50 protein-coding genes, 2 tRNA genes and 2 pseudogenes (1 of these 54 only partly in view) are annotated in these 57099 nt (G+C 70.5%); 29 read left to right on the forward strand and 25 right to left on the reverse strand.

Translation table 11 applies throughout. From position 1 onward, the window contains the following. The 5 genes and pseudogenes from DSC45_RS18870 to DSC45_RS18890 all read left to right on the forward strand — a co-directional run. Window positions 1–197, forward strand: a pseudogene (locus tag DSC45_RS18870) (SpdD-like protein); the annotation flags it as partial. Between the two features lie 91 nt (window positions 198–288). Continuing rightward, window positions 289–489, forward strand: a complete 201-nt coding sequence (locus DSC45_RS18875) for a hypothetical protein (protein ID WP_119292482.1) — start codon at window positions 289–291, stop codon at window positions 487–489. Next, window positions 464–1861 (forward strand): replication initiator protein RepSA, encoded by a 1398-nt coding sequence (repSA, locus tag DSC45_RS18880; RefSeq protein WP_276145467.1) that lies wholly within the window; start codon window positions 464–466, stop codon window positions 1859–1861. The genes DSC45_RS18875 and repSA overlap by 26 nt, the downstream gene beginning before the upstream one ends. Further along, window positions 1858–2046: a helix-turn-helix domain-containing protein gene (locus DSC45_RS18885; protein WP_119292486.1), complete on the forward strand. Its 189-nt coding sequence runs from the start codon at window positions 1858–1860 to the stop codon at window positions 2044–2046. The genes repSA and DSC45_RS18885 overlap by 4 nt, the downstream gene beginning before the upstream one ends. Then, entirely contained in the window at window positions 2046–3209 is a 1164-nt protein-coding gene (locus DSC45_RS18890; RefSeq protein WP_119292487.1) for a tyrosine-type recombinase/integrase, read from the forward strand. The genes DSC45_RS18885 and DSC45_RS18890 overlap by 1 nt, the downstream gene beginning before the upstream one ends. A gap of 55 nt (window positions 3210–3264) precedes the next feature. On the opposite strand, the gene DSC45_RS18895 is transcribed toward DSC45_RS18890, so the two are convergent. Continuing rightward, window positions 3265–3340 (reverse strand) — tRNA-Arg (locus DSC45_RS18895). A gap of 508 nt (window positions 3341–3848) precedes the next feature. On the opposite strand from DSC45_RS18895, the pseudogene DSC45_RS36430 reads away from it, so the two are divergent. Continuing rightward, window positions 3849–4145, forward strand: a pseudogene (locus tag DSC45_RS36430) (YcaO-like family protein); the annotation flags it as partial. A 330-nt stretch (window positions 4146–4475) separates the two neighbouring features. Then, a complete protein-coding gene (locus DSC45_RS18905) occupies window positions 4476–6791 on the forward strand; it encodes a bifunctional glycosyltransferase/CDP-glycerol:glycerophosphate glycerophosphotransferase (RefSeq protein WP_119292491.1) in 2316 nt (771 codons plus the stop codon). Between the two features lie 91 nt (window positions 6792–6882). Here DSC45_RS18905 and DSC45_RS18910 read toward each other — a convergent pair whose 3' ends face one another. The 5 genes from DSC45_RS18910 to DSC45_RS18930 all read right to left on the reverse strand — a co-directional run bounded on the left by DSC45_RS18910 (window position 6883) and on the right by DSC45_RS18930 (window position 12892). Then, on the reverse strand, window positions 6883–7983 hold the full coding sequence (locus tag DSC45_RS18910; protein WP_240434740.1) for a LacI family DNA-binding transcriptional regulator: 1101 nt from the start codon (window positions 7981–7983) through the stop codon (window positions 6883–6885). Between the two features lie 2 nt (window positions 7984–7985). After that, the gene (locus DSC45_RS18915) at window positions 7986–9620 is read right to left on the reverse strand and encodes a glycoside hydrolase family 13 protein (protein WP_119292493.1); all 1635 of its coding nucleotides are present in this window, start codon (window positions 9618–9620) and stop codon (window positions 7986–7988) included. 1 nt (window position 9621) lies between these two features. Continuing rightward, window positions 9622–10512 carry a sugar ABC transporter permease gene (locus tag DSC45_RS18920; RefSeq protein WP_119292495.1) on the reverse strand — a complete coding sequence of 297 codons (891 nt, stop codon included), beginning with the start codon at window positions 10510–10512 and terminating at the stop codon, window positions 9622–9624. Between the two features lie 4 nt (window positions 10513–10516). Next, window positions 10517–11527 (reverse strand): carbohydrate ABC transporter permease, encoded by a 1011-nt coding sequence (locus DSC45_RS18925; RefSeq protein ID WP_119292497.1) that lies wholly within the window; start codon window positions 11525–11527, stop codon window positions 10517–10519. Window positions 11528–11614: 87 nt separating this feature from the next. Continuing rightward, window positions 11615–12892: an extracellular solute-binding protein gene (locus DSC45_RS18930; RefSeq protein WP_119292499.1), complete on the reverse strand. Its 1278-nt coding sequence runs from the start codon at window positions 12890–12892 to the stop codon at window positions 11615–11617. Window positions 12893–13154: 262 nt separating this feature from the next. Between DSC45_RS18930 and DSC45_RS18935 the strand changes: the two genes are divergently transcribed. Continuing rightward, window positions 13155–14174 (forward strand): LacI family DNA-binding transcriptional regulator, encoded by a 1020-nt coding sequence (locus DSC45_RS18935; RefSeq protein WP_119292501.1) that lies wholly within the window; start codon window positions 13155–13157, stop codon window positions 14172–14174. Window positions 14175–14193: 19 nt separating this feature from the next. Here the strand turns inward: DSC45_RS18935 and DSC45_RS18940 are convergent, their stop codons facing one another. After that, a complete protein-coding gene (locus tag DSC45_RS18940) occupies window positions 14194–15474 on the reverse strand; it encodes a M6 family metalloprotease domain-containing protein (RefSeq protein ID WP_119292503.1) in 1281 nt (426 codons plus the stop codon). Between the two features lie 335 nt (window positions 15475–15809). Between DSC45_RS18940 and DSC45_RS18945 the strand changes: the two genes are divergently transcribed. Continuing rightward, entirely contained in the window at window positions 15810–16466 is a 657-nt protein-coding gene (locus tag DSC45_RS18945) for a TetR/AcrR family transcriptional regulator (RefSeq protein WP_119292504.1), read from the forward strand. 163 nt (window positions 16467–16629) lie between these two features. Next, the gene (locus tag DSC45_RS18950) at window positions 16630–18195 is read left to right on the forward strand and encodes an MFS transporter (protein ID WP_119292506.1); all 1566 of its coding nucleotides are present in this window, start codon (window positions 16630–16632) and stop codon (window positions 18193–18195) included. A 30-nt stretch (window positions 18196–18225) separates the two neighbouring features. Here DSC45_RS18950 and DSC45_RS18955 read toward each other — a convergent pair whose 3' ends face one another. Next, entirely contained in the window at window positions 18226–18726 is a 501-nt protein-coding gene (locus DSC45_RS18955) for a MarR family winged helix-turn-helix transcriptional regulator (RefSeq protein WP_119292508.1), read from the reverse strand. A gap of 134 nt (window positions 18727–18860) precedes the next feature. Here DSC45_RS18955 and DSC45_RS18960 point away from each other — a divergent pair, with 134 nt between their 5' ends. Beyond that, window positions 18861–19658 (forward strand): dioxygenase family protein, encoded by a 798-nt coding sequence (locus DSC45_RS18960; RefSeq protein WP_162929279.1) that lies wholly within the window; start codon window positions 18861–18863, stop codon window positions 19656–19658. A gap of 704 nt (window positions 19659–20362) precedes the next feature. Beyond that, the gene (locus tag DSC45_RS18965) at window positions 20363–21397 is read left to right on the forward strand and encodes a sigma-70 family RNA polymerase sigma factor (RefSeq protein ID WP_119292510.1); all 1035 of its coding nucleotides are present in this window, start codon (window positions 20363–20365) and stop codon (window positions 21395–21397) included. Between the two features lie 272 nt (window positions 21398–21669). On the opposite strand, the gene DSC45_RS18970 is transcribed toward DSC45_RS18965, so the two are convergent. Beyond that, window positions 21670–22662 carry a helix-turn-helix transcriptional regulator gene (locus tag DSC45_RS18970; RefSeq protein WP_119292511.1) on the reverse strand — a complete coding sequence of 331 codons (993 nt, stop codon included), beginning with the start codon at window positions 22660–22662 and terminating at the stop codon, window positions 21670–21672. A gap of 61 nt (window positions 22663–22723) precedes the next feature. Between DSC45_RS18970 and DSC45_RS18975 the strand changes: the two genes are divergently transcribed. The 6 genes from DSC45_RS18975 (at window position 22724) to DSC45_RS19000 (ending at window position 30182) form a co-directional block, all read left to right on the forward strand. After that, on the forward strand, window positions 22724–24304 hold the full coding sequence (locus DSC45_RS18975; protein ID WP_119292513.1) for an MFS transporter: 1581 nt from the start codon (window positions 22724–22726) through the stop codon (window positions 24302–24304). 162 nt (window positions 24305–24466) lie between these two features. Then, window positions 24467–25228, forward strand: a complete 762-nt coding sequence (locus DSC45_RS18980) for a DeoR/GlpR family DNA-binding transcription regulator (protein WP_119292515.1) — start codon at window positions 24467–24469, stop codon at window positions 25226–25228. 96 nt (window positions 25229–25324) lie between these two features. Then, window positions 25325–26272, forward strand: coding sequence for a 1-phosphofructokinase (pfkB, locus tag DSC45_RS18985; protein WP_119292517.1), 948 nt, complete (start codon window positions 25325–25327; stop codon window positions 26270–26272). A gap of 115 nt (window positions 26273–26387) precedes the next feature. Beyond that, the gene (locus DSC45_RS18990; RefSeq protein ID WP_119292519.1) at window positions 26388–28511 is read left to right on the forward strand and encodes a PTS fructose transporter subunit IIABC; all 2124 of its coding nucleotides are present in this window, start codon (window positions 26388–26390) and stop codon (window positions 28509–28511) included. Between the two features lie 251 nt (window positions 28512–28762). After that, the gene (locus DSC45_RS18995) at window positions 28763–29644 is read left to right on the forward strand and encodes a DUF6227 family protein (RefSeq protein ID WP_240434724.1); all 882 of its coding nucleotides are present in this window, start codon (window positions 28763–28765) and stop codon (window positions 29642–29644) included. 157 nt (window positions 29645–29801) lie between these two features. Next, window positions 29802–30182 (forward strand): VOC family protein, encoded by a 381-nt coding sequence (locus DSC45_RS19000; protein WP_119292523.1) that lies wholly within the window; start codon window positions 29802–29804, stop codon window positions 30180–30182. Between the two features lie 160 nt (window positions 30183–30342). Here DSC45_RS19000 and DSC45_RS19005 read toward each other — a convergent pair whose 3' ends face one another. Beyond that, window positions 30343–31404 (reverse strand): P1 family peptidase, encoded by a 1062-nt coding sequence (locus DSC45_RS19005; RefSeq protein ID WP_240434725.1) that lies wholly within the window; start codon window positions 31402–31404, stop codon window positions 30343–30345. A 287-nt stretch (window positions 31405–31691) separates the two neighbouring features. On the opposite strand from DSC45_RS19005, the gene DSC45_RS19010 reads away from it, so the two are divergent. Continuing rightward, window positions 31692–31898 carry a hypothetical protein gene (locus DSC45_RS19010; protein WP_119292527.1) on the forward strand — a complete coding sequence of 69 codons (207 nt, stop codon included), beginning with the start codon at window positions 31692–31694 and terminating at the stop codon, window positions 31896–31898. Window positions 31899–31944: 46 nt separating this feature from the next. Here the strand turns inward: DSC45_RS19010 and mscL are convergent, their stop codons facing one another. From mscL to DSC45_RS19040, 6 genes are all read right to left on the reverse strand, one after another. Then, complete coding sequence (gene mscL / locus DSC45_RS19015; protein ID WP_119292528.1) at window positions 31945–32466, reverse strand: large conductance mechanosensitive channel protein MscL; 522 nt, start codon at window positions 32464–32466, stop codon at window positions 31945–31947. Window positions 32467–32592: 126 nt separating this feature from the next. Beyond that, window positions 32593–33138 carry an RcpC/CpaB family pilus assembly protein gene (locus tag DSC45_RS19020; RefSeq protein ID WP_162929280.1) on the reverse strand — a complete coding sequence of 182 codons (546 nt, stop codon included), beginning with the start codon at window positions 33136–33138 and terminating at the stop codon, window positions 32593–32595. Window positions 33139–33724: 586 nt separating this feature from the next. Then, window positions 33725–34564 (reverse strand): S-methyl-5'-thioadenosine phosphorylase, encoded by an 840-nt coding sequence (locus tag DSC45_RS19025; protein ID WP_119292808.1) that lies wholly within the window; start codon window positions 34562–34564, stop codon window positions 33725–33727. 167 nt (window positions 34565–34731) lie between these two features. Further along, window positions 34732–35112 (reverse strand): FmdB family zinc ribbon protein, encoded by a 381-nt coding sequence (locus DSC45_RS19030; protein WP_119292530.1) that lies wholly within the window; start codon window positions 35110–35112, stop codon window positions 34732–34734. Window positions 35113–35179: 67 nt separating this feature from the next. Continuing rightward, window positions 35180–36463: an MFS transporter gene (locus DSC45_RS19035; RefSeq protein WP_119292532.1), complete on the reverse strand. Its 1284-nt coding sequence runs from the start codon at window positions 36461–36463 to the stop codon at window positions 35180–35182. Between the two features lie 346 nt (window positions 36464–36809). Beyond that, window positions 36810–38312: a potassium/proton antiporter gene (locus DSC45_RS19040; RefSeq protein ID WP_119292534.1), complete on the reverse strand. Its 1503-nt coding sequence runs from the start codon at window positions 38310–38312 to the stop codon at window positions 36810–36812. Between the two features lie 220 nt (window positions 38313–38532). Between DSC45_RS19040 and DSC45_RS19045 the strand changes: the two genes are divergently transcribed. Continuing rightward, the gene (locus tag DSC45_RS19045) at window positions 38533–41289 is read left to right on the forward strand and encodes a penicillin acylase family protein (RefSeq protein WP_119292535.1); all 2757 of its coding nucleotides are present in this window, start codon (window positions 38533–38535) and stop codon (window positions 41287–41289) included. Between the two features lie 79 nt (window positions 41290–41368). Here DSC45_RS19045 and DSC45_RS19050 read toward each other — a convergent pair whose 3' ends face one another. Continuing rightward, a complete protein-coding gene (locus DSC45_RS19050) occupies window positions 41369–41992 on the reverse strand; it encodes a 5-formyltetrahydrofolate cyclo-ligase (RefSeq protein ID WP_119292536.1) in 624 nt (207 codons plus the stop codon). 101 nt (window positions 41993–42093) lie between these two features. Here DSC45_RS19050 and galU point away from each other — a divergent pair, with 101 nt between their 5' ends. From galU to DSC45_RS19085, 7 genes are all read left to right on the forward strand, one after another. After that, window positions 42094–43005, forward strand: coding sequence for a UTP--glucose-1-phosphate uridylyltransferase GalU (galU, locus tag DSC45_RS19055; protein WP_119292538.1), 912 nt, complete (start codon window positions 42094–42096; stop codon window positions 43003–43005). Between the two features lie 98 nt (window positions 43006–43103). Further along, complete coding sequence (gene glp, locus DSC45_RS19060; RefSeq protein WP_240434742.1) at window positions 43104–44378, forward strand: molybdotransferase-like divisome protein Glp; 1275 nt, start codon at window positions 43104–43106, stop codon at window positions 44376–44378. 82 nt (window positions 44379–44460) lie between these two features. Beyond that, on the forward strand, window positions 44461–44940 hold the full coding sequence (gene moaC / locus DSC45_RS19065) for a cyclic pyranopterin monophosphate synthase MoaC (protein ID WP_119292540.1): 480 nt from the start codon (window positions 44461–44463) through the stop codon (window positions 44938–44940). Continuing rightward, window positions 44937–45428: a MogA/MoaB family molybdenum cofactor biosynthesis protein gene (locus DSC45_RS19070; protein ID WP_346426666.1), complete on the forward strand. Its 492-nt coding sequence runs from the start codon at window positions 44937–44939 to the stop codon at window positions 45426–45428. Before moaC ends, DSC45_RS19070 begins: the two co-directional genes overlap by 4 nt. Beyond that, window positions 45425–46078, forward strand: coding sequence for a GNAT family N-acetyltransferase (locus tag DSC45_RS19075; protein ID WP_119292541.1), 654 nt, complete (start codon window positions 45425–45427; stop codon window positions 46076–46078). The genes DSC45_RS19070 and DSC45_RS19075 overlap by 4 nt, the downstream gene beginning before the upstream one ends. Window positions 46079–46241: 163 nt before the next feature. After that, entirely contained in the window at window positions 46242–47519 is a 1278-nt protein-coding gene (gene glpR / locus DSC45_RS19080; protein WP_119292542.1) for a divisome protein SepX/GlpR, read from the forward strand. Between the two features lie 63 nt (window positions 47520–47582). Next, window positions 47583–47656, forward strand: a tRNA-Ala gene (locus DSC45_RS19085). Window positions 47657–47743: 87 nt separating this feature from the next. Here the strand turns inward: DSC45_RS19085 and DSC45_RS19090 are convergent. The 7 genes from DSC45_RS19090 to DSC45_RS19120 form a co-directional block, all read right to left on the reverse strand. Then, complete coding sequence (locus tag DSC45_RS19090) at window positions 47744–48844, reverse strand: hypothetical protein (RefSeq protein ID WP_119292543.1); 1101 nt, start codon at window positions 48842–48844, stop codon at window positions 47744–47746. A 15-nt stretch (window positions 48845–48859) separates the two neighbouring features. Beyond that, window positions 48860–49378: a hypothetical protein gene (locus DSC45_RS19095; protein WP_119292545.1), complete on the reverse strand. Its 519-nt coding sequence runs from the start codon at window positions 49376–49378 to the stop codon at window positions 48860–48862. Beyond that, complete coding sequence (locus DSC45_RS19100; RefSeq protein ID WP_119292547.1) at window positions 49375–50085, reverse strand: vWA domain-containing protein; 711 nt, start codon at window positions 50083–50085, stop codon at window positions 49375–49377. The genes DSC45_RS19095 and DSC45_RS19100 overlap by 4 nt, the downstream gene beginning before the upstream one ends. A gap of 112 nt (window positions 50086–50197) precedes the next feature. Continuing rightward, window positions 50198–51370: a protein kinase domain-containing protein gene (locus DSC45_RS36830; RefSeq protein WP_119292549.1), complete on the reverse strand. Its 1173-nt coding sequence runs from the start codon at window positions 51368–51370 to the stop codon at window positions 50198–50200. Then, on the reverse strand, window positions 51367–52467 hold the full coding sequence (locus DSC45_RS19110) for a serine/threonine protein phosphatase (protein ID WP_240434726.1): 1101 nt from the start codon (window positions 52465–52467) through the stop codon (window positions 51367–51369). Before DSC45_RS19110 ends, DSC45_RS36830 begins: the two co-directional genes overlap by 4 nt. Further along, window positions 52464–53558, reverse strand: coding sequence for a hypothetical protein (locus tag DSC45_RS19115; RefSeq protein WP_119292551.1), 1095 nt, complete (start codon window positions 53556–53558; stop codon window positions 52464–52466). Before DSC45_RS19115 ends, DSC45_RS19110 begins: the two co-directional genes overlap by 4 nt. Before the next feature lie 350 nt (window positions 53559–53908). Beyond that, complete coding sequence (locus tag DSC45_RS19120) at window positions 53909–54385, reverse strand: GNAT family N-acetyltransferase (RefSeq protein WP_119292553.1); 477 nt, start codon at window positions 54383–54385, stop codon at window positions 53909–53911. A 143-nt stretch (window positions 54386–54528) separates the two neighbouring features. Here DSC45_RS19120 and DSC45_RS19125 point away from each other — a divergent pair, with 143 nt between their 5' ends. After that, window positions 54529–55311 (forward strand): exodeoxyribonuclease III, encoded by a 783-nt coding sequence (locus DSC45_RS19125; protein WP_162929283.1) that lies wholly within the window; start codon window positions 54529–54531, stop codon window positions 55309–55311. Window positions 55312–55406: 95 nt separating this feature from the next. On the opposite strand, the gene DSC45_RS19130 is transcribed toward DSC45_RS19125, so the two are convergent. Next, window positions 55407–56045, reverse strand: a complete 639-nt coding sequence (locus tag DSC45_RS19130) for a MerR family transcriptional regulator (protein ID WP_119292814.1) — start codon at window positions 56043–56045, stop codon at window positions 55407–55409. A gap of 182 nt (window positions 56046–56227) precedes the next feature. Here DSC45_RS19130 and DSC45_RS19135 point away from each other — a divergent pair, with 182 nt between their 5' ends. Next, window positions 56228–57099: the 5' portion of a flavin-containing monooxygenase gene (locus tag DSC45_RS19135; protein ID WP_119292559.1), read on the forward strand. The gene runs 664 nt beyond the window's last position; the window shows 872 of its 1536 coding nt (coding positions 1–872); the start codon lies at window positions 56228–56230; its stop codon lies beyond the right edge, outside the window.

The following is a 57099-nucleotide window of genomic DNA, read 5'->3' on the forward strand; positions in this document are numbered from 1 at the left end:
CTCCGAATCCGACCCGCCCGGCAGTCCAGCTCACCCCCGGCGCCCTCGCACTCGCCATAGGTGGCGGCACGGCTGCGGTGCTCGTCGTCGGCGCGGTCCTGGTCTCGATGCTCCTCGCCGTCGCCATCACCGGCGCATCCATCGCCCTTTGCGCCCTGGTTGTCCGCTCGCTCATGCGCACCGACACCCGACGCTGACCGGCCCCCGGGCGGCCTCAACCGCCAAGTCTCAACCGCCCGGGAACCGCGCCCCTTACCGAACCAACCGATCCGAAAGGGAAACCCCATCATGACCCAGCACACCCGCCCCACCGGTCGAATCTGCCCGGCCTGCGACGGCTTCGCCACCGCCGCCATCACCCTCGGCGGCCGCAACCGACACGGCCACCTGCACACCATCACCGCCCACTGCCCCACCTGCCACGGCACCGGCACTACCCGCCCGGCGGCCACCCCGGTCACCCCTGTCCGGGAGCGTGCCCGTGTCTAATCCCCTCCTCGACCCCCTCACCCTCCGCGACCTACTACGGGTGGCCGGAGCAGACGACTACGACCGCTGGCACGAACAGATCCAACACACCGGCGGCTGCGCCGACCCCATCCACCTCACCGGCTGGACTGTCACCAAGGACAAGGTCACTGGGGAGACTCTGCACCGGTACTCGACCGAGGATGAGCCGGGCGGGCGTCTCCGCCTTGCCTGCGGGAACCGGCGTGCCTCGCGCTGCCCTTCCTGCGCGTTCACCTACGCCGGAGACACCTACCACCTCATCCGCGCCGGACTCGCCGGAGACACCGCCCGGGACATCCCCGCCACCGTCCGCGAACATCCCCGCGTCTTCGTCACGTTGACCGCCCCGTCGTTCGGGCCGGTCCACAACCGCCCGGACGCTGGCGCCTGCCGCTGCGGCACCCACCATCCCGAAGATGACTCCGCACTCGGGACGGCCCTCGATCCCGCGACGTACGACTACGCGGGCGCGGTGCTCTTCAACAATCACGCGGGCGACTTGTGGCACCGGTTCGCCAACCGGCTTCGTCGTGAACTCGCGTCGCGTGCTGGCATCACGCAAGGGGAGCTGAAGGAAACCGCCAGGTTGTCGTACGGCAAGGTCGCCGAGTTCCAAAAGCGCGGAGCCATCCACTTCCATGCCGTGATCCGCATCGACGGACCCGACGGCCCTGAGGCCCCGCCCCCGGCCTGGGCTACCACCGGCACGCTCACCGACTCGATCCGTGCTGCAGTCGCCCACTCGTACACGACCGTCACGGTCCCGGCCGCCGACGGTGAGCCGTGCCGGCCGTTTCGCTGGGGCCAACAACTCGACATCCGCCCCATCCAAGCGTTCGGGGACGGCTCCGACATCACCGAACAGGCAGTCGCCTCCTACGTCGCCAAGTACGCCACCAAAGCAGCGGAGAACACCGGCACCCTCGACCGCCGCATCGGCGAACTCTCCGAACTCGACCGCCACCACGTCCCCGACCACACCCGCCGCCTCATCGAAGCCTGCAAGCGACTCGACCCGCACTACCCGGAGCGCCGTCTCTGGGCCTGGGCTCACATGCTCGGCTTCCGCGGCCACTTCAGCTCAAAGTCCCGCCGCTACTCGACCACCCTCGGCAACCTCCGCCAGACCCGCGCCGACTACCGCGCAGCCCAAGAACGCGCCGCCCTCGACCTCGACGACCACGCACCCGACACCGTCTTGGTCCTCGCCGACTGGCAGTACGCCGGACACGGCCACACCCCGGGTGAATCGGCTCTCGCCGCCACCATCGCCCGCAACCTCCAGACCAACCGCGACACCGCCCGCGAGGCACTACGCGACCAACTGGCCCTGGAAGGAGTCGCAGCATGACCACCGCGACCGCTCAACTACTCACCGTGCCGGAGGTCATGGCGCGGCTCAAACTCGGACGTTCCAAGGTCTACGACCTCATCCGCTCACACCGCCTGGTCTCCATCAAGATCGACGGTGCTCGCCGCGTACCCGCTGACGCGGTGCGGGACTTCGTCCTCGGGCAGATCGAGGAGGCCGCCTGATGGCCAGTCAGCGCAAGCGCAGCCCGAACGGCGCGGGCACCATCACCAAGCGCAAGGACGGCCGTTACCAGTGCGCGGTCTACGTCCTCCAGCCGGACGGCACCCGCGCCCGGAAATTCGCCTACGGCAAGACCTGGACCGAGTGCGACACCAAGCGCCGGGAACTCCTCGCCAAGGTAGACCAGGGCATACCTGTCCCGACCCGTTCGGCAAAGCTGTCCGAATGGCTGCCGTACTGGCTGGACAACGTGGTCAAGATCCGGCGGAAGCTCAGCACGTACGACAAGTACGAAGCGCACGTCCGGCTGTATCTGCTGCCCTTGCTGGGCTCCAAGCGGATCGAGTCTCTCGGCGTCGCCGACGTACGTCGTTTCCTGGTCCGTCTGGAGAGGGAGACCACGGCCGCCACGGCCAAGGAGTCTCACCGCGTCCTGCGATCGGCCCTGTCGGCGGCCTGCCGCGAGGAACTGATCACGCGCAATGTTGCGAAGCTGGTCGAGCCTCCCCGTACGGACAATCGAGAGCTGACGCCGTGGAGCCTGGACGAGACGCTCGACTTCCTGGCGGCATCTCGCAAGGACCCGCTGTACGCGGCGTTCGTGCTCGCCATCGGCATGGGCTTGCGGCGTGGGGAGATCGTTGGTCTGCGCTGGACTGACCTCGACCTCGATAACCGCGTCCTCTACGTCCGCCAGCAGACTCAGCGTCGTCGTGGCGTCCTCTACGACGACGATCCCAAGAGCCGTCGTCGTCGCGTCGTCCCGCTGCCCGCGCTCTGCATCGCACCACTGCGTTGGCACCGGATGCGGCAGGCCGCTGCGCGCACGAAGGCGGGGGAGCAGTGGCGGGAATCCGGCTACGTCTTCACCACCCGAACCGGCCATCAGGTCGAGCCGAGGAACGTCTACCGCTCCTTCACCCGCGTCGCCGAATCGGCCGGCGTCCGTGTGATCCGTCTGCACGACGCCCGGCACGGCACCGCGACCCTCCTCACGGCTGCCGGAGTCGCGCCCCGGGTCGTGATGGAGATCCTGGGCCACTCCCAGATCAGCATCACGATGGACGTGTACACGCACGTCGTACAGGACACCCAGCGCGAGGCCATCAGCCACATGGACCGGCTGCTCAAGCGGCGACCGGTTGTGCGTGACCGCCCGCGTTGATGTCAGAAGTGGATGTCAAAGGCCCCGGACCAAGATCGGTCCGGGGCCTTTTGGCTGGTGCCCCCGGCAGGATTCGAACCTGCGACACCCGCTTTAGGAGAGCGGTGCTCTATCCCCTGAGCTACGAAGGCGGGGTCTGTCGGGACGTGTGCATGGGGTCCGGTCGTGTACGGCGTACCCCGTGCCGCGCGAATCCCGGCAGCGTTGCGGCGGCGTGACCGAGGTCGTGCCGCGCCGCCAGTGTAGCGGGTGGGTGCGGGGGTCCGGGCGAGTGGCTGGGGGCGCGACGGGTGTGGCCGGCGTGGAGTCGCGGGTCTGTGTCCATCGGGGGTTTTACGCGATTGTTCGACCCGGGCAGGCGAACGGCGGTCGCGTCGCGCACGCCGCGAACCTGCGTGATGAGGCTGCGGCGCCGAATCGGGAGGACGGTGGTGGAAGGCGACCGGCGGGCGCCGAGCCACACGCATCCGCGTGGCTGTCAGACCGAGTTCGCCACGGAAATGCTGGACCTGCTGCGTTTTCGTCGCCCGGTCGACCACGTCGACCGCAAGGGGCAGGATCCGGCCGGTGAGTTCCGGTGCCCGCGACGCGCCGCGCCCTGTGGCGCGGCAATCTGCTCGCCGATGTGCCGTGCGAGGCGCTGCCCGGCGTCCCGTCCACCACGACCTGCTCGACGACGTGCGCTACTGCCGACAGGCGTACGCCGACGCGGGGTTCGACGTGCTTGCCATCGATCAGACCAGCCCGGAACAGCGGTCGGTCGGGTTGCACACGGTGCGGGTCGTGGTGCCGGGCCTCGTCCCGATCGACTTCGGCTGGCACAAGCAGCGCGCCCTGAGCCTGCCCCGGACCCGCAGTGCCTTCCGTCGCGCCGGATGGCGCACCACCGATCTCGGGCCCGAGGAGTTGAACAGGGTTCCTCATCCGTTCCCCTGATCACGGCCGCATGTGGGGCAAGGCGCCACGGGCCCTCACTCTGCGTACCTTCCAAAATCTCCAGGGTCACATTCCCTCGTCCCTGCCACCCCCCTGCCACCCCCCTTCCGTGTCCTGGGTCACATTTCTGGGTGCCGTGTACAACCTTCTGTCGCGAGAACCGGTCTGGACCACTGGGACGTGAATTCTCCTCCTGTTCTGGAACGTGTTCAGGGAGATTCACGCTCTGGCAGGTCGAACGACCGAGGAGCGGCCTTCGTGGGCCCTTCCGGCCGGACGGCCTGTGTGTACCGACCGGCATTGCGTACAGGAAGCCCAGGAAGACCAGATATGACGATCGCGCAGAACGAGACCAAGCCCCGGATAAGCCTGGTAGTCCCCGTCTACCGGGTACAGGGCTATCTGCGTGAGTGCCTGGACTCGATTCTCGGCCAGTCCTACGGCGACTTCGAGATCATCGCCGTGGACGACCACTCACCGGACGGCTGCGGCCGCATCCTCGACGAGTACGCGGCCCTGGACGCCCGCGTGCGCCCCGTCCACCTGGAGACGAACCAGGGCATCGGCAAGGCCCGTGACCTGGGTGCACGGCGGGCGAGCGGCGACTACATCTTCTTCCTGGACAGCGACGACACCCTCGCCGAGGGCGCGTTGCAGGCGATCGCCACCCGCCTCGAGGCGACCGGTGACCCCGACATCATGCTGCTCAACCACGTCCGTACGTACTGGACGAACCGCGTGCAGGCCAGTGCTGCGGGTGAACTCCTCACCGCAGCGGGTTCCGACGTGTTCACCGCGCTCGAACGCCCGGAATACCTGGGCCTTTTCGCGGTCGTGTGGAACCGCGTGTACCGCCGCGACTTCTACGTCGGGAACGACTTCACCTTCACCGACGGAATCTACGAAGACGCGCTGATGGTCTACCGGACCATGCTCACCGCCGACTCGGTCTCCTGCCTCGAGCACGTCTGCGTGGAATACCGGCAGCGCCGCCGCGGAAATTCCATGGGAACTCCCGGACGCAAGCACTTCGGCATCTTCGAGCAGTACGAGCGGCTGTTCGCGTTCCTCGACGAGCACCCGAAGTACGAGCCGGTGCGGGCGCTGATGTTCGAGCGCATGGTCAGTCACTTCCTGTTCACGGTCGTGCGCGAGGATCGCATAGTGCCCGGTGACCGCGCGGCGTTCTTCCGGCAGGCGTCGGTGCAGTACCGGCGCTACAAGCCGGCCGCCTTCACCCGGCCGGAGGGCGGCACGGGACTGCTCTTCGAGCTGGTGGAGCGCGGCTCGTACCCGGCGTTCGCGGCGGTCGGCTTCGCCCGCGTCACCCGCACCAAGCTGCGCAAGCGCGCCGCCAAGGTGAAGACGGCGGTCGGCAGGAGGGCGTACGACCGGCTCTACCGGATGCACCTGCGCCGCCCGATCGACGAGAACCTCGCGGTCTACAGCGCCTACTGGAACCGCGGAGTGAGCTGCAACCCCGGCGCGATCTTCGCCAAGGCGAAGGAACTCGCCCCGCACATCCACGGCGTGTGGGTGGTCCGCCCCGGCGAGGAGGAGAACGTACCGCCGGGCGTCGACCACGTGGTGGCCCGCTCGCCGCGCTACTGGGAGGTGATGGCCCGGGCCAAGTACCTGGTCAACAACGTCAACTTCCCCAACGAGATCGTCAAGCGCCCAGGCCAGATCCACCTGCAGACCCACCACGGCACCCCGCTCAAGCAGATGGGAATCGACCAGCAGCGCTTCCCGGCCGCCGCCAAGAACATGAGCTTCCACCAGATGCTGGAGCGGGTGGACCGCTGGGACTACAGCCTCTCCTCCAACCAGCACTCCACGGAGATCTGGGAGCGCGTCTACCCCTGCGCCTTCGAGTCGGTCGACTCCGGATACCCGCGCAACGACGTGTACTTCAGCTCCACCGCGGACGACGTCACCCGCATCCGCACCGAACTCGGCATCGCGCCCGGCCAGACCGCGATCCTGTACTGCCCCACGGTGCGCGACTACCAGAAGGGCTTCGTACCGCGCCTCGACCTGGAGCGGATGTGCCGTGCGCTCGGCCCGGACCACGTGATCCTGGTCCGCGCGCACTACTTCTACGGCACCGACCCGCAGTTGCAGTCGCTGCAGGAGCGCGGCCTGATCCGGGACGTGTCCAAGTACCCGGTGGTCGAGGACCTGTGCCTGGCCGCCGACGCGCTGATCACGGACTACTCGTCGATCATGTTCGACTACGCCTGCCTCGACCGCCCGATCGTCTCCTACGTGGACGACTGGGAGGTCTACAGCAAGGCCCGCGGTGTGTACTTCGACCTGCTCTCGCAGCGGCCGGGCGAGACCCCGGGCGCCACCGCCACCAGCGAGGAGGAGCTCATCGAGGTCTTCACGTCCGGGGCGTGGAACGGCGAGCGGGCGGCCGAGTTGCGCGCCGCGTTCCGTGAACGCTTCGTCCAGTACGACGACGGCCGTGCCGCCGAGCGCGCGGTGCGCAAGGTGTTCCTCGGTCAGGGAGCCACCCCGGCGATCGTTCCCCTGGACCAGCGCACCCCGGCGCCCGCACCCGGAGCCGTGGCCGTCGCCCCGCGAGCCCTGGTGCACCAGCTGCCGGCCGGCCCGGGCGAGCCGGGCCTCGTGACGGCCTGAGGACACCAGTGAGGCCTCAGGCGTCAGGAGCCTGAGGCCTCACGGCTTTCCGGGCCCGGATTCCCCGGATCGGAGCCGAACGGCCCCCGGGTCAGGGCGAGGCCGCCGTGCGCAGCTGGCCGGTCGACCCCCGTACGACCAGTTCCGGCTGGAAGACGAACTCCGTGCGCTGGACGGGGTTCCCGCGGATCTCCTCCAGGAGCGCGTCCACCGCCGCCGCGGCCATCGCGGCCACCGGCTGGCGCACCGTGGTCAGCGGTGGATCGGTGAACGCCGCGAGCGGCGAGTCGTCGAAGCCGACCACCGACATGTCGCGCGGTACGTCGAGCCCACGGGAGCGCGCGGCGCGCACCACACCGAGCGCCATCAGGTCGCTGCCGCAGACGACCCCCGTGCAGCCCTGGTCGAGGAGCGCCGTGCCGGCCGCGTGCCCGCCCTCGACGCTGAACAGCGTCCGCTGCACGATCGGTTGCGCCAACTCGCCTTCCGGGCCGGTGAGTTCGCCGGATCCCAGCATCTCGCGTACGGACTCGGTGAAGCCCTCCGTCTTGCGCCGCGACGGCACGAAGCGGGTCGGCCCCACCGCGAGGCCGATCCGGCGGTGCCCGAGGTCCGCGAGGTGACGTACCGCCATCCGCGCCGCGGAGTGGTCGTCGGGCGACACGAAGTGCGCGTCGATGCGCTCGTTGAAGCCGTTGACCAGGACGTACGGGACGCCGCGCGCGGTCAGACCGGCATAGCGCGCCGGGTCGGCGGTGGTGTCGGCGTGCAGCCCGGACAGGAACACGATGCCGGTGACGCCGTGCTCCTCCAGTTGCTCGACCAGCTCGTCCTCGGTGGCGCCGCCGGGCACCTGGGTGCACAGCACCGGCGTGTAGCCGTACCGGACCAGTACCTGCTCGACGGCCTGGGCGAACGCCGGGAAGATCGGGTTGGTCAACTCCGGTATGACCAGGCCGATCAGCCCCGCGCTGCGCCGCCGCAGCCGCACCGGACGCTCGTAGCCGAGCAGGTCGAGCGCGGCCAGCACCCGGTGCCGGGTGGCGTGCGCGACGCCCGCCTTGCCGTTCAGGACCCGGCTGACCGTCGCCTCGCTGACCGAGGCCTGTGCGGCGATGTCCGCGAGCCGCGGGGCGCCGGAGTCGAGGTCGCGCGGGGCACCCTCGACCGTGGCGCCCGGCGGCGGGCGCAGGGTCACACCGTCCACCACACCGTGCTGTCCGGTGCGAGCACGGCCTCGTCGCCTTCGACGGTGACGGGCGAACTGGCCAGCAGCACACGGCCGTTGGCCGTCACCCGGAGCGGCTCGGCGGTGGCGTTCGCCGTGCAGGTGAACGCGCCCCGGCGGAAGGCGAGTACGCCCTCGGGAGCCGGCAGCCACTCGACGCGGTCGCCGGCGCCGAGGTCCGCCTGCTCGCGGCGGATACGCAGCGCCGTCCGGTACAGCTCGAGCGTGGAGCCGGGGACACCGGTCTGCGCCTCGACGCTCAGCTCGCCCCAGCCCTCCGGCTGCGGCAGCCAGCTGCCGCCGTCGCCGAAGCCGTGGCTGGAGCCGTCCTTCGTCCACGGGATCGGCACCCGGCAGCCGTCGCGGAAGCCGTCCTGCCCGGCCGCCCGGAAGAACGACGGGTCCTGACGCGCCTCGTCCGGCAGGTCGGTGACGTCGGGCAGGCCCAGTTCCTCACCCTGGTAGAGGTACGCGGAACCGGGCAGCGCCAGCATCAGCAGGGTCGCCGCACGGGCCCGGCGCAGGCCGAGTTCGCGATCGCCGGGCTCGCGGATCTGGGTGCCGGCCGGCGGGCTCGCGAAGCGGGTCGCGTGCCGGGTCACGTCGTGGTTGGAGAGCACCCAGGTGGCGGGGGCGCCGACCGGGCGCATCGCGTCCAGCGAGGTGTCGATCACCCGGTGCAGCTCGTCCGCGTCCCAATGGGTCGCCAGATACTGGAAGTTGAAGGCCTGGTGCAGTTCGTCGGGTCGTACGTACAGGGCCGCGCGTTCCACCGTCGGGGTCCAGGCCTCGGCGACCGCGATGCGCTCGCCCGGGTACTCGTCGAGGACCGTGCGCCAGCTGCGGTAGATCTCGTGCACGCCGTCCTGGTCGAAGAACGGCATCACCGCGTTGCCGAGCAGCTTCACCTGGTCGGGGCCCCCGATGTCGGGCAGGCCCGCGGCCTTGACGAGTCCGTGCGCGACGTCGACGCGGAATCCGTCGACGCCCTTGTCCAGCCAGTAACGCAGGATCGAGCGGAACTCGTCGGCCACGGCCGGGTGTTCCCAGTTGAAGTCCGGCTGCTCGGGCGCGAACAGGTGCAGATACCAGTCGCCGGGCGTGCCGTCCGGATTGCGGGTACGGGTCCAGGCGGCGCCGCCGAACACGGACTCCCAGTCGTTGGGCGGCAGTTCACCGTCCGGTCCGCTGCCGGGCCGGAAGTGGTAGCGCTCGCGCAGGGCCGATCCCGGGCCCTCATCGAGGGCGCGCTCGAACCAGTCGTGCCGGTCGGAGGAATGGTTCGGCACCACGTCGACGATGATGCGCAGGCCCAGGTCGTGGGCGTCACGGATCAGCGCGTCGGCCGACGGCATGCTGCCGAACACCGGGTCGATGACCCGGTAGTCGGCCACGTCGTACCCGGCGTCCGCCTGCGGCGACGCGTAGAACGGGCTCAGCCAGACGGCGTCCACCCCCAGGTCCCTGAGGTACGGCAGTCGGCTGCGCACTCCTTCGAGGTCGCCCATGCCGTCGCCGTTTCCGTCGGCGAAGCTGCGCGGGTAGACCTGGTAGATCACCGCGTCCCGCCACCAGTCGGCCGGTGAGTTCTGCTCAGTCATGTCATCCCTTCGTCGCCCCGGCCGCGAGGCCGGAGACGAGGTGGCGCTGCGCGAAGCCGAAGATCAGTGCCGCGGGCACCGCGACGATCACGGCGGAGGCTGTCAACGAGCCCCAGTCGCTGGTGTATTGGTTGACAAAGGTCTGCAGACCGCCGGCCAGGGTGAGGTTCTCCTCGCCGGTCATGAACGCGGACGCGTACGCCACCTCCGCCCAGCCGGTGATGAAGCTGTAGAAGCCGGTGACGGCGAGTCCGGGCTTGGCCAGCGGGATGATCAGACGCCAGAACACCCCGAACGGGTTGAGCCCGTCCACCCGTCCGGCCTCGTCGATCTCCACCGGCACCGTGTCGAAGTACCCCTTCATCATCCAGGCGCAGAACGGCACGGCGATGGTGAGGTACGTGACGACCAGGCCGACGGGCTGGTTGAGCAGGCCGAGCGTGGCGAGCAGGTTGTACAGCGGCACGATCAGGACGGCGACCGGGAACATCTGCGTGATCAGCAGCATCCACATCAGCGGCCGCATGCCGGGGAAGCGGAACCGGCTCACCGCGTAGCCGGTGGTGGCCGAGATGAAGACGCCGATGACGGTCGTCAGACCCACCACGAGCAGCGAGTTGGCCAGCCAGCTGGGGAACTCGGTCTCGGTCAGGACGTGGGAGTAGTTGCTGAAGGTGAAGTCCTTGACCAGGCCGGTGTCGAAGGCGTCGGTCTTTGGCTTGAACGAGGTGATCAGCAGCCACAGGGGCGGGAACACCGCCACCAGGGAGGCGATCAGGAGCGTCGCGTGCAGGCCGAAGGAGGCCAGCGGCGAGCGTTCACCGCGGGCGCGGGGCGGCTTGCCCGAGCCGGACGGCTGCGTACGGCGGGTCGCGGATGCGTCGGTGGTCATCGGGTCACCACACCTCTCCCTGCTTGCGCAGCGCGCGGCGGTAGACGACGGCGAAGACCGAGAGCAGCGCCAGGATGAGTACGCCCCAGGCCGCCGACGAGGCGAAGTCGCGCGGGCTGACGACGAAGGAGAGCCGGTAGGCGTACGTCACCAGGATCTCCGTGGAGTCTCCGGGGCCGCCCCGGGTGAGCAGGAAGATCACCGGGAACATGTTGAACGTCCAGATGGAGCTCAGCAGCACCACGGTGGAGCCGACCGCCCGCAGGCCCGGCAGCGTGATGTTGCGGAACCGCTGCCACGGGCCGGCCCCGTCCATCTCGGCGGCCTCGTACAGCTCGGACGGGATGGACTGCAGTCCGCCGAGCATCGCGACCAGCATGAACGGCACACCGAGCCAGATGTTGACCACGATGACCGAGATCTTCGCCCAGGTCGGGTCGTTCAGCCACGGGATCGCGTCGATTCCGCCGCCTGCCAGGAGCTGGTTCAGCAGGCCGTTCTTCTCGTTGAAGAGGAGGCGCCAGGTGAAGACGGAGACGAAGGCCGGCACCGCCCACGGCAGGATCAGCGCCATCCGGTAGAGCGAGCGGCCGGCCAGCTTGCGGTTGAGCATGTTGGCGAGCGCGAGACCGATCGCGAAGGAGAGCGCGACGCAGGACACGGTCCAGATCAGCGTCCAGGAGAGCCGGTCCCAGAAGACGCCGTCCTTGAGGATCGCCGTGTAGTTGTCGAGTCCGACGTTCTCGTACGTCGCCGGGATGTGGTTGACCCCGATGGTGCGCTCGACGTTCGCCTCGTCGGCATCGGTCGTCGACAGGTACATGCCGCGGACCAGGGGATATCCGATGATGACGCCGATCACGACCACCACGGGGGCGACCATGCACCAGGCGTACCAGTGGGTGGACAGCGATCTGCGCAGCCGCCCGGGGGACTTGCCGGGAGTGCGGCCCCGGCCGCGGGCGCCCGGTGCGCCCGCGGCCTTCGCCGCCGCTCGGCCTGTGTCGACAGCCATGAGGCGGTCGGCCCTCCTGTTCTGGGATGTGCCGGGGGGTGCTTGCCGCAGCACTCGCTGCGGACTACAACTCCGGTGCGGGGACGGCTACTTGTAGTCCTTCAGGAGCTTGCGGTAGGCGTCGCCGACGCCCTTCGCGGCCTTCTCGGGAGTGGCCTTGCCGGAGAGGACCTTCTCCATCTGCAGCCGGATCGGCTCGAAGAGGGCGTTCGCCTCGGGGATCCACGGGCGCTCGACGGCCTTCTCGACGGCGGGCCGGAAGAACTGGACCATCATGTTGTCCTTGACGGACGGCTCGTCGTACACGGCCTTGCGGGTGGGGAGCAGGCTCAGTTCCTCGGTGGTCTGCTGCTGCACCTTCGCGGAGCTCATGTACTTCACGAACTCGTAGGACGCGTCGAGGTTCTTGGAGCCGGCGTACACGGAGAGGTTCCAGCCGCCCTGCGGGGAGGCCTGGCGCTGGGAGCCGGCGGGCACCGCGGCGACGCCGAGGTTGTTCTTGTCGTTCTTGAACTCCTTGCCCGACAGGGCGCCTTCGATCGACCAGGGACCGTCGAGGGCCATCGCGACGTCGCCGTCCTTGAAGGCGTTCAGCTGGTTGTTGTAGCCGTCGGAGGCGTCGGTGATCGCGGCCTTGGAGTCGAGCATGTCCTTCATGACCTTGAAGGCGTCGACGCCGGGCTTGTCGTCCACCGTGACCTTCTTGGCCTTGGTGTCGAGCATGTCGCCGCCCTCGCCGTAGAGGTAGGGCAGGTAGTAGTACGGGTCGTCGCCGCGCAGGTAGAGGCCGGTCCTGCCGGTCTTGTCCTTGATGGTCTCGCCGGCCTTCTGCACATCGGCGAAGGTCTCGGGGACGTCGACCTTCGCGGCCTTCAGCATCTTCTTGTTGTAGAAGAGCGCGAGGGAATCGATGGTCTGCGGGACGGCGTAGGACTTGTCCTTGAACTTCGTGCTCGCAAGAGCTTGCGGCAGATGGTCGCCCGCGTCGTCCAGAGCCGGCGTGCCGTCGAGGGGCGCCAGGTAGCCGAGGTTGGCGAAGTCGGCGACCCAGGCGACCTCGGTGCGCATCACGTCCGGCGCACCGGAGTTGCCGCCCGCCGCGTTCTTGAACTTGGCGTTGGCCTCGCCGAAGGGGACGCTCACGACCTTGACGTCGACCTTCGGGTGCTTCTTCTCGAAGCCCTCGGCGAGCTTCTTGTACGTGCCCTTCTCGGCGTCGTTCGAGGTGTCCCAGAAGGTGACGGTGCCGGAGAGCTCGCCCGAGCCCCCCGAGCTGCCCTCGCCCGAATCGCCGTCCCCGCCGCACGCCGTCGCCGTCAGTGCGAGGGCCGAGACAAGCGCGGTGACCGCTATGCCACGCCGCATGGTGAACTCCTTCAGAGATGCCCGGAACGACTCGGGGGCGTACGACGCCTCCTACCGACCGCTGCGTCGCGGTGCCGGGTTCCGCAGGAACGTAACAAGGATGCAAGAAGTCGGAAAGACCTTGCGGGAACTTTCTGCAAGACTTGTTGGGGCGGTGCCTGCCCGGAAGTCCGGCAGAACGGACAAGCCGCGTCTCCGGCCGCCCGGCGGTCCCGTTCCGAGTGGTGGGCAATACGGTCCCCGGCCGGTAGGGTCCGGTCCTGTGACCGCGCGGCTCGCCGACATCGCAGCGCAGGCGGGGGTCAGCGAAGCCACAGTCAGCCGCGTGCTCAACGGCAAGCCCGGTGTGGCCGCGGCCACCCGCGAGTCAGTCCTGGCCGCGCTCGACGTGCTCGGCTACGAACGCCCGGTCAGGCTCCGCAGGCGCAGCGCCGGACTCGTCGGACTCATCACGCCGGAGCTGGACAACCCGATCTTCCCCGCCCTCGCCCAGGTCATCGGCCAGGCGCTGACCAGGCAGGGTTACACCCCGGTGCTCGCCACCCAGACCCCCGGCGGCTCCACCGAGGACGAGCTCACCGAGATGCTGGTGGACCGCGGTGTCTGCGGCATCATCTTCGTCTCCGGACTGCACGCGGACACCACCGCCGACACCCGCCGCTACGACCGGCTGCGCGGCCTCGGCGTACCGCACGTGATGATCAACGGCTTCTCGTCGAAGGTGAAGGCACCCTTCGTCTCGCCCGACGACCGGGCCGCGATGGAGCTGGCCGTCAAGCATCTGGCCGCCCTCGGCCACACCCGCATCGGCCTTGCCGTGGGCCCTGCAAGATTCGTGCCGGTCTTGCGCAAGGTGGAGGGCTTCCGGCAGAGCCTCCAGAGCATCCTCGGCATCGGCCCGAAGGACTCCGAACAGTTCGTCCAGCACTCGCTGTTCACGCTCGAGGGCGGCCAGGCCGCGGCGGGCGTACTCCTCGACCGCGGCTGCACGGCGGTGGTGTGCGCGAGCGACATGATGGCGCTGGGCGCGGTGCGTGCCGTGCGCCGGCGCGGCCTCAACGTACCCGGTGACGTCTCCGTGGTGGGCTTCGACGACTCGCAGTTGATCGCCTTCACCGACCCGCCGCTGACCACCATCCGGCAGCCGGTGCAGTCGATGGGGCAGGCCGCGGTGCGCGCGCTGCTCGAGGAGGTCGACGGGGAACCGGCGCCGCACACCGAGTTCGTGTTCATGCCGGAGCTCGTGGTGCGCGGCTCGACCGCGGCGCTGCGGTCGAGCTGAGGCGAGCGACCGTACCGGCTCAGGGCCGGGTCACACGCACCCGGTAGGTGCCGTCCTGCGAGGCAGAGGCGACGGTGATCCGCACGCCGGTCTTCTTGTCCGTGTACGTCTCGCCGGGGGAGTACGGGGCGTCCGAGAGCTCGGCGTGGACGTTGGGCCGACGGGTGCAACCCCCGCTGTCCTTGGTCGAGTCGGAGACCTCGACGGGCCCCTGGCCGGTGTCGACGTCGGCGTCGACGCGGTAGACCAGGACGCCGGGCTTGCACACCGCCTCGTCGTTGCCGCCGGGTATGCGCACCTCGGCCGCGATGCCGGTGCGTTCGCTGAGCGGCACGAAGGCGATCTTGGTGCCGCCCTCGGTGGGCAGCGGCTCCAGGACGTGCTCGGTGGTGCCCGGGGTCGCGGCGCAGCTGATCTGCTGGTCGTCGAGCCAGCCCAGCTTCCACTTGTGCCAGCCGAGCAGGTCGTTGTTGGCGCCCCAGTCCTCGCTCATGATGTCCCAGTGGCCGACCGCGCCGCCGCCGTCGGCGGTGTAGAGGTCGGGCAGCCCGAAGACATGGCCGTTCTCGTGCGGCAGTACGCGGTAGCCGGTCTCGCGGTACGAGCCCGAGCCGTCGTCCTGGCGGCTGTATACGAACGAGGCGTTGGAGACCGGCACGCCGTCGGCGACCGGGGCCTCGTGGTTGCCGGCGAACGTCACCGACAGGACGGTGTCCAGCGCCGAGGGGCCGGCGTTCGGCGTCATCAGGATGTTGACCAGGTCGTACCGGCGGAAGTCCACCTTCGGGTCGGCGGCCTGCACGATGTCCTCGACGAGGCGCCGGTATCCCGGGTCGAAGGGGGCGCCGCGTTCTATCCCGTACTCGGCGAACGACAGCGGCATCCGCAGCCAGTCCTTGATCGGCGCCTCGGGCCGGTAGTCGAGCCGGCCGTACGAACTGGTGCGGAACCATTTCTGCGTCTGCGGGAAGAACTCGCCGAGCCGGTCCGTCGCGGAGCCCTCGCCCCGTGCGTCGGAGAAGTCGATCATCAGGTTGAGGGCGCGGACCTCGCCGGTGGACCGGGAGTAGCCGGGTGCCGTGGGCACGCCCTCGGACATCTGGACGCCCATCGTGCCGCTGATCATGCACGGGCCGAGGGCGGTGGCGCGGGCGGCGGCTATCGGGCCTGCCGCGGTGTGTGCGTCGGGGAGCAGCTGTCCTGCGCTGGCCGAAAGGCTCACCGAGAGGGTGAGGGCTATGGCCGCGGCGAACGCCGTGCGGCGTCGGGGCCTGGGTATCCAGCGGGGGGACAGCTGCATGCGGTGCCCTTCCGGTTCGCGGCAGCCGGAACGCACGCGGCTGCTCTCACAGGTCGATCGATCCCCCTTGTCGATCACCCTGTGCCTCGGCGTGTCGGAGCGCTCGCTGAGTGCGACCGATCGAGGGGCGGCCTCCGCCGGTGTGTGAGTCAGGTCACAGGAACCCCCGAAATAACTGGGGAAGGTCTCCCCGTTTGCATGGGTGTCCTCGTGAAACGGGGACGGATTCCCCGCATAGGTCGGTCCGTCGGATCGACCCGGTCGGCCGGTCGGTCAGCCGGCGGACCGTCGGCCGGTACACGGCCGGCCCGCACCAGTCGTCAGGAGAGCCTCAAGTGGTCACCGCAACCGAACGCACGCGCAAGGTCCCCCGCCCGCGGGCCGACGCCCTGCGCAACCGGGAGCGCATCGTGGCCGCCGCGCGTGAGGTGTTCGTCGAGCTCGGCCCCGAGGTCCCGCTCGACGAGATCGCCCGCCGCGCGGAGGTCGGCAACGCCACGCTCTACCGGCACTTCGCGGACCGCGGGGAACTCATCAGGGAAGTCGTCTGCACGGTGATGGATCGCGCGTCGGTCCAGGCCGAACGGGCGCTCGCCGCGGAGTCCGACGCTTTCGAGGCGCTCGGCACCTTCGTGCACGCGGCGGCCGACGAGCGGATCGGCGCGCTGTGCCCGATGCTCGCCGGCGACTTCGAGCAGCACCACCGCGACCACCCGGACCTCGACGAGGCCCGGATGCGTCTCGAGGGGATGGTCGAGGAACTGATGGAGCAGGCCCGCGCGGCCGGTCAGCTGCGGTCCGATGTCGCCGTCGGCGACCTCATGGTCGCGCTCTCCCAGCTCACGCGGCCACTGCCCGGCCTCGGGTGTCCGGGCATCGACCGATTCGTCCATCGCCATCTGCAGCTCTTCCTCGACGGGCTGCGGGCGCCCGCGCCCTCCGCGCTGCCCGGCGCCCCGGCCACTCTGGAGGACCTCAGGCGCGACGCCTGACCTGACCGAGACCCTCACGCGCCCGCCCCAGTGGCGGACCCAAGCCAACGGCCACCGCGGTCAGTGACGCCCGCGTGCTCGGGATCACGGGGGAACCCGCATCCCTTGTCAAGCCGATTTCTCACGATTTTTCATGCGACGACGTACCGAGGTGGGTACCCCCATGTCAGAAACATCCCCGAACCCGTCCCAGGCCCTGTCCAGGCCTCCGGCGGCCGAGCCCGATCCCAGGCGCTGGAAGGCGCTCGTCTTCATCGCTCTCGCCCAGCTGATGGTCGTCCTCGACGCGACCATCGTGAACATCGCGCTGCCCTCCGCCCAGCAGGACCTGGGCATCTCCGACGGCAACCGCCAGTGGGTCATCACCGCCTACGCGCTCGCCTTCGGTGGACTGCTTCTCTTCGGTGGCCGGATCGCCGACCTGTGGGGCCGTAAGCGCACCTTCGTCACCGGCCTGGTCGGCTTCGCCGCGGCCTCCGCGCTCGGCGGTGCCGCCACCGGCGAGGCGATGATGCTCGGCGCCCGCGCCCTGCAGGGTGTGTTCGGCGCGCTGCTCGCCCCGGCCGCGCTCTCGCTGCTCGCGGTCATGTTCACCGAGGCCAAGGAGCGGGCCAAGGCCTTCGGTATCTACGGTGCGATCGCCGGTGGCGGTGGCGCCGTGGGCCTGATCCTCGGCGGCTTCCTCACCGAGTACCTGGACTGGCGCTGGACGTTCTTCGTCAACGTGCCGTTCGCGGTCATCGCCGCCGCCGGTGCCTACTTCGTCATCCGTGAGCCGGCCGGCTCGCGCAACCGCTCGACGCTCGACATACCCGGCGTCATCCTCTCCACCCTCGGCCTGGTCGCCCTGGTCTACGGATTCACCCGTGCCGAGTCCGAAGGCTGGTCGGACAGCGTCACCATCGGCATGTTCGTCGCCTCGGCCGTACTGCTGCTCTCCTTCATCGTCGTCGAGTCGCGGGTCAAGTCGCCGCTGCTCCCGCTGCGCGTACTGACCGACCGCAACCGTGGCGGCGTGTACCTGTCGCTGGGCCTCGCGGTCATCGGCATGTTCGGCGTCTTCCTCTTCCTGACCTACTACCTGCAGATCGTGAAGGGCTACTCGCCGGTCGAGACCGGCTTCGCCTTCCTGCCGATGGTCGCGGGCATGATCACGGGCTCGACGCAGATCGGCGCCCGTCTGATGACCCGCATCCCGCCGCGGCTCCTGATGGGCCCCGGATTCCTGGTCGGCGCGCTCGGCATGCTGCTGCTCACGCAGATGAAGGTCGACTCCTCGTACGCCACCCTGGTCCTGCCGGCGCTGCTGCTGCTCGGCCTCGGTCTCGGTACGGCCTTCATGCCGGCCATGTCCCTTGCCACGCACGGTGTCGAGGCGCGGGACGCTGGCGTCGCCTCCGCGATGGTCAACACCTCGCAGCAGGTCGGCGGCGCCATCGGCACCGCCCTCCTGAACACCGTCGCGGCCTCCGCGACCACCGCCTACCTCACCGCGAACGCGGCCGACGCCACCACACCGGCGGCGCAGAAGCTCCTGCAGGCGCAGGCGATGGTGGACGGCTACAGCAGCGCGATCTGGTGGGCCGTCGGCATCCTCGCGGTTGCCTCCGCCATCGCCCTGACCTTCGTAAACGCCGGCCACCAGGGCGGCTCGGGCCAGGTCACGGGCTCGGTGGCGGACGGCGAGGGCGCCGTGGACGAGGTCAAGGTGCCCGTCGTGGCGCACTGATCCACGGCCCTGGTCGCGCGGCGCGGCCCGTCAGCGCAGCCAGGGCAGATCCGCACCGGCCTCGGCCGGCTGCAGTCCCTCGGCGACGATCTGCATGATCTCGCCGAGGGACTTCTGCTGTTCGGGGCTGAGCCGGTCGAAGATCGCCTGGCGCACCGCCGCCACATGGCCCGGCGCCGCGCCCTTGAGGACGTCCATGCCCTCGTCGGTGAGGATCGCGTTCTGCCCGCGCTTGTCGGAGGGGCAGTCCTCGCGGCGGACCCAGCCCGACTTCTCCAGGCGGGCGATCGCGTGCGAGAGCCGGGACCGGGTGATCTTGGCGTTCCTGGCCAGCTCCGTCATACGCATCGTGCGGCGGGGCGCCTGGGACAGGTGGACAAGGAGTCCGTAGTACACGTGCGGCATCTTGGCGTCGCGCTGCAACTGCCGGTCGAGATGGTCCTCGAGGAGCGTGCTGGCGTGCAGATAGGCCAGCCAGGTGCGCCGTTCCTCGTCGTTGAGCCAGCGCGGGTCCTCGTTGTGCTTGGTCATGTCTCCCACTGTACGAAGAGCTTCTTGAAACTTGAACGAAACGGCAGGACCGAGTATGCTCAGACGGAACTTGAAGATTCAAGCAAGTCACTGGATTCGCATACGTCCGAGTAAGAGTGCAGGCGGGAGTCGACATGAATGCCACCCAGGAGCGCGCAGCCGGTGAGCGGATGCCCGCCCTCTACCTCAGCCACGGCGCCCCACCGCTCGCCGACGACGCCCTGTGGCCCGGCCAGCTCGCCGCCTGGTCCGCCGATCTGCCGCGCCCCACCGCGATCCTGATGGTCTCCGCGCACTGGGAGGAGGCGCCGCTCGCCCTCGGTGCGACCGAGACCCTCCCGCTCGTATACGACTTCTGGGGCTTCCCCGAGCACTACTACGGGGTGACCTATGCGGCGCCCGGAGCGCCCCGACTGGCCGAGTCCGTACGGAAGTTGCTCAGCGACGCCGGGATGCCGGTGCAGGACGTGCCGGATCGCGGGCTCGACCACGGCGCGTATGTCCCGCTCGTCGAGATGTACCCCGACGCCGACGTCCCCGTACTTCAGATCTCGCTGCCCACGCTCGACCCGCAGCGCCTCATGGACGTCGGACGCAGGCTCGCACCGCTGCGCGACGAGGGCGTCCTGATTGTCGGCAGCGGCTTCTTCACCCACAATCTGGCCGCGCTGCGCCAGGGTGGAATCCCGTCCTGGTCGGTCGAGTTCGACGTGTGGGGCGGTGAGGCGCTCGCGGCCGGAGACGTCGACGGGCTGCTCGACTTCGCCCACCGGTCCCCGGCCGGTCTGCTCGCCCATCCGCGAACCGAACACTTCGCCCCCCTCTTCGTCACCCTGGGCGCGGCGGACGCCACCGGTGAACTCGACACGCACCGCCCGGTCATCGACGGCTTCTGGATGGGCCTCGCCAAGCGCTCGGTGCAGTTCGGCTGAGGTCCTGCCCTCTCTCGGCGCTCCGGTCCGTGGCCGCCGCCCCCGTATGTACGGGCGGTCGGCCTGCGACTCGAGCGACACCAGGACCGTACGGAGCCCGCACGGGTGGACGAAAGAATTCCGTGATCGGTTCACGCGGGGGAGTGAGGTAGGAGCGATTCCGCGCGTGGACGCCCGCTTCGGGGTGGTTGCGTGAGCCTCGTTCGGGAACCCGCCCGGCGGTGGCAACCACAAGGTGCCTGTACTCGTCCTTCTGCAGGGACGAGACGGTGTCGGCCGACGGCCGGTGGCGCGGTCGTCCCCGACCGGGGAACGGCAGCGCGGCGTCCAGCGTTATGGGGGCGTGGGGTGTTCGTGAGACAGAGCGGGCACTGCGACCCGGTCCGCGCGTCGGGTGTGATGGCCGTCTCGTTCACGACGGAGTGAGAGATGTCCAAAATGGCCCCGTGGTCCCCGCTGTACCCGTCCTGACCTGCAGCGTTATGGGCCAGGATGTCCGACTCACGGAGTGCGGCGGCACAGGGTACTGCAAGATTCCGAGAATTGATGGGTGCCATGGGAATTCTGTCCGGATTCCAGTCGTTGTTTCCATCGGATGCGGATTACCCGAGCAGGGTGAGCCAATCCGGACAGTTCAGTCACAGCCGGCCCCGCCCGCTCTCCGTTCCGTGAGCGGAGAGACCTCGATACGCAAGGGAGCACGCATGGCAACCCGTGCCGTCGCCCGTCGCAAGTCCGCCACAGAGGGCACCTCGTCCCTCGGCGGCGGGGGTAGGAACGACGCGACAAGCAGGGTTCGCGCCTCGACCGGTGAGATCGCCGACCGCGACCTGGTCGGGATGTATCTCGACGAGATCGCGCGTACCCCGCTGCTCGACGCCGCCAGGGAGGTCGAGCTGTCGCAGATCATCGAGGCCGGTGTGTACGCCCGGCAGATACTCGACGAGACGCTGGAAGAGCCGAGCAAGTCCGCCGAGGGCGCCACTCCCGAGGAGCTCGAGGCGCTCATCGCCGACTCCGAGCGGGCCAAGGACATCTTCATCCGGTCCAACCTCCGCCTGGTCGTCGCGGTGGCCCGCCGGTACCCGCGCAGCGGCCTCCCCCTGCTCGATCTGATCCAGGAGGGGAACGCCGGCCTGGTCCGCGCGGTCGAGAAGTTCGACTACCGCAAGGGCTTCAAGTTCTCGACATACGCGACCTGGTGGATCCGGCAGGCCATCACCCGCTCGATCGCCGATCAGTCGCGCACCATCCGCCTCCCCGTCCACCTCGTCGAGGAGCTGGGCCGGATCCGCCGCGTCCAGCGCGAGTTCAACCGCGAGCACGGCCGCGACCCCGAGCACACGGAGATCGCCGCAGAGCTCGGCGCCAAGCCGGAGCGCGTGGCGGACGTCCTCGACTGGGCCCGCGACCCGGTGTCGTTGAACATGTCGGTGGACGACGAGGGCGAGACCCAGTTCGGTGACCTCCTCGAGGACACCTCGGCCGTTTCGCCCGAGCAGTCCGTGCTCACGCTGCTGCGCAGCGAGGAGCTCGACGACCTCATCGGGCGCCTCGACCACCGCACCGCGTCGATCATCAAGATGCGGTACGGCATAGAGGACGGCCGCGAGCGGACCCTCACCGAGGTCGGCAAGGAGCACGGCCTGACCCGGGAGCGGATCCGGCAGATCGAGAAGCATGCGCTGCTCGAGCTGAAGCGTCTGGCCCGTGACACGGGGTTCGACGCCGCGGCGTAGTCCGGCGATCGCCCCGCCATAGAGCCGAGTCCCGGTGCCCACCCCCCCCGGCGCCGGGGCTCTCCCTTGTTCGGGAACGGCCGTTGACCGTGTGCCGGCCGCGGGCGGCTGCCGGACCCTCGACGTCGTACGGCGCTCCGGCGATCGCCTGTCCGCGTCAGTACGTCGCCAGGACGTGCTCCGGCGCGCCGATGACGCCGGAACGCCGGCCGCGTCGAGCGCGGGAGGTTTCCTGCTGGTGGACCGCGTGCGGCGGCCGCGACGGTGGATCGTCAGGACGGGCTCGAGGTGACGTCGGGCCGGGGTGGCACCGCCCGTTGCAGGCGGCCGCCCAACTCCTCGATGTGGGCGATGAGTTCGCTCGGCGCGTGCACCGTGAAGTCGACGCCGACCAGGGTGAGCCGAAGCGTCAGCCATTCGATCGCGTCGCCCGCCGACGCGCGCAGCCGGCAGGTGTCCGCGTCCACCGGTTCCGGCACCCCGATCGCCGCCGGGATCCGCGCCGCCACCACGTCCGCCGGCGCCGCGAACGTCACATCGATCTCGTACGACGCCTGCTGACGCTGCATCGAACGGCGCGTGTACTCCGCAGCGTCACCGCCCGGCACCTCCCGCGGCGCGAACCGCGCGCCCGTCGCGAAGGGGTCCGCGACCCGGTCCACCCGGAAGGTCCGCCAGTCCTCGCGCTCCAGGTCGTACGCCACCAGGTACCAGCGGCGCCCCGTCGCGACCAGGCGGTACGGCTCGACCAGGCGCCGGGAATCGGTGCCGTCGCCGGCGCGGTAGCCGAACCGCAGCCGTTCGTGACCGCTGCACGCCGAGGCGAGGACCGTGAGGGTCTCCGGAGCGATCGTCGATCCGTCGCCGCCGGTGAGTGGAATCGTCGCCGCCTGGAGCGTCGAGACGCGGTGCCGCAGCCGTGACGGCAGCACCTGCTCGAGCTTCGCGAGCGCCCGTACGGACGCCTCCTCGACGCCCTCCACCGCATGACCGGCGCCCGCGCGCAGACCGACGGCGATCGCCACCGCCTCCTCGTCGTCGAGCACCAGGGGCGGCATCGCCTTGCCCGCGACCAGGCGGTAGCCGCCCTCGACGCCCATCGTGGCCTGGACCGGATAGCCGAGTTCGCGCAGTCGGTCCACGTCGCGGCGGACCGTGCGCCGGGAGACACCGAGCCGTCCGGCGAGCTCGCCGCCGGGCCATTCGCGCGGAGTCTGCAGCAGGGAGAGGAGCTGAAGGAGCCGTGCCGGGGTGTCGATCGTCATGCCCCCAGAGTGGCGCAGAAGGAGGACACACCCTGGCCTATATGGCTTCTAGCTTTCGGACATGACCTCTCGTACCGCTCACGCACCTGCTGCCGGGAACGCGTCGCCGCCCTCGGACCGGCGCCGCTGGTTCGCCCTCGCCATCGTGATGACCGCGGCCTTCATGGACCTCGTCGACGTCACGATCGTCAACATCGCGATCCCGTCGATCCAACGGGACACCGGCGCCTCGTTCGGCCAGATCCAGTGGATCACCGCGGGATACGCGCTGGCGTTCGCCGCCGGTCTGATCACCGGCGGTCGGCTCGGCGACATCCACGGCCGTAAACGGGTCTTCCTGATCGGCGTCGCGGGCTTCACCGCCGCCTCCGCGCTCTGCGGCTTCGCCGGCAACCCGGAGATGCTCGTCGCCTCCCGGATCCTGCAGGGCGCCACCGCGGCGCTGATGGTCCCGCAGGTCCTGTCGATCGTGCACGCCACCTTCCCGGCGCACGAACGGGGCAAGGTATTCGGCCTGTTCGGCGCCATCGTCGGACTCGGCGCGGTCTCCGGACCACTGCTCGGCGCACTGCTCACCGAGGGAGACCTCTTCGGCCTCGGCTGGCGTCCGATCTTCCTGATCAACCTGCCCGTCGGTATCGCGGCCCTGATCCTCGGCCGCAAGTACATCCTGGAATCCCGCGCCCCGAAGGCCCTGCGCCTGGACCTCGTCGGAGTGGCGCTCGTCACCGTCGCCCTGCTGATGCTCTTCTATCCGCTGACGCGCGGCCGTGAGCTGGACTGGCCGCTGTGGGGGTACGCGCTGATGGCCGGCGCCCTGGCCGTCCTCGCCGTACTCGTGGCGTACGAGAAGCGGAAGGCGGTGCGGGACGGGTCGCCGCTCATCGAGCTGTCGCTCTTCCGGGTCAGGAGCTTCCGCGCCGGTATCGCCGTGCAACTGACCTTCGGTGTCGCGCTCGGCATCTTCTTCCTGGTGTGGACGCTCTACCTGCAGTACGGGCTGGGCTGGAGCGCGCTGCACGCGGGGCTCACCGGGGTTCCGTTCTCCGTCGCGGTCTCGGCGGCGGCCGGGATCTCCGTGCAGAAGCTCGTCCCTCGCTTCGGCCGCAAGGTGCTGCAGGCCGGGGCACTGATCATGGCGTCCGGCGTGCTGCTCTACCTCTGGGAGGCCGGGCACTACGGCGCCGGGATCTCGTCCTGGCAGATGGTCGCGCCGCTGCTCGTGATGGGTGTCGGGATGGGCCTGATCGTGGCGCCGCTGACCGACGCGGTGCTCTCCGACGTACCGCGCGAGCACTCCGGATCGGCCTCCGGCCTGGTCAACACGACCATGCAGATGGGCAACGCCCTCGGGCTCGGCCTGGTGTCGGTGGTGTTCTTCGGGGTGATCGACGAGCCCCTGGCGCCTGCTGCCGTAGGACCGGCATTCGTGTCCGCCTTCGAGAACGCGCTCGGCTGGGTGGCCGGGGTGCTCGGGGTGATCTTCCTGGTGATGTTCGCGTTGCCGGGGCGGGCCGCGCAGCATGTGGAGGGTGGCGGCGAGGCGGCCGGCGGGGACGTCGCCGGTGGTGCTCGCGGAGTGGAGGGCGAGGGCGGCCATGAGGCGGGGGAGAAGGTGCAGGTACTGACGCGGCAAGGGTGACTTCGACCTCGCCCGGCGCTCGCGTGAAGAACAGGCACGCGAGCGCCGGGCGAGTTTCTGTTTCTGTCTGCGTGATGCCCGAATGTGTTTACTTCTCGGAAATCCGGTCGTACCTTGGGGAGTGAAACCACATGTTCGGGCACGAAGCGGAGCTGAAACCACATGTACGCACCGGAGCGCCAGCAGGAGATCCTCCGCCTCGCGCGTGACGGCGGCCGCGTGGACGTCCTTTCCCTCGCCGAGGAGTTCCAGGTCACCGCCGAGACCATCCGGCGCGACCTCAAGGCGCTCGACCGCGCCGGCCTCGTCCGCCGCGTGCACGGCGGCGCCATCCCGGCCGGAGTCCTCGACTTCGAGCCCGACCTCACCGAGCGCGAGTCCACCTCCGCCGACGAGAAGGACCGCATCGCCCGCGCGGCCGTGGCCGAGCTGCCCGCCGAGGGCAGCGTCATCCTCGACGCCGGTACGACGGTGGCCCGCCTCGCCGCCGCACTTCCCCTCGAATCGGCGCTCACCGTCGTGACCCACGGCCTGCCTGTCGCCGCCCGGCTCGCCGACCACCCCGGCATCCAGCTCCACCTCATCGGCGGCCGCGTCCGCCACCGGACCCGGGCGGCCGTCGACGCCTGGGCCCTGCGTTCCTACGGCGAGATCCGCGCCGACGTCGCCTTCCTCGCGGCCAACGGCTTCTCCACCGCCGCCGGTCTCACCACCCCCGACCTCGCCGAGGCCGCCGTCAAACGGGCCGCCGCCCATGCGGCCCGCCGCGTCGTCCTGCTCGCCGACTCGGCCAAGCACGGCCAGGAGCACTTCGCCCGCTTCGGCTCCCTCACCGACGTGGACCTGCTGATCACCGACACCGGCCTCGGCCAGGCGGAGGCGGAGGCGATCGAACGCGACGGTACGGAGGTGCTGCGGGTGTAGCCCCGCGGCCGCCCCGCCCGCCCCGTACCCCGGACTCCGTCGGCGCCCCACCCCCGTACGGCAGGACCGACCCGCACCACCGGAAGCAGTAGCCGCATGATTCTCACCGTCACCCCGAACCCGTCCCTCGACCGCACCTACGAGGTACCCGCCCTCGACCGGGGTGAGGTCGTCCGGGCCACCGGCGAGCGCATGGACCCCGGCGGCAAGGGCGTCAACGTCTCTCGCGCCGTCTCCGCCGCCGGCGTCGCCACCCTTGCCGTACTCCCGCTCGGCGGCGTACCGGGCGAGCTCGTCGCCACGCTTCTGCGGGACCAGGGCATCGTCGCCGTGCCGGTACCGGTGGCCGGCCACACCCGGTCCAACATCTCGGTCGCCGAACCCGACGGAACCCTCACGAAGATCAACGCGCCGGGGCCCGAACTCTCCGACGCCGAGGCCGAGTCGCTGCTCGCCGCGGTCGGCGCCGGTTCGGTCGACGCCGACTGGGTCGCCTGCTGCGGCAGCCTCCCGCGCGGCCTCGACCCCGCCTGGTACGCCGCCCTGGTGGCCCGCGCCCATGAGGCCGGCGCCCGTATCGCCCTCGACACCTCGGGCCCGGCACTGCTCGCCGCCCTCGCCGAGCGCCCGGACGTCGTCAAGCCGAACGCCGAAGAACTCGCCGAGGCGGTGGGCCGCCCGCTGTCCACCGTCGGTGACGCCGTGAAGGCGGCCGAGGAACTGCGTGAGTTGGGCGCGCGCTCCGTGCTCGCCAGCCTCGGCGCGGACGGCCAACTCCTCGTCGACGCCTCCGGCGTGCACTTCGCGAGCGCACCGGTGACCTCCGTGCGCAGCAACGTCGGTGCCGGAGACGCGTCGCTCGCCGGGTTCCTGGCGGCCGGCGGCGCGGGACCGCAGGCGCTTGCCGCCGCGGTCGCCCACGGCGCCGCTGCCGTGCAACTGCCCGGCAGCGTGATGCCGACCCCGGCGGACCTGGTGCCGGACGCGGTCACCGTGACCTCGCAGGTCCCCATGGACCGCCCTCTCACCGAGCCGGCCGTATGACCGCCGCGTCCGCCGTCCCGCAGACCCCCTCGATTCCGGACACCCCCGTGTCCCCGTACCCCGGTCCTCACACCGCCCCCGTCCCCGGGGCCGTACGCGAGCAAAGGAGCCCGCGATGAGCGAGATGATCACCGCGGAACTGGTCGATCTCGACCTGTCCGCCGAGAGCAAGGAGGCGGCGGCCCGTTCGCTCGCCGAGCGCATGGCCGCCCTCGGCCGGGTCACCGACCTGGACGGCTTCCTCGCGGACGTCGCCGCCCGCGAGGCGCAGATGCCCACCGGCCTCGACGGCGGTATCGGCATCCCGCACTGCCGTAGCGCCCATGTCACCGAGCCCAGCCTGGCGTTCGGCCGCAGCGCCGCCGGGATCGACTTCGGCGCTCCGGACGGGCCCGCCGACCTGGTGTTTCTGATCGCCGCGCCGGAAGGCGCCGACAGTGACCATCTGACGATCCTGTCCGCTCTCGCCCGCAGGCTGATGGACGCCGAGTTCACCGCCGCTCTGCGCGCGGCCGACGACCCGGCCGAGGCGGCGGCGCTGGTCAGGGGCGGGGAGGCCGCGGAGCCCCAGGTACCCGCACCGGCTGCTGCTCCCACGGACGGCGAGGACCCGCCCGACTCCGTCACCCCCTCCGCCGAGGAACCCCAACCCGCCTCGGCGGAGCACCCGTTCAGAATTGTCGCGGTCACCTCCTGTCCCACCGGAATCGCCCACACCTACATGGCGGCCGAGTCGCTGGAGAACGCGGGCCGGGACGCGGGCGTCGAACTCGTCGTGGAGACCCAGGGTTCCGCCGGCTTCAGCCGCCTCGACCCGTCCGTCATCGCCGCCGCGGACGCGGTGATCTTCGCCCACGACGTACCCGTACGGGAGCGGGAACGCTTTGCCGGGAAGCCCACCGTCGACGTGGGTGTCAAGGCGGGCATCAACCGTCCGGCCGAACTCGTCGCCGAGGTGCGCGAGAAGGCCGCCCGCGGCGAGCGCACCGACGCGTCGGCCGGCGTCACTCCTGTCGACGCCGCAGGTGACGACGGCGACGGCTACGGCACCAAGCTCCGCAAGTGGCTGATGTCGGGCGTCAGTTACATGGTCCCGTTCGTCGCCGCGGGGGGTCTGCTCATCGCCCTCGGCTTCGCGATCGGCGGCTACGAGATCGACCAGGCGAAATCCGTCGCCGAACACTTCGCCTGGACCGAGACCGCGAGTTGGGCCGCGCTGCTCTTCCAGACCGGCCAACTCGCCTTCGGCTTCCTGGTTCCCGTACTCGCCGGATACATCGCCTACGGCATGGCGGACCGCCCCGGCCTCGTCCCCGGATTCGTCGGCGGCGCCGTCGCCGTCGCCATCGATGCCGGATTCCTCGGCGGCCTGGTCGCGGGACTCCTCGCCGGCGCGGTGGTGATGGCGATCCAACGGGTCGGCATCCCACCGGTGTTGCGCGGCATCATGCCGGTGGTCGTGATCCCGCTGATCTCGTCCGCGGTCGTCGGATTCCTGATGTTCCTCGTCGTGGGCAAGCCCATCGCCTCGCTGCAGAGTGCGCTCACCGACTGGCTGGAGAGCCTGAGCGGCGCGAACGCCGTCATCCTCGGCGTCATCCTCGGCCTGATGATGTGCTTCGACCTCGGCGGCCCGCTCAACAAGGTCGCCTACGCCTTCGCCGTCGGCGGTCTGGGGGCAGGCGCCACGGACGGCAACCTCAAGGTCATGGCGGCCGCGATGGGCGCCGGCATGGTGCCGCCGCTCGCGATGGCGCTCGCCACGACCGTGCGCGGCAAGCTCTTCACCCGCACCGAACGGGAGAACGGCAAGGCGGCCTGGGTGCTCGGCGCCTCGTTCATCACCGAAGGCGCGATTCCGTTCGCGGCGGCCGATCCCCTGCGGGTGATTCCCGCGTCGATGGCGGGCGGCGCGGTCACCGGAGCGCTGTCGATGAGCTTCGGCGCGACCCTGCAGGCGCCGCACGGCGGCATCTTCGTGGTCCCGCTGATCGGCCTGCCCTGGCTCTACCTGGTGGCAGTCGCGGCCGGTACGTGTGTGACGGCGGCCCTGGTCGTCGTTCTCAAGGGCATGCGCAAGGAGCCGGACGGCGCGACGGATGCGAAGACGGCCGCGTCCGCCCCCGCCGGGCCTGTGGACGCAGGAACCGCGGCCGACGAGGCGGCGGGTGGCCAAGAGCCGCTTGCCGTCGGGTCCGTTCAGGCCGGCAAGAGCGTGCAGCCCTCCGTGGGGCGGTAGTTGGACCCGGGGGTGGCCCGTCCGCGGACGGGCGCCCCCGGGCGTGCGCCGTGGCGGCGCAACGGCTCGCGCCCCCATTCACGTCGCGCTTCCCTCACCTCGATCACCCGCCCCGGCGGCGGGAGTTCGGCTCCGGCCTGCGGGAACTCGGGAAGGCCGTCGTACGTTTCCCCGAACACCGGACATGATGTCCGATCCAGAGACTACGGTGAGCGGTCACAAGGTGACATGCAGCGATGCCGGGAGAAGCCTTGAGCGTTACGTACGAGACCCCCGAGGAGCACCTCACGCGGCTCCTCGGACGCGCCCTGAACTCCTTCGAGCTGCCCGACGAGACCATATCGAGCCTGGACTCGGCGCTGGCCTACGACAGTTCACTGCATGCTGCCCACCACACCGCGGGCCTGCACCGCGAGACGCACCGTCACACCTTCCTCCTCGCCGACGGCCGCGCCCTCACGCTGTGGGAGCTGGCGTACGCCACCACGCAGGGCGGGCCGACGGACCACGAGCTGTACACCGACGCCTCCCAGGCGGACCTCGCCGCCTCCCGTCTGACTCCGGCCGGCGAGGGCGGGGCCCACGTCGACCGTGACCCGCACAGCGGCACGTCCGCGAAGCACACGGCGGATCGTGCGCCGCGTGACCCCGGGGCGGCGGGCCTGTCCCTCGAGCTGGAGCTGGGGATCGAGGTGGAAATCGAGATGGGACTCGAGGTGGAACTGGACGAGTCCGGCCTACCGCCCCACCGAGTCGCCCGCTTCCGCCTCGTCCACCCCGACGTCCGGACCTGGCCCCGCGCCTACTCGCCCGACGACTCCACCGACCACGCCCGGCGCCTCCTGCGCCGCGCGGAGAACGCGGACCGGCCGCGCGAGCACGTGGCCGAACTCCTGCGCACCGCGCTCGCCCACCAGATCACCCAGTCCTTCGGCCACCCCTGCGCGGGAACCACGTCCGGCGTCGGCTGCGCCCTGTACGAGCACGTGTTCCTGCTGACGGACGGCAGCGAGCTCAGCCTGTGGGAGCTCGAGCACACCGCGACGCCCGACGGCCGGCACATGTGCGAGGTCTACGAGGACGAGGAGACGGCGCGCACCGCGATGGACGCCCGCTCCTCCACGCACCGGTAGCCGCCCCGCAGCTGGGAGGGGACGACCGGCGGCGTCGAATCAGTTCGCCGGCGTTGTTTCCTCCGATACGGTCGCAGGCCTGATTTCGCTGCCGGCGCCCGGGAGTTCGAGGGTGACCTGCCCGGCAGTGCCCGGTTCGAGCATGGGGTTTTTCTCCATGGCATGTCGTATCAGCGAGCTGGTGCTCAGCTGCCGTGAGCCCGACGTGCTCGCCCGTTTCTGGTGCGAGGTGCTGGACTTCGTCGTACTCGACCGGGAGGACGACGGAACGCTGGAGATCGGGCCGCGTGAAGGCTTCGGTGGCCCGCAGCCGACGATCGTCCTCAGCCGCAGGGACGAACCGGAGAAGGGCAAGTCCCGGCTGCACATCGACGTCAACGCCACCGACCGCGAGATGGACGCCGAGCTCGAGCGTCTGCTGCGGCTCGGCGCACGCCCGGCCGAGATCGGACAGACGGGCGAGGAGCCGTGGCACGTCCTCAGCGACCCCGAAGGCAACGAGTTCTGCCTCCTCAAGGCCCGCCTCAACCCCTTGTAGCGCTGAGGGAGACGCGCCGCGCCTGGGTCCCTGACCGGCCAGCCGCCGTGCGGCGACGGTGGCGGGCCGGCAACGGCCGCCCCGCTCAGCTCGAAGGCCGTACCGGCGTCCTGCTCCGCCTGGCCCGCAACCGTCCCGCCGTGCCGGGCCCGTCCCGCACTCAGCCCTCCGGCGGGCCGTACAGATCGCTGTACGACGGGAACACTCCGCCCGGACCGTCCACCGTGCGCGCAGCCAGTACGGCCTTGACCACCGCACGGGTCACCACGTCCGCGCCGGCCGCCAACACCGCGTTCACCTCCGTCAGTTCGCTCAACGGATCCGCACTGAGCGATCGCTCGCCCGTCGCCAGCGTGAACACCGTGTCTCCGTCGTGCAGCAGATGCACCGGCCGCACTGCCCGCGCCAGTCCGTCGTGCGACGTGCCGGCGAGCTTCTGGGCCCGCGCCCGGTCGAGAGCGGCGTCCGTCGTCACCACGGCAAGCGTGGTGTTGAGCGGAGGCTGCGACGGGCCCGAGGCGGCCTCCTGCGACGTCGCCCCCGCCCCGCTGCGGCGGGCCGTCTCCGCTCCGGCCTCGGCCAGCCGCTCGAGCGCTGCCCGACGCCGGTCCGGGGCGGGGGCTTCCTGAGGGCCCTCGAAGTAGCGGCCGTAGAGCACACCGCTCGCCGGATCCACCACCGAGCCCACCGCATTCACCACCACGAGGGCAGCGACCGTGAACCCGGACGCGAGCCGGACGCTCGCCGTGCCGACACCGCCCTTCATGCCGCCCGCGACGGCTCCGGCCCCCGCGCCGACGTTGCCTTCCGGCACCGTGAAGCTCGCCCTTTCGGCCGCCTCGCGGCCGAGCGCCGCGTCCGGCCGCGCCCGCCAGTCGCCGCCCCGCCCGAGGTCGAAGACGCAGGCCGCGGGTACCACGGGCACGACCTCGCCAGGCCCGCGCACCGGGAAGCCGCGGCCCTGCTCCTCGAGCCAGGCCATCACTCCGGACGCCGAGTCGAGCCCGTACGCACTGCCACCGGTCAGCACGACCGCGTCGACGCGCTGCACCAAGTTCCGCGGGTCCAGAGCGTCCGTCTCTCTCGTCCCCGGCCCACCGCCGCGTACGTCGACGGCGGCCACCGCGCCGCCTTCCGGGGCCACCACCACGGTGGTACCCGTGAGCCACCCGTCCCCGACGCGCTGCGCATGTCCGACCCGCAGCCCGCGCACATCACTCAACGAATCCGTCCGCCCCGGCGGCTCGCCGGGCGACGCTCCCGCACCTGGACCGCCCGAAGTGCCCGGCCTCCCCGACGTGCTCGGTGTACTCGATGTACTCGACGGGCTCGGTGTGCTCGACGGACCCGGTGCTCCGTGATCCGCGGATTCCTTGGCGTCCATATGGCATGCGTATCACGGTCGTTGGCAGCCCGAGCGGGGGGAGGTCACGCGCCCTGCGGGGTGCGCCTACCGGGGCCTGCCGGACGCGGAGGTCCCGGTGGCCGGCGCCGCCGTACCCTGGAGGTATGAGTTCCGCCCCGACCCCCGAGCCGCGAGACGCGCAGTCCGCCCCAGAGCCGAAGCCCAAGCCCGCTCTGGTCTTCGACGATCCGCTGGACCAGCAGTCCTCGGACGATACGGACGGTGGGTGGGGCGAGCGGCCGGCCGCGGACCGTGATTCCGCCGCCGATCTCGCACGTTTCCTCGACGAGAAGCCGCCGCACCACATCTGACCGCCGGAGTCCGATCCGGCGGCGCCGCCCCATTCGCCGGCAGCCGTCAGGTGTCCGAGCCGGGGGAGCCAGGCGAGCCCGGAGCTGTACCGGTGCCCGGGCCATCGCCCTGGGCACCCCGCTGAGCGACGAGGGTGTCCCTGATCTCCTTGAGCACTTCGAGCTCGGAGAGCTCGATGATCTCCTCGGTGCCCTCCTTGGCCTTGCGCCGCTCCTCGACCCGCGCCAGGTACTTGGACATCGGCAGAACCATGAGGAAGTAGACGACCGCGGCGGTGATCAGGAAGCTGAGGGTCGAGCTGAGCACGCTGCCCCACAGGATCTCGATCCCGTCCATCTCGCCGTCGACCATCTTGCAGGGGTCCTTGAGGCAGGACTTGTAGTTCTCCAGGTCCTGCGTGCCGAAGGCGCCGACCAGCGGGTTGATGACTCCCTTGACGACCGCGTTGACGATGTTCGTGAACGCGGCGCCGATGACTACCGCGACCGCCAGGTCGATCACGTTCCCGCGCATCAGGAACGCCTTGAAGCCTTGCAGCAGACTGGGCTTCTTCTCCTCGTCGCTCACCGTGGAGCCTTTCTACGTACGTGAATTGGTCGCAGCCATTAGGCCCGCAGCGGAGGAACTCCGTCCAATCGGCGTACACGATCAGGTGAGTTGACAGTGAACCCTGTGGTGTGGCCGGGGGAGCGGTCAGCACACGGTCACCGCCAGCCGTGCGGTGGCCGCCGCGGCGGCCAGCTTCACCGCCGCGGCGCGCGGCACGGACAGCACCACCAACGCCCCGTCCCGCACCGTCGCGTCAGCTGTCTCTCCCGCTTGCCCCGGTACGTGCTGTACGCGCACGCCGGCCGCGACGACACGGGCCGACGCTTCGTCCGGATCAGCCGCGATCACGTCGACCCGGTCACCGGGACGCAGCAGCCGCACCGTCTCCGCGTCCGCGATCCGCACCGGCGCCGTCACCAGTGCGGCGGCGCGAGCCGGAGGGCGGGACGGGGCAGAGCTCTGCCCCGTCCCGGAATTCGCGTCCCGCTCCTCGGCGCCGACCCCGCTCGCCCCGGCACCGGCAGCAGCGAGCGCGGCGGCCGCCATCGCGAGGCAGGCCGCAGGAACCCGTCGACCGTGGCGCAGCACACCGCGCGGCCTGAGCCGGCTCCCGCGCACCCGCAACGGCGAGAAATGCGGCACTTCGCAGGGCGGCGGAACGGAGGAGCGTCCGTCGTCAATGCCGGACACACCCCCGCCCACGGACCCTGCACCGCCTCCCGTCCCGGCAGCGGCCTCGGTATCGGTATCGGTCTCGACGGACGCACCGGCGCCCGGTCCACCGGAGGCAGACGTCGTCGTGGGAGCACAGGCAGAAGCGGATGCGTCCGGAACGGACGCGGAGAGAGCGGTGGGGGAGACGGGAGCGGCGGACGTGGCGGGAGAAGCCGGAGTCGTCGAAGCATCAGCCCCACAAGCAGCGGACGGGGACATGGGCGCAGAAACGGAATCGGACGTGATCCCGAGCCGGGACCTGGACGAGAAGGACATGGCACTCACCACCTGCCGGGTGGACGTCGGATGGACGAGACCCACCCTCCACGCTCTGCGACGATCACGCTCAAGCCTGTGGATTACCCACCAGTTGTGGACAAGTCCGTCACCCACCCGAGCAGTTGCTCCGGCCGATCCGCCCGCGCCGCCCACACCGCGCCGCCCACACCGCGCCGCCCACACCGCGCCGCCCACACCGCGCCGTACGCCCACGGCAGTTCGCCCCGCGGTATCCGCGGTATCCGCGGTATCCGCGGCATCCACGCCAGCCCGCAGCCGCCACCTACGGCAGCTCGAACCCCAGATCCCACCCGTCATGGGCATGCGTGCACAGGCAGTCCCGGCCCTCGTTCGCCGGCATCGCGCCCACGGCGTCGAACAGCACCTCGCGCAGCCGCCCCACGTTCTCCCCGAACACCCGCAGCACCTCGGTGTGCGAGACCCCCTCGCCGGTCTCGGCACCTGCGTCCAGGTCCGTGACCAGGGTCAACGACGTGTAGCAGAGCCCCAGCTCACGTGCCAGGACGGCCTCAGGGTGCCCGGTCATCCCGACCACGGCCCCGCCCATCGCCGCATGCCACCGCGACTCGGCGCGAGTGGAGAAGCGCGGTCCCTCGACCACCACGAGCGTGCCGCCGTCCACCGGCTCCCAGTCCCGTCCTCGAGCGGCCTTCAGCGCCACCAGGCGGCCCTCGGGGCAGTACGGATCGGCGAACGAGGTATGGACGACGTTGGGTACCGCGCCCCCGGGCAGCGGTTCCCCGTCGAAGTACGTCTGCTGTCGGGACTTCGTACGGTCCACGAGCTGGTCCGGAACGAGCAACGTGCCCGGCCCGTACTCCGGTTGCAGACCCCCGACCGCGCACGGTCCGAGAACCTGCCGTACACCGAGCGAGCGAAGTGCCCAGAGGTTGGCGCGGTAGTTGATCCGGTGCGGGGGCAGGTGGTGGCCGCGGCCGTGCCGGGGAAGGAACGCCACCCGTCGTCCGGACACCTCGCCCAGGAAGACCGAGTCGCTCGGCGGGCCGTAGGGGGTGTCCACCACTGTCTCGGTCACGTCGTCGAGGAACGAGTAGAAGCCCGAGCCGCCGATCACGCCGATCTCTGCGTTCGCGTTCGCCATGCCGAGCAGCCTACGGGCCGCCCCCATGCCCGCGCTCCCGCCTTGCACCTCCGCACCGGCGACGGCGCCGACACGAAGGGCCCCGCCCTCACCCGTGGTGAACGCGGAGCCCTGTGGCACCGGACTGCGGGCCGAGGAGGTCGATGACCGGACCTCGACGCCGTACGTCAGGCTGCGGAGCTGCTGCTCGAGGAACTCGACGAACTCGACTTCGAGGCGGAGGAAGACCCCGACGAGGACGACGACGAGTCGCTCGAGCTCTTCGACGACGAGGAGTCGGCCGACTTCGCCCCGGAGCCGGACTTCGCATCGGCCTTCGAGTCGGACTTCGTCTCCGACTGCCCACCCGACGTGGAGCTGCTCGACGAGGAACCGCGACTGTCGTTGCGGTAGAAACCGGAGCCCTTGAAGACGATGCCGACCGCCGAGAAGACCTTCTTCAGTCGTCCCTCGCAACTGGGGCACACGGTCAGCGAGTCATCGGTGAACTTCTGCACCGCCTCGAGGCCCTCGCCGCAATCGGTGCACTGGTACTGGTACGTCGGCACTTGCTTCCTCCTGGCACTCTTACTCGATGAGTGCTAACGACGGTCCATAGTGACGTATTCCGCTGGATCAGTCCACCGTCACCTCGGGGCGGTGACGGACACCACGTGCCACCGTCCGCCCCGTCGATGCCGGTCGCAGACTGCCGCGCAGGCTCAGCAGGACGATCAAGGCCAGTACGGTCCCGGCCATCGGCACCAGGAATCCGGCGCTCGCGCCATGGGTGTCCGCGAGGCTGCCGGAGAGCGTCACGGCCCCCGCCTGTCCGAGTGCCACCGCGCCGGTGAGCCAGGTGAACGCCTCGGTGCGCGCGGACCCCGGAACCAGGGACTCGATCAGCGTGAACCCGGTCACCAGGGCGGGGGCGATGCACATCCCGACCAGGAGTCCCACGACCGCGAACAGTGCCACCGAGTGCACCGCCCAGAGGCTGGACGCGGTCAGGGCCAGTGCGGTGTAGCCGACCAGGAGGCGATGACGGGGCGCCGACTTCCAGGCCACCGCGCCGACGACGATGCCGGAGAGCATGTTGCCGCCCGCGAAGACGCCGTACAGAAGACCGTTGACGCCGGGCTGCCCGACCTCTTCGGCGAAGACCGTCAGGGAGACCTGCATACCGCCGAACACGGCGCCGATGCCGAGGAACGCGACGGCAAGCACCCGTACGCCCGCGACCGACAGCGCCGAAACGTGCGCCACGCGCGCGTGGCGGTCGCTCGTACCGAGCACGGTGGGCTGGGTTCCGCGGCGGGCGGCGAAGAGCAGTCCGCCGACGAGCGTCAGTACGGCCTCTGCTCCGAGCCCCGCACCGGGATGCACGAACGTGCACAGGGCAGTGGCGATCAGCGGACCCACGACGAAGGTGAACTCGTCCGTGACCGACTCGAAGGCCGCGGCGGTGGGCATCAGGTGGCGGCGGTCCGGCTGGTCGAGCGCGGCCGCCCAGCGGGCCCGCACCATGGGGCCGATCTGCGGCACCGATGCGCCGACGAAGACGGCCGTGACGACCAGGGCCCACATCGGGGCGTCGCCGAGGGCCAGCGAGGCGAGAGCGATCAGTGAGCCGGTGTGTACGGCGACACCGGGCAGCAGGACCGCGCGCTGCCCGAAGCGGTCCGCGAGGCGACCGCTCTGCGGCGCGAAAAGGGCCATGGCGACGCCGGCGACCGCCGCGACGGTGCCGGCCGTGGCGAAGGATCCGGAGGTGTCCCGCAGCAACAGGACGATCGACATCGTCAGCATGGCGAACGGCTGCCGGGCGAAGAACCCGGGCAGCACGAACGACAGGGCGTGAGGGGTGCGCAGAAGTTGCCCGTACCCGGGCCGGGTCTCGGGGGTGACCGTGGACTCCACGGCCTGGCCTTTCTGCTGTCTGGTGGCGCGTCCCGCAGGCACCGCCGAGAGCTGTCCACTCGCGCAGGAACGTCGGTAGATGCCGGGCCCGATGCGCTTCCCGCGCGGGGAAGGGGACCTGCGGCCGCCGTGCGGTCGCGCCAGCTCTGCGTCAGACAGAGGTGGGTGTTGATTGAAGCTTTCTTCAGTGTAGGGGCGCGCTGCAGTCCTACGCCCCGGAATGCAGCGTTCTCCGCAGTGTTCCCGGACACCACGAGTGCCTGAGCGGCGCAGTGCCGCCCCTCGGCAGCCGCCGCCCGTGCCCCGCCGGCAGCCCGCCGTACCCGCCCCTGCCCCGCCCGGTCGCCTACCCGGCAGGCTCCCGATCCGTCCCCAGCCAGCTCGCCAGCTTGCCGCCCTTGGCGACCGCACGCAGCCGGTGCTCCGCGGCATCCCGCACCGGATCGGTGGCGACCACGAGCAGCTCGTCCCCCCGCGCGAGCACGGTGGACGGCAGCGGTACGAACGACTCTCCGTCCCGTACGACGAGCGTGACGGCGGCGCCCGGTGGCAGCCGTAGCTCCCCGACCTCCACGCCGTGCATTCGCGATCCGCGCGGGACGGCCACCGAGAGCAGATGGCCGCGCAGCCGCTCCAGGGGCGCCGATTCGATCCCCAGGTCCGCGGCTTCCGAGGAGTCGCCGAGGCGGAGGATCTTGGCGAGTGAAGGCAGCGTCGGTCCCTGGATGAGCGTGTAGACCACGACCAGGATGAAGACGATGTTGAAGATGCGTTCGCTGCCGGCGACCCCGGACACCATGGGGATGGTCGCGATGATGATGGGCACCGCGCCGCGCAGTCCGGCCCACGACATCAGGGCCTTCTCCCGCCAGCCGACCCGGAACGGCGCCAGGCTCAGGAAGACGCTCACGGGACGGGCGACGACGGTCAGTACCAGGCCGACCACGATCGCGGGCAGCACGTCGTCGGACAGTTCGTGCGGAGTGACCAGGAGTCCGAGCAGGACGAACATGCCGATCTGCGCGATCCAGCCGAGCCCGTCGGCGAAGCCGCGAGTGGCGGGCGAGTGGGGCAACTTGGCGTTGCCGAGGATCATCGAGGCCAGATACACCGCGAGGAAGCCACTGCCGTGGACCATGGCGCCGGCCGCGTACGCGGTCACGGCGATCGCCATCACGGCGATCGGATAGAGCCCGGAGGCGGGCAGCGCGACGTGCCGCAGGCCGTAGGCGCCGAGCCAGCCCACAGCAAGACCGATCGCCGCACCGATCGCCAGCTCGAGGATGATCTTGCCGACCAGGAGGTACCACTCGTCCACCGGTCCGACCGTCGAGAAGGCGACGACGAGGATGACCACGGGGGCGTCGTTGAAGCCGGATTCGGCCTCCAGCGTGCCCGTGATCCGGGACGGCAGCGGGACGCGGCGCAGCACCGAGAACACCGCGGCGGCGTCGGTCGACGACACCACCGCGCCGATGATCAGAGCCTGCCGCCACTCGAGCCCGACGAGGAAGTGCGCGGCCGTGGCGGTGATGCCCACGCTCAGCCCGACACCGACCGTGGACATGGCGACGGCCGAGGGCAACGCGGGCTTGATCTCCTTCCACTTGGTGCCGAGTCCGCCTTCGGCCAGGATCACCACGAGTGCGGCGTAACCGATGACCTGGGTCAACTCGGCGTCTTCGAAGACGACGTTGCCGAAGCCGTCCTGGCCTATCGCTATCCCGATGCCGAGATAGAGCAGCAGGCTCGGCAGTCCACTGCGCGAGGAGATCCTGACCGCTGCGACCGCGAGGAGCAGTACGAGGGAGCACACGAGCAGCAGCTCGTTGAGGTGATGGACAGTCAGTGGCCGTTCCTTCCAGGAGCACTCGACCGTGCGGCGGGGCGCGGCGCCGGGCGAGAGGGCGGGCGGGTACTTCGTTACCTTACCTAATCGTTAACGCTTTCTTGATGCTGTCGTTCGATCGTGCGATATACCTTGCCGACCACCCGTCCGAAGGTCCGCTGCCCTGCGCCTAAGGTTGCTCCCAGCACTCCAGGACCACCCTGCCGCTCGAAGGACAGCGATGCCCGCCAATACAAGCGCCTCTTCCGGCCAGAAGACCGGCAAGAAGAAGGGGCGACGACTCCGCCTGATCCTGATCGTCCTGGTGCTGGCCCTCATCGCGGGCGTGGGCTACGGGACGTACTGGAGCGTCAGCACCGTGCGCGCCTCGCTGCCGCAGACCAAGGGGTCGATCAAGCTCGAGGGTCTCAACGGCCCGGTCGATGTGCGGCGCGACGCCAACGGCATTCCGCAGATCTACGCCGAATCGGACGCTGACCTGTTCATGGCCCAGGGCTATGTGCAGGCACAGGACCGGTTCTGGGAGATGGACGTACGCAGGCACACGACCTCCGGCAGGCTCTCCGAGATGTTCGGCAAGGGGCAGGTCGACACCGACAAGTTCCTGCGCACGCTCGGCTGGCACCGGGTCGCCGAGAAGGAGTACGACACCAAGCTCTCGGCCTCGACCAAGAAGCATCTGCAGGCGTACTCCAAGGGCGTCAACTCCTACCTGGAGGGCAAGGACGGTGCGGACGTCTCCGTCGAGTACGCGGCGCTCGGCTTCAGCAACGACTACAAGATCGACAAGTGGACCCCGGTCGACTCGGTGGCCTGGCTCAAGGCGATGGCCTGGGACCTGCGCGGCAACATGCAGGACGAGATCGACCGTTCCCTGATGCACAGCCGCCTGGGCCCCAAGGAGATCCAGGACCTGTACCCGGACTATCCGTACGACCTGCACAAGCCCATCGTTCAGGAGGGCGGGGTCGACGAGGCTTCCGGTGCGTACGACCCGAAGGCCACCGGGACGAGCACACAGGGCGGCCAGGGCTCCTCTGCGGGCACCGGACTGGCCGGCGGCACCGAAGCTCCCGACGGGCTCGGCACGCAGCTCTCCAGCCTCTCCGACGCCCTCGGGAGACTGCCGGACTCGGTCGGTGCGAACGGTGACGGTATCGGCTCCAACTCCTGGGTGGTGGCGGGCGATCACACCACGACCGGCAAGCCGCTCCTGGCGAACGACCCGCACCTCTCGCCCCAGTTGCCATCGGTCTGGTACCAGATGGGACTGCACTGTCGAACGGTCAACGAGAACTGCCAGTACGACGCCTCCGGTTACACCTTCGCCGGAATGCCAGGCGTGGTCATCGGCCACAACCAGGACATCTCCTGGGGGCTGACCAACCTGGGTGCCGACGTCACGGACCTGTACCTGGAGAAGATCCAGGGCGACGGCTATCTGTACGACGGCAAGGTGGAGCCGTTCAGGACCCGCACGGAGACGATCAAGGTCGCGGGCGGCGCGGACCGCAAGATCGTCGTACGGGAGACCGGCAACGGCCCCTTGGTGTCCGACCGGAACGACGAACTCGCCGACGTCGGCGAGGAGGCACCCGTCAGCAGCGCGGCACCCGACCGGGCGGACGGGTACGCGGTCTCGCTGCGCTGGACGGCCCTGACGCCCGGCAGAACGATGGACTCCGTCTTCGCCCTGAACAAGGCGTCGGACTTCGACGAGTTCCGCAAGGCGGCCACCTACTTCGAGGTCCCCTCGCAGAACCTCATCTACGCCGACACCAAGGGCAACATCGGCTATCAGGCACCGGGAAAGATCCCCACGCGCGCGAAGGCCCACGACGGCACCCTGCCGGCCCCCGGCTGGGACCCCGACTACCGGTGGACGGGCTTCGTCCCCCAGCGCGCGCTGCCCTACGAGTACAACCCGAAGCGGGGCTACATCGTGACGGCGAACCAGGCGGTCGTCGACGAGAAGTACCCGTACACACTCACCAAGGACTGGGGCTACGGAGCCCGCAGCCAGCGCATCAACGACCTCATCGCGTCGAAGATCAAGGGCAACGGCAAGATCTCGACCGACGACATGCGGACCATGCAGCTGGACAACAGCAGTGAGATCGCCAAGCTGCTGACCCCGAAGCTGCTCAAGCTCGACGTCTCGGACAGCTACGTCCGCGAGGCGCAGAAGCTGCTCGAGGGCTGGGACTACACGCAGGACGCGGACTCGGCGGCGGCCGCGTACTTCAACGCCGTCTGGCGCAATGTCCTGAAGCTGGCCTTCGGCAACAAACTGCCCAAGGAACTGCGGGTCGACGGCTCCTGCATCAAGGTGGAGCCCGCCGACAAGACCGGCCCGGTGGACGACCCGGACAAGCGCGTGACCGAATGCGGCAAGCGCGCCCCGGACGCGGCCCAGCCGGACGGCGGTGATCGCTGGTTCGAGGTGGTCCGCTCGATCCTCGACGACGAGGACAACGAGTGGTGGCACACGCCGTCGACGCGTACGGACCCGGAGACCAAGACCCGTGACCAGCTCTTCGCCCGCGCCATGGAGGACGCGCGCTGGGAGCTGACCGCGAAGCTCGGCAAGGACGCCGACACCTGGAGCTGGGGCCGTCTGCACCGCCTCACGCTGAAGAACCAGACCATCGGCACCGAGGGCCCCGGCTTCATGCAGTGGCTGCTCAACCGTGGCCCCTGGGAACTCGGCGGCGGCGAGGCCGCGGTGAACGCGACGGGCTGGAACGCGGCCGGCGGTTACGGAGTCGTCTGGGTGCCGTCGATGCGGATGGTGGTGAACCTGGGCAACTTCGACAAGTCCCAGTGGATCAACCTCACCGGCGCCTCCGGTCACGCCTACAGCCCCAACTACACGGATCAGACCGACAAGTGGGCCAACGGCGAACTCCTCGGCTGGCCGTTCAGCAAGGATGCCGTCGAGAACACCACGGACAAGCATCTGGTGCTCAGCCCGTAACGACTCACCACGCGCGCGTGGAGGACGATTTCGTCACCCGTCCTCCACGCGCGTGTGGAGGACGGTCCGCGGGGAAACGTCAGGCGCTGTGGAAGCGGCGCACCGCGCGCGGAGTCACCGCCGCGTGCACGGGCCGGTCGTGCGGTTCCTCCGGCACGTGCGCGACCACCTCGTCGTCGTACAGCAAAACGATCAGGGCCGGGTGGGCCGGGTGGGCCGGGTGCACGCGCGCGCGTTCGAGGCGCGCCAGGACCCGGTCGTAACTGCCGCCGCCACGGCCCAGGCGCATACCGCGACCGTCGACCGCGAGACCGGGCAGCAGGACGGCGTCCGCGCCCGTGACGGCCTCCGGGCCGAGCCGCTCGCCTGCGGGTTCAAGGAGCCCTCGCCCGGCCCGTACGAGACGCTCCGGGCCCCGATAGACGCCCCAGTCCAGGTCGTTGTCCGGGAGCAGCACCGGAAGCAGGACGCGGGTGCCGCGCGCGTGCAGGGTGTCCAGGAGTGCGCGGGTCCCGGGCTCCCGTCCGACCGACACGTAAGCGGCGACCGTACGCGCGCGTGCCAGCTCGTCGAGACCGGCAGCCCGTACGGCGAGAACCGCGGCGGCCTCCTGAGCGTCATCTTCTGTCAACCGGTTCCTCGCATCGAGGAGTTCGCGGCGCAATGTCGCCTTGGCAGCCTTGCCCGCGGAGTCGCCGGTCACTGCACTCACAAACCTCTCCAAACGCGGGATACGGCGGCGTACGACCCGGAATTAATCGGAGCCTCACCTTCCGCACATACGTACAGGTTAGGGTTCTGGGCATGACTGAGTCACACCCCACGATCACGAAGGCTGTCATCCCGGCAGCAGGTCTCGGCACCCGGTTCCTTCCGGCCACCAAGGCCACCCCGAAGGAAATGCTCCCGGTCGTCGACAAGCCGGCGATCCAGTACGTGGTCGAGGAGGCGGTGGCCGCCGGCCTCTCCGACGTCCTCATGGTCACGGGCCGCAACAAGCGCCCCCTCGAAGACCACTTCGACCGCAACTACGAGCTCGAGTCGGCGCTCACCAAGAAGGGCGACGCCACCCGCCTCGCCAAGGTCCAGGAGTCCAGCGACCTGGCGACCATGCACTACGTCCGCCAGGGCGACCCGCGCGGCCTCGGCCACGCCGTCCTGTGCGCCGAACCCCACGTGGGCGACGAACCGTTCGCCGTCCTCCTCGGCGACGACCTCATCGACCCGCGCGACCCGCTCCTGCAGCGCATGGTCGAGGTCCAGGCCCAGCAGGGCGGCAGCGTCATCGCCCTGATGGAGGTCGACCCCGCGCAGATCCACCTGTACGGCTGCGCGGCCGTGGAGCCCACCGGCGACGGCGACGTCGTGAAGGTCACCGGCCTGGTCGAGAAGCCGGACCCGTCCGACGCCCCGAGCAACTACGCCATCATCGGCCGCTACGTCCTCGACCCCGCCGTCTTCGGCATACTGCGCCGGACCGAGCCGGGTCGCGGCGGCGAGATCCAGCTGACCGACGCGCTGCAGCAGCTCGTCGCGGACGAGAAGGCCGGCGGCCCGGTGCACGGCGTCGTCTTCAAGGGCCGCCGCTATGACACCGGCGACCGGAGCGACTACCTCCGTGCCATTGTCAGACTCGCGTGCGAACGTGAGGACCTGGGACCCGAATTCCGGTCCTGGCTCCAGCGTTACGTCACCGAGGAGATGCAGGGATCGTGAGCAACAGCACGGCATCGGAGGTCGCAGCGGATGCATCGGGCGGCGCGGGGCACGGACCCGGAAGCGCCCACTCGACGCCCCACGGCGACCTCTGGTCCGTGGACGAGCACCTGGCGGACATCCTCGCCGCGGTGCGCCCCCTGGAGCCCATCGAGCTCCAACTGCTCGACGCCCAGGGGTGCGTGCTCGTCGAGGACGTCACGGTGTCCCTCTCGCTGCCCCCGTTCGACAACAGCTCGATGGACGGATACGCCGTCCGCGTGGCCGACGTCGCGGAAGCCGGCGAGGAGTTCCCGTCCGTGCTGAGCGTCGTCGGCGACGTGGCGGCCGGCAGTTCCGGCGAACTGACCGTGGGCGCCGGCGAGGCGGCCCGCATCATGACCGGAGCGCCCCTGCCCGAGGGTGCCGAGACGGTCGTACCGGTCGAGTGGACGGACGGCGGGCTCGGCGGCGGCCCGGTCGGCTCGATGACCCCGCGCAGCACCACCCCCGAGCAGTCCACCGGCGAGGTCCGCGTCTACCGCCCCGCCGAGGCCGGAGCCCACGTGCGTGCGCGTGGCAGCGACGTCCAGGCGGGTGAGCGGGCCCTGGCGGCCGGCACCGTGCTCGGGCCGCCGCAGATCGCCCTGCTCGCCTCCATCGGCCGCGGCGCCGTCCGGGTCCGCCCCCGCCCCCGGGTCGTCGTCCTGTCCACCGGCAGCGAACTGACCCAGCCGGGCGAGGAACTGCCCGAAGGCCACATCTACGACTCCAACAGCTTCTCCCTCACGGCAGCAGCCCGTGACGCCGGAGCCATCGCCTACCGGGTCGGCGCCGTTGCCGACGACGCGGAGACGCTGCGCTCGACCATCGAGGACCAACTGATCCGCGCCGACCTCCTGGTGACCACCGGCGGTGTCAGCGTCGGCGCCTACGACGTGGTCAAGGAAGCCCTCGAGTACGTCGCCGACGAGGACGAGGCGGGCAGCGGCATCGACTTCCGCAAGCTCGCCATGCAGCCGGGCAAGCCGCAGGGCTTCGGCTCGATCGGCCCCGACCACACCCCCCTCCTCGCCCTGCCGGGCAACCCGGTCTCCAGCTACGTCTCCTTCGAGCTCTTCGTACGCCCCGCGATCCGGGCCCTGATGGGACTCGAGGAGGTGCGGCGCACCACGGTGCGCGCGACCCTCGAAGCGGACCGGGCACTGACCTCGCCCGCCGGCCGCCGGCAGTTCCTGCGCGGCGTCATGGGCGACGGCACGGTGGCCCCGGTGGGCGGCTCCGGCTCGCATCTGGTCGCCGCGCTCGCCCATGCGGACGCGCTGATCGTCGTCCCCGAGGACACCACCCGCGTCGAGCCCGGCACGGAGCTCGACGTGGTCCTGCTCGGCTGACCCCCCTCCGGTGCGGGTACCGTGTCTGCCCACACCAGGCCCGCACCAGGGCGGGACCGCCCCATCGGGAGCGCCGAGGCACATGAGTACGCAGGACCGTCTGACGCACATCGACGAAGCGGGTGCCGCCCGCATGGTCGACGTATCCGGGAAGGACGTGACCGCGCGCACCGCCCGTGCCACCGGCCGCGTCCTCGTCTCGCCCCGAGTGGTCGAGCTGCTGCGCGGCGAAGGGGTGCCGAAGGGCGACGCCCTGGCCACCGCCCGCATCGCAGGGATCATGGGCGCCAAGCGGACCCCGGACCTGATCCCGCTCTGCCACCCGCTGGCCGTCTCCGGCGTGAAGCTCGATCTGACCGTCGCGGACGACGCGGTGGAGATCCTCGCCACGGTGAAGACCACGGACCGGACGGGCGTCGAGATGGAAGCCCTCACCGCGGTCTCCGTCGCCGCCCTGACCGTGATCGACATGGTGAAGGCCGTCGACAAGGGCGCGGTCATCACGGACGTACGGGTCGAGGAGAAGACCGGCGGCAAGTCCGGTACCTGGAGCCGGTCGTGAGGGCGCTCGTCGTCACCGCGTCCAACCGCGCCTCCGCCGGCGTCTACGCCGACCGCGGCGGCCCACTGATCGCGGAAGCGCTCACCGGCCTCGGCTTCGAGGTGACGGGACCTCAGGTGGTGCCGGACGGCGACCCCGTGGAGGCGGCACTGCGCGCCGCGGTCGAGGCCGGCGTCGACGTCGTCGTCACCACCGGCGGCACCGGTATCTCCCCGACCGACCGCACCCCGGAGGCCACCCGCGCCGTCCTGGACCGCGAGATCCCCGGCATCGCCGAGGCGATCCGCGCCTACGGCCGCGACAAGGTGCCCACCGCGGCCCTTTCCCGTGGCCTCGCCGGCGTCGCCGACCGCACTCTCATCGTCAACCTGCCCGGTTCCACCGGCGGTGTCCGCGACGGACTCGCCGTCCTGGAGCCCCTCCTGGTGCACGCCGCCGAGCAGGTGCACGGCAGCGATCACCCCCGCACCCCGGGGAGCCCGAACTGACCAGCCCCTCCTGGCCCGCGGTGCTGGTGGACGGCGATGTCGTCCTCCGGCCCATAAAGGCGCGCGATCAGCGTGCCTGGCGCGAGGTCAACCGACGCAACCGTGACTGGCTCCGCCCGTGGGAGGCCACCATCCCGCCGGCCGCGCCCGGCGCACCCCTGGCCCAGCGGCCGACGTACCGGCAGATGGTGCGGCACCTGCGTGCGGAGGCGAACGCGGGCCGGATGCTGCCCTTCGTCATCGAGTACCAGGGCCGTCTGGTCGGGCAGTTGACGGTCGCGGGCATCTCCTGGGGGTCGATGTGCTCGGGTCACATCGGGTACTGGGTCGACCAGGCGGTCGCGGGCCGCGGGGTCGTGCCGACCGCCGTGGCCCTCGTCGTCGACCACTGCTTCGCCACCGTCGGCCTGCACCGGATCGAAGTCTGTATTCGCCCGGAGAACGCACCGAGCCGACGGGTCGTGGAGAAACTCGGATTCCGCGAGGAGGGGCTGCGGCCACGTTTTCTCCACATCGACGGTGGATGGCGTGACCATCTGGTGTTCGCTCTCACCGTGGAGGAAGTGCCGACCGGGTTGCTCCGGCGCTGGCACCAGGCACGATCCGGGAACAACAGTCCGAGGACGGGTCCGGTAACCCGGCCCGAATAAAATACTTGTTCGAAAATGACAGGCGCTTGACCGTGAATATGCCTGGAATCACAGGCTGTTGATCGCAACAGTCACAAAAAAAGTTCGAGATATCAGCCAGATCGTGCGACACACCGCGCTAATTGGCAGATGGCCTCAACGAAACCCCTCTACCGTGTGAGGCGTGAGCAGCAGCGGCCTCATCTACGCAGTCATCGTTGGGGCCTGGGCCGCCTACTTGGTGCCGATGTGGCTCCGCAGGCAGGACGAGCTCAACGAGGCCCGTCCGACGGAGCGCTTCTCCACCGCCATCCGGCTGCTGTCCGGACGCGCGGCCATGGAGCGCCGCTACGCCAAGAGCCTGCGGACACACACCGACGAGGACGAGCCCGGGACCGGTCCGGACGCCGCAGCGGAGCCTGAAGGCCCCGTCGACGCCCGGGCCTTCGCCATGCCCGCGGACGCCCCGCGCGACGCGGCCCGCGGCGAGATCAGAGATCCCGAACGCCCAGAGACCAGAGCCCCCGAGCGCGTCGAGACAGCCCCCGACGACCGCGCCGAACGGAACCGGGGCGCAGCCCGCGGCGACCGGGACCCGCAGCGCCGTGCCGAGGGCCGCGACGCCGCTGCCCGGCGCCCGGTGCGCCGGAACGACGAGGCGGCGGTCCTCGCACGGGCCCGCCGCTCCAAGGTCCTCGCCAGGCGGCGGCGCACCACGGTGGTGCTCTTCCTCGCCTTCACGCTCAGCGCGGTCGCGGCCGCGGTGCTCGGGCTCGCGTACCTGTGGCTGCCCGCACTGCCGGCCCTGCTGCTCAGCTCGTACATCGTCTACCTGCGGGCTCACGAGCGGCGTCGCTTCGTCTACACGATGGACCGGCGGCGGGCGGAGGACGCCGCGCGGCAGCTGCGCGAGCGCAGGGGCGCGGGGCGGCGCGGCGATGCCGAGCCCGGCGCCGACGAGGAGCCCGCCGATCCGGGCGACCCCGGGCTCTCCGCACTCGCCGCCGGTCGCCGTGCGTTGGTCGAGCAGACCGACCACGCCGAGTGGGTGGACCAGCAGCGCGAGCGCGAGCGGGGTCCCGCGCGCGGTGACAGCTGGGACCCGGTGCCCGTTCCGCTGCCGACCTACGTCACGGCCCCGGTCGCGCCTCGTGCCACCGGCAGCGTCGACCTCGGTGCGCCGGACGCCTGGAGCTCGGCCCGTTCCAGTACGGCCGAGTCCGCCAGGGACCGCGAGGCCGCAGCGCGACGGGCGGCGGAGCAGCGGCGCGAGAACGAGCGGCGCGACGCCCTGGCCGAGGAGGAAGCGGCCGGCCAGGAGGGCGAGGCGCGCGGCAACGCCCGCTCCGACGGGCCCGCACCGGTCCGGCGCTCCACCCGCGGCCGTGCTCGCGAGCGCGGCCGTACCCCCCTGTTCGACCAGTACGACGAAGGCGACCGGCCCCGGGCGGCCAACGAGTGATGACCTGCGCGGAACGGATTTCCGAGCACCCCGATGAGGGTGCTAAGGTTTCACACGTTGCAAGGGCCTGTGGCGCAGTCCGGTAGCGCACCTCGTTCGCATCGAGGGGGTCTGGGGTTCAAATCCCCACAGGTCCACCGCAGCTCAGAGCCCCAGTCGGAGAAATCCGACTGGGGCTCTTCGGCGTTCGCCCAGCTGCTGGGCGCGGACCGTTGCTGTCGGGGTCACTTGGTGGAGGACTCCGGGATGAGCTTCTCCTTCCAGGACTCCTTGCCGTTTTCGTAGGCGGTGATCTCGCCGTCGCGGAAGCGGAAGCTGCTCGGCGCGATGGTGAGGGAGTAGCCGTCCTTCGTCTTCTTGGCCAGGGTCGGCTTGCCGTAGGGGACGTCGGACTTCTTCTGGAAGAAGTAGAAGTACTTGCCCTGCGTCGTGCGGCAGAAGGCGTAGCGCTCCTTGTTGTCGCCCTCTCGGCTGTACGCGGCGACCAGGCGGGCTCCGTCCGTGGAGCCCTTGGGCAGCTGGGAGGCGAGCTGCTTCGGGCAGGGGCCGCTCGCGGAGGGGGCGGGCTTGGGGCTGGACGTGTCCGAGTCCGAGCCGGTGAAGAAGGAGATCACCGAACCCCAGTTGACGATCAGCAGCACGACCAGGGTGATGACTGTCGCCGCGATGACGATCAGGCAGCCGCAGCCGGCGACGACCTCGCCGCGGGTCGCCTCGTGAGTCGGAGGCCGGACGGGGGTGTACACCGGCGCCGCACTGCCGGTGGTGATCGGGCCCCAGGAGCGGCCGGACGACGAGGCGCGGCTGGCGCCGGAGGATGCGGGGAACAGGCTCGAGGTGAGGGCGGGGGTCCAGACGGTGTGGCAGAACCTGCACACGTTGGTGCCGACCACCGTGCGCACGCAGGTGGGGCATTCCCACTCGAGGGACGCCAGGATCTCGCTCAGGGAGTCGGAATCGGACGAGCGCCCGGCGCCCGCACCGGACGATGTCCGTCCGGGGGACGTGCGCTTCGGCGGGTCGGTCCGCTTGGTGGCGGGCTTCGGGGCGGGCGTCCGCTTGCCGGGGGGCTTCGAGGCGGGTGTCCGCTTCGAGGGTGGGGCGGGTGTCCGCTTGGGGGTGGCCTTACGGGGTGCCGGTGTACGCGGCGGGGTGCTCTTCGCGGGGGTGGTCCGGCTCGGAGTGGGCGACGGCTTCGGCCGGGTGGGCTTGGCCGGTGGGCGCTTCTCCGCCTCGACCCGTGAGGTGTCGCAGACGCTGCAGGCCGCATCGCCGGGGTCGTTGAACGTACTGCAGGCCGAGCACTGCCAGGTCGATTCGGGCACCGTTCCTCCCCCGGCTCAGCGGGCCGTGCCCGACAGGCGCGTCAGCACCGAGCGGAACAGGGTCTGCGTGCCGGCGGAGACCGGGGCGCTCAGCCAGTCGGCGGAGTCGTCCTGGCCGGTGCCGGTGCCCGTGACGGCGTCCCGGGCCGGCGGGTCCGTGACCGGTGCGGAGTCCGGCGGTGGGGACCCCAGCTGCCGATCGCCGGTCTCGGTGGGGTCGTGCCGGGCGACCTCCACGCGGTAGTCCTGCGCCAGGTACTCGGCGAACCGGACCGCGTCCGCGGCGTGTTGGGCGACGACCGCCAGCTCCGCGTACGCCTCGGTCCCGCCCGGACGGCGGAAGCGGAACGCCATGTGCAGGCGTCCGTCCGACGGGTCCGGGCGGAGGGTGAGCGCGAGGCAGTCCGTGACCGGCGTGCGGAGCTCGCCGGCCTGGTACCAGTGGTCGTGCCCGGGCTCGGCCCATTCGAGGCGCAGCCAGCCCCGATCGTCGAATTCCAGGGCGGCGCAGGTCCCGGTGAACCGGACGATCACAGGCTGTTCGCGATCGTTTCGATGATCTCGTCCATCTCGAACTCCTCCAGCCCCTCCCCGGCGCGCGACGGGAAGTGCAGTGTGAGGTCCCAGTCCTCGCCGATGGCTTCCTTCCACGGCTCGTCCTCCGGGGCGAACAGGACGAGGCGCTTCGCCGACTGCTCCATGACGGCGGTCTGGCTGCGCGCGTAGCCCCACTGCTCGAAGAGGTCCTCCATGGAGCGCGGAATGTCCTTCGGGTAGGTCTGCGCGGACGCGCCGACCGTGCCCAGCGGGTGCGCGGGCGCGTCGGTGAACAGCACGATCACGTGGCGGCGCCGGTCGAGCCCGGTCTCCCAGGGCGAGTTGATGGCCAGCGCGAGGGCCTCGAGGCCGGACTCCGGGATGTCACCGCCGCCGATGGCCCGCAGGGAGCGTACGAACGTCTCGAACTCGGGGACCTGGCGCGGGAGATGGAGGAAGTCGGTCTGCTCGATCGCGTCCGACGGATCGTCGCCGAAGTCGCGGAAGGCGATGACCTTGAGGCGGAGCTGGCTGATCTCCTTGCTCTTCTTGGCCATGACGTCGTGCAGCCGCTGATGGAACTGGAGCGAACTGTTCTTCACGATGTCGAGCACGGGGTTCATGCTTCCCGTGGCGTCGATGCACATCACGATGTCGACCGCGTACTGCAGATTGCCGTGGTACTTCTCCAGATCGGAGCTCATGCTCTGTCGTCTCCTCGATTCCTCGACTGCGGGGTGGCGCGGTCTGTGGGCGCCGGGTTATTGGAGATTCCGGATTCGGGGAATCCGCGGGGGCCGGTGGGTCTGATCGGGGTCAGGGGCCGCTGCCGCCGGCGGCGCGGTCACCGAGGTTGATGCGGACCCTGGACCGGCGGGTGCCGGCCGGAGGTTCGGACGTCTCGTCGGTGCCGGGTGCGCGCTCCTCGGAGGCTTCGGGGGACTCGACGGACTCGGCGGGCTCGTCGCCGGTCGTACGGGCGGCCGGTACGGGGCGGGTCGAGCGGTCCGGCGGGTTGAAGGTGACCCGGCTCCCGCGAGGCTTCGCCGCGTTCCCGGAGTCCGCGGCGTCGGCAGCCGGGCGAGGCTGCGGCGAGGTGTGCAGGGTGCACACCTCGGGGTCCTTGAGGCGGGCGAAGAACTCGGTGCCCGTCGGCCGCAGCGTCGGCCCCGCTGCCGTCATCGCCATGATCAGAGCCTGCATCGGTGTACCGAGCCGGTCGTCGACCTCCAGTGGTTCGCCGGCGTTGACCGCGTCGGCGGGGGAGCCGAAGCGGCTGTCGTAGGCGGGCAGCGCACCGGTCAGATAGTGGTGGGTCATCAGGCCGAGGGCGAAGATGTCGACGGCCGTGGTGAGTTCGGGCCCCTCGACCGCCTCGTCACCCTGGACGTAACGCCGCCACTCCGGAGCCCCGTACAGGGAGTCGCCTGCGATGTCGTCGCGGCCGGGCGGCTTCCCGGACGGGTACGAGTCGTCGAAGTCGATGAGCTTCGCGGAGTGGAACGCGGCGCCCTCCCGCTTCTGCACCAAGACGTTGGCCGGCTTCAGGTCACCGTGCACCACATCGATGTCGTGCAGGAGGCGCAGGCTGGCACCGAGCGTCTTGAGCAGGACCGCCTTCTGTTTCGGGGCCAGTGACTCCGGTCTGTCGAGGGTCGTGGTGTCGATGCGCTCGGTCACCTTGTAGTAGGTGCTGCCCGAGTGGAAGAAGTCGGTGGCCAGGACCAGGTTCCCGGCGCCGCTCACATCGGGCCTGAGCAGCTTCATGATGCCCCGGTGCCGGTCCTCGAACTCCTCGCAGGTCTCGAGGCGGATGCGCCGGCTCGCGGCACTGCCGGAACCCTCGCGCGGGCGTTTGGGCTCGAGGAAACGCTTGAGGAAATACTCCGTGCCGTCCTTCTCGGCGAAGGCCCACATGCACTTCCCGCCATCGGCGTTGGTCGGGTCGGTCACGACCCGGTAGCCGCCGATCACATCGCCCTTCTTCACTCCCGCACCCCCGGCATGAGCTTCTCGTATTCACTTCGGTAGGACGCCCAGGTCCGGTCCTGCCAGCGCCGCAGGGCGTCCTGGTCGTCGCCCGGCGGCACGTCCTGGTACCCGCTCCGCGCCACACCGTCGTACCGCTCGGTGAACGCCTTCCGGAGCCCGGAAAAGTCCTCGAACCCCAGCGCGACCAAGGAAAGTGAGGCATCGTCAGCCGTCATCGGCACGATCGACTCGGTCAGCAGAGCGGCCCATTCCGCCGCGTCACGCGCCCGTACGAGGGTGGCGAGCAGCAGACATTCGAACTGCGCCGGCGTGTGGACGTAACCGAAGAACCCGTCGGTGGCGGTGAGCAGGACGCAGGGCTCCTGGAAGAGACCGTCGTGCGCGTTCACCGTGAACTCGCGGTCCGCGCAGACCACATTGGTCATCGGCGGGTCCTGTCGCAGCTGGGCCAGGGCGTCTTCCTCGTGGGTGTCGTCCCGGCTGAGAGCGTGCAGACCGCTGCCGGGCAGCAGGGCGTACGAGCGGGAGTCGCCCGCCCACAGCGCGCGCCAGCGCACACCCTCGTCGTCGACGCGGTAGCGGAGCGCGGCGAGGGTGGTGGGCAGGGCACGGCGCATGGAGCCGGAGATCCGGGTCCGGGTGCGGGCGGGCGCCGCCTCGAGCATGCGGCGCAGGCTGTACTTCAGGCGGTCGGGGGTGTCCGGTTCGCCGTGCAGGACGACGCGCTGGAACCAGCACTCGGCCGCGAGACGGGCGATCCGGGCGCCCACCCAGGCGTTGGTGCGGGTCGGGCCGTCCGGCTCGTTCCAGGCGGGGGCCGCGCCCGAGCCGCCCGAGCCGTCGAAGACCGCGAGCAGGCCGCTCCCGCTGGGGAGATGGTGGGCGGCGAGCGGTTCGGCGTCCTCGCCGTGGCCGGGGCTGCGTTCGGTCCAGACGGTGAGGGCCTGCAGGTGGGTGTGGTCGGCGGACCACGGGCGTGGGGCGGCCGGTTGAGCTTCCGCGGGCGGGTCGGGCGCGGGGCCCGGCGGCGCGGGCGGTTCCGTGGAGGGCTCGTCGGTCCGTGGGGGCCGCGGAGGCTGTGGGGGAATTTTCATGATCCGCTCACCCGTCCTCCGTCGCTCTCGGGGTTCCCGCGGCCGGCCGGCTTGGTGCCGCGCACTCTGCTGGTACGGGGCTTGGGGGACGGGGGAGTTGCTGCCGGTGGGGGAGTGGGAGGTGCCGGCGGTTCACCGGTGGGTGGTGCGTACGGCGGGTGGGCCGGGCGCGGCGGAACGGGGGCGCCGTGCGGGGGCCCGGCGGCGGAGGGCTTGTGGGGCGGTGGTTCCGGGGGCGGGGGCGGCGTACTCGGAGGTGGCGGAGGCGCGAAGCGCGGCGGAGGCGGGGTGGCTTCCCCGCGGCCCACGACCTCGCCCGGCACCACGTGAGAGGCGTCGTCCGGCGGGGGTACAGGAGAGGGGGCGGATGCGGGGGCGGTGCCCTCCGGCCTCCCGCCGCCCGGCCGCGCCCCGCGCACCCGGCTCCGCCGAGGTCCGCCGGACGCCGCCCCGGAGGTGGTCCCGCGATCCGCGGCTCCAGGGCCCGAGGCTCCAGGGCCCGACGCCCCGGAACCCGAGGCTCCAGGACCCGACGCGCCAGGGTTCGCGGCGCCGGTGAACGGGGTTGCCACGGTGAGGAGTTCGATCCGCGCCCCGTGCAGCCGTACCGCCGAGTCGCCGGCGAAGTCCCGCAGCGCCGCGTTCAGCGCCTGCTCCGCCTCGCGCGGCTGACTGCCGGTATACGTACGGGAAACGCGCTCGAGGTGTTCCCGCACCGGACCCGCCCAGGCCTCGCTCATATCGCGGACGCCGTGTGCCACCACCGCCGCGGGGTTGACGATCCGGCAGGTCACGCCGATCTCGCAGCGGAACGCGGAAGGAGTGTCGCGGCCGGCGAGCAACAGGGCGAGTTGCAGCCGGTGTTCGGTGGTGTCCACCGTGAACACCTCTTGCCTGCTGCCGTATCGGGCTCCCGGTACCTGCTCGCCGGGGCGCACGGTCAGCGGCGGGCCTTCCTCGGGAACGAGGACGAGCGCCCGCCCGGGCGCCGGCGACCGCAGCAGGTGCTCCGGGTTCGCGGGGGCGTGGGCGGGGCCGTGCGACAGGAACCGGCGGTCGAGCACCGGGTCGTACGTCGTCGGATGTGCCACCGTCCCCCGTCCCCTCCTCGGCGCGCCGGGCGCCGCCGCTCCCGAGTTCCGCGTGTGCGGATTCCTTGGTACCAGGAGGCGGCCGGGATCCCTCCCCGACGTGAGAGGGGGGAATTCGGCCGGGGAGTTCTGCGGGCCCCCGGGTGATCAGAGCTTTTCCTGCCCCTCCTCTCGCTGTCAATCTCCTTGAACTGCAAGGACTTTGCCCAACTCGCCTGTTGTCAAAGCCTCTTGACGTTCCACATGTGCGGGCGGCAATTGCCTGGGGAGTCGGCGAATGGGAGTGCCCGGCACAAGTATTCGCCTTTCGTTCACAACTCCTCGACGAACGTCCACGCGTCCGTCGGGCGTCACAGTGCCTTGGCGAAGCAGCGGCTCTCGTCGTGGAAGCGGTAGAGGCCGAATTTCCTGCACGGCGTGTAGCCGCTCGTCTCGTAGAGGCGGATCGCCTCCGGCTGCAGGGTTCCGGTCTCCAGGACCATGCGGGTGCGGCCGGCCGCGCGGGCGTCGTCCTCCAGGGCGGCCAGGATGCGCCGGGCGAGACCGAGGCCGCGTGCTTCGGGGGTGACGTACATGCGCTTCAGTTCGGCGTCGCCGTCCCGGTACTCCTCGTCGTCGGCGTCCTGGCGGCGCCAGCCGCCGGTGGCCAGCGGATGCCCGGCGGGGTCGTAGGCCAGCAGGTACAGGCCGCGCGGCGGTACGAACATGGCCGCGTCGAGCGGGGTGATGTCGCCCCCGTCTCCGTAGCGCTCGTCGTACTCGAGCTGCACCTGGTCGTTGAGCTTGACCGCGTCGGGGTGATCGAAAGCGGTGGGGCGTATAAACATGTTGAGTATCGTACTTCTATGCAAAGTCGGGCGGGATTCTTTTCCAGTGTGCCGGTATCGTGCCCGGGTGCTGAATGAGACTCCGGGGCGTGCGCCTGCCGTCCGGAGACGAATGTGAGGTCGAGGAGAGTGCTTTGCTGACGGTGACCTCCGTGAACGTGAACGGGCTGCGTGCCGCCGCCAAGAAGGGCTTCGTCGAGTGGCTGTCCGGCACGGACGCCGACGTCGTGTGTCTGCAGGAGGTGCGCGCGGAGCCGCATCAGCTGCCGGCCGGTGTGGGCGACCCCGAGGGCTGGCACGTGGTGCATGCGCCGGCGGCGGCCAAGGGGCGCGCCGGCGTCTCGCTCTATACCCGGCGTGAGCCGGACCGGGTCGCGATCGGATTCGGGTCTCAGGAGTTCGACTCCAGTGGGCGGTACGTCGAGGTGGATCTGCCCGGCGTCACGGTGGCCAGCCTCTATCTGCCCTCGGGGGAGGTCGGCACACCGCGCCAGGAGGAGAAGGAGCGGTTCATGGCCGAATTCCTCGTGTACCTGGAGGGGCTGAAGGAGCGGGCCGCGGCGGACGGCCGCGAGGTCCTGGTCTGCGGCGACTGGAACATCGCCCACGAGGAGGCCGACCTCAAGAACTGGCGCGGCAACCGCAAGAACTCGGGCTTCCTGCCGGAGGAGCGGGAGTGGCTCGGGCAGGTGCTCTCGTCGTACAGCGACGTGGTGCGCGGACTGCATCCGGACGTCGAGGGGCCGTACTCGTGGTGGTCGTACCGCGGACGGGCCTTCGACAACGACACGGGGTGGCGGATCGACCTCCAGGTCGCGACTCCTGGGCTCGCGGCGCGGGCGGTGAAGGGGTTCGTCGAACGGGCGGCGAGCCATGCGGAGCGGTGGAGCGACCATGCTCCGGTGACAGTCGCGTACGAGGTGTGAGTTCGCGGTACGCCGTCGGGCCTGGCTCGGTGCTCCTGTTCAGGCCCGTCGGTGCGGCGGCCTCGTTCTCGAGAGCCGGGCAGGCTCCGTCGTCCTCACGCGCCCGGCGGGCTTGATCGCGGCTGGTGGAGGCGGCGGTCCATCGCCATCGAGAGTTCGGCCTCGACGACCGCCTTGGCGAGGGGGCGGAGGCGGTCCACGTCCACGTCCGGGGTGTGGGCGCGGACCGTGGTGACGAAGAGGTCGGAGAGGTCCTCGGCATGGGTGCGGACGCGGCGGCCCGTCTCGAGGATCGCGGCGAGCGGGACGCCCTCCTGGATCAGGGCCACGGAGACGTCCAGGAGGCGGCGGCTGATGTGCACGATCTCCTCGCCGTCGGTGGCCAGGTAGCCGAGTTCCAGGGCCGTGGCGAAGTTCTCCGGGGTGACCTCGCCCTCGAAGCGGTCGGCCAGTTCCTGCGGGGTGAGGCGGACCGGGGTCTCCTCGGTGGGCTCGCCGAGGCCGAGGAGGTCGCCGATCTCGCGGCCGTTGTCGAAGGCGTCGGTGAGGTCCGCGATCGCGTTGAGCGTGTGGCCGCGTTCGAGCAGGGCGGTGATGGTGCGCAGCCGGGCCAGGTGGTGCTCGTCGTACCAGGCGATGCGGCCCTCGCGGCGCGGTGGCGGGATGAGCTTCCGCTCCCGGTAGAAGCGCAGGGTGCGGACCGTGATGCCGGCCTTCTCCGCGAGCTCGGTCATGCGGTACTCGGCGGGGCCGGTGCCGCAGTCGCCTGCGTGTTCGTCTGCCACGTCTGCACCCTATGTTGTACCGCCGGTAACTTTCCTGGCTCCAACCCCTACCCATGAGTACGGGGCTGCCCTACTCTCCCAATCATGCCAGTGGTTACTGGCGGAGTCGTGAGATTCGGGAGGCGGGCTGCATGGCCGAGCACGAGCGCGAGCGGGAACACGTGAAGGTGGCGGTGATCGGGACCGGCTTCGGCGGCCTCGGAGCCGCCGTCCGACTCCGCCGCGAAGGCGTCACCGACTTCGTCGTACTGGAGCGCGCGGGTGCCGTCGGCGGCACCTGGCGTGACAACAGCTACCCGGGCTGCGCCTGCGACGTGCCCTCCCACCTGTACTCCTTCTCCTTCGCGCCCAACCCGGAGTGGCCGCGCACCTTCTCGGGCCAGGAGCACATCGGGAAGTACCTCGAGCACGTCGCCGACACCTTCGGCATCCGTCCGCACATCCGCTTCAACTCCGAGGTGAAGCAGATGCGTTGGGACAACGAGGCGCTGCACTGGGAGGTCGACACCAGCAGCGGCTCGCTCACCGCCGACGTGATCGTGTCCGCGACCGGCCCGCTCTCCGACCCCAAGGTCCCGGACATTCCCGGGCTCGACGGCTTCGAGGGCAAGGTCTTCCACTCGGCCCGCTGGGACCACGACTACGACCTGCGCGGCAAGCGCGTCGCGATGGTCGGCACCGGGGCCTCGGCCATCCAGATCGTGCCCGCGATCCAGCCCGAGGTGGAGCGGATGACGCTGTTCCAGCGCACCCCGCCGTGGGTCATGCCGCGCGCCGACCGGCCGATCACCGGCGCCGAGCGCTGGCTGCACCGGCAGGTGCCGTTCACCACCGCCGCCCGGCGCGGACTGCTCTGGGGCATCAGGGAGCTGCAGGTCCAGGCGTTCACCAAGCGGCCGAACGAACTCGGGCTCGTCGAGACTCTCGCCAAGCGGAACATGAAGCGGGCGGTCAAGGACCCTGAGCTGCAGGCCAAGTTGACGCCGTCGTACCGCATCGGCTG

Origin of the sequence: Streptomyces sp. YIM 130001, from assembly GCF_003574445.1 — a bacterium.
Lineage (GTDB): Bacteria > Actinomycetota > Actinomycetes > Streptomycetales > Streptomycetaceae > Streptomyces.

What these genes read in the sequence shown, in the direction of transcription:
- DSC45_RS18875 (WP_119292482.1), top strand. Translation starts at nt 289, where the DNA reads ATGACCCAGCACACCCGCCCCACCGGTCGAATCTGCCCGGCCTGCGAC.
- DSC45_RS18885 (WP_119292486.1), top strand. Translation starts at nt 1,858, where the DNA reads ATGACCACCGCGACCGCTCAACTACTCACCGTGCCGGAGGTCATGGCG.
- DSC45_RS18890 (WP_119292487.1), top strand. Translation starts at nt 2,046, where the DNA reads ATGGCCAGTCAGCGCAAGCGCAGCCCGAACGGCGCGGGCACCATCACC.
- DSC45_RS18905 (WP_119292491.1), top strand. Translation starts at nt 4,476, where the DNA reads ATGACGATCGCGCAGAACGAGACCAAGCCCCGGATAAGCCTGGTAGTC.
- DSC45_RS18915 (WP_119292493.1), bottom strand. Translation starts at nt 9,620, where the DNA reads ATGACTGAGCAGAACTCACCGGCCGACTGGTGGCGGGACGCGGTGATC.
- DSC45_RS18920 (WP_119292495.1), bottom strand. Translation starts at nt 10,512, where the DNA reads ATGACCACCGACGCATCCGCGACCCGCCGTACGCAGCCGTCCGGCTCG.
- DSC45_RS18925 (WP_119292497.1), bottom strand. Translation starts at nt 11,527, where the DNA reads ATGGCTGTCGACACAGGCCGAGCGGCGGCGAAGGCCGCGGGCGCACCG.
- DSC45_RS18930 (WP_119292499.1), bottom strand. Translation starts at nt 12,892, where the DNA reads ATGCGGCGTGGCATAGCGGTCACCGCGCTTGTCTCGGCCCTCGCACTG.
- DSC45_RS18940 (WP_119292503.1), bottom strand. Translation starts at nt 15,474, where the DNA reads ATGCAGCTGTCCCCCCGCTGGATACCCAGGCCCCGACGCCGCACGGCG.
- DSC45_RS18950 (WP_119292506.1), top strand. Translation starts at nt 16,630, where the DNA reads ATGTCAGAAACATCCCCGAACCCGTCCCAGGCCCTGTCCAGGCCTCCG.
- DSC45_RS18955 (WP_119292508.1), bottom strand. Translation starts at nt 18,726, where the DNA reads ATGACCAAGCACAACGAGGACCCGCGCTGGCTCAACGACGAGGAACGG.
- DSC45_RS18960 (WP_162929279.1), top strand. Translation starts at nt 18,861, where the DNA reads ATGAATGCCACCCAGGAGCGCGCAGCCGGTGAGCGGATGCCCGCCCTC.
- DSC45_RS18965 (WP_119292510.1), top strand. Translation starts at nt 20,363, where the DNA reads ATGGCAACCCGTGCCGTCGCCCGTCGCAAGTCCGCCACAGAGGGCACC.
- DSC45_RS18970 (WP_119292511.1), bottom strand. Translation starts at nt 22,662, where the DNA reads ATGACGATCGACACCCCGGCACGGCTCCTTCAGCTCCTCTCCCTGCTG.
- DSC45_RS18975 (WP_119292513.1), top strand. Translation starts at nt 22,724, where the DNA reads ATGACCTCTCGTACCGCTCACGCACCTGCTGCCGGGAACGCGTCGCCG.
- DSC45_RS18980 (WP_119292515.1), top strand. Translation starts at nt 24,467, where the DNA reads ATGTACGCACCGGAGCGCCAGCAGGAGATCCTCCGCCTCGCGCGTGAC.
- pfkB (WP_119292517.1), top strand. Translation starts at nt 25,325, where the DNA reads ATGATTCTCACCGTCACCCCGAACCCGTCCCTCGACCGCACCTACGAG.
- DSC45_RS18990 (WP_119292519.1), top strand. Translation starts at nt 26,388, where the DNA reads ATGAGCGAGATGATCACCGCGGAACTGGTCGATCTCGACCTGTCCGCC.
- DSC45_RS19000 (WP_119292523.1), top strand. Translation starts at nt 29,802, where the DNA reads ATGGCATGTCGTATCAGCGAGCTGGTGCTCAGCTGCCGTGAGCCCGAC.
- DSC45_RS19010 (WP_119292527.1), top strand. Translation starts at nt 31,692, where the DNA reads ATGAGTTCCGCCCCGACCCCCGAGCCGCGAGACGCGCAGTCCGCCCCA.
- DSC45_RS19025 (WP_119292808.1), bottom strand. Translation starts at nt 34,564, where the DNA reads ATGGCGAACGCGAACGCAGAGATCGGCGTGATCGGCGGCTCGGGCTTC.
- DSC45_RS19045 (WP_119292535.1), top strand. Translation starts at nt 38,533, where the DNA reads ATGCCCGCCAATACAAGCGCCTCTTCCGGCCAGAAGACCGGCAAGAAG.
- galU (WP_119292538.1), top strand. Translation starts at nt 42,094, where the DNA reads ATGACTGAGTCACACCCCACGATCACGAAGGCTGTCATCCCGGCAGCA.
- moaC (WP_119292540.1), top strand. Translation starts at nt 44,461, where the DNA reads ATGAGTACGCAGGACCGTCTGACGCACATCGACGAAGCGGGTGCCGCC.
- DSC45_RS19100 (WP_119292547.1), bottom strand. Translation starts at nt 50,085, where the DNA reads ATGAGCTCCGATCTGGAGAAGTACCACGGCAATCTGCAGTACGCGGTC.
- DSC45_RS19110 (WP_240434726.1), bottom strand. Translation starts at nt 52,467, where the DNA reads ATGAAAATTCCCCCACAGCCTCCGCGGCCCCCACGGACCGACGAGCCC.
- DSC45_RS19120 (WP_119292553.1), bottom strand. Translation starts at nt 54,385, where the DNA reads ATGTTTATACGCCCCACCGCTTTCGATCACCCCGACGCGGTCAAGCTC.
- DSC45_RS19130 (WP_119292814.1), bottom strand. Translation starts at nt 56,045, where the DNA reads ATGACCGAGCTCGCGGAGAAGGCCGGCATCACGGTCCGCACCCTGCGC.